This is a genomic window from Xanthobacter sp. NM-59, assembly GCF_021401125.1.
Taxonomy (GTDB): domain Bacteria; phylum Pseudomonadota; class Alphaproteobacteria; order Rhizobiales; family Xanthobacteraceae; genus Xanthobacter.
On the sequence record NZ_JACBFQ010000006.1, the window covers coordinates 1 to 57,413 of the forward strand.

Genomic DNA, 57,413 nt, shown 5'->3' on the forward strand with positions numbered 1-57,413 from the left:
GGGGGCGCGCAGGCGGGCCAGCGTCTCGGGCCGGATCAGCGGGGTGTCGGCATAAAGCACGAGAATGTCGTCGGCGCCCTGCTCCAGCGCCGCGCGGGCGGCGAGAACCGCATGGGCGGTGCCGAGCCGCTCGCGCTGGACGAACACGCGCGCATCGGGGCTCACCCGCAGCGCCTCGGCCGCCACATCCTCCCGGTCAGGGCCCACCACCACCGCCGTGCCCGTGGCGCCCGCGGCCCGCGTCGTCTCCAGCACATGGTGAAGCATGGTGCGGCCCGCCACCTTGTGCAGCACCTTCGGCAGACGCGAGGCCATGCGCGTGCCCTCACCTGCAGCCAGCACAACCACCAGCAGCGTCCGTTCCCTCATCATGCTTACTCCCTGTGCGCTGTCCGCTATCGCGCCTTCCGCCGCGCGGAAACCGGCCGCTCCCGCAGGGCCCTCGCACCGGCCCTGTCGCGCGGCGACGTCCCTGCGTCATGCCCGCCCCTACGCCTTGAGAACCGACAGAGCGCCTCGCTCTTGCCACTGGACGGCGGCAATGCCACCTCCTAAGCCAGCCGCGGAACGAAAGAGACGGATCATCGCCATGCCCGATTTGCCCTATGCCGAACGGCCCCTGTTCCGCCCCGGCCCGAAGAGCCTGAACTGGCTCATTCCCCTTGGCATGGGCGCGGTCGGCTGGGCCCTCTACATGCGCTACATGGTAGTGGAACCCGCGCTGGTGGGTCTGGCCTGCGAAGCGGGGCTGGAAAGCATGGGCTGCTATGGGCGCGCGGCAGTGCTCACCTTCTCGCTGTGGAATGTGTTCGGCGGGTTGGCCCTCATCGGCGCGCTGATGCAGCTGGTCGCGCCCTCGCTCGCGGCGTTCGCCATGACCATGGTGTTCACGGCGTTCGCGCTGGTGTTCCACAACGAGGTCGCCGGCGCCCTGGCGGCGATGGGGCTCATCCTTTCCTTTGCACGGCCTGGACCCGCCACAGCGTGAAGGCCATGACCAGGCAGAGCGCGCCGAACCAGGCCGCCTGCCAGTTCGAAAGCCCCTCATTGAGCGGCACATAGATGCCGCCGATGAGCATCACCCAGGCGGCCACCGTCTCCCCCAGCCCCGCGCCTTCGCGCTCCGCGCGCCGCACCAGCAGCGGAGCGAACAGCGCCGCGACGAGGCCCGTCAGCGGGAACACGGGGAAATCCTTGTAGCGCGGATCGAACACCAGCTCGAACGCCACCGAGCCGACCGCCACCACGCCCAGCACCAGCATCAGGGCCGAGGCCACCGTCAGCCCCTCCCAGCGCGCCCGCATGCGGCCGTCGAGGGCGATGGAGAAGGGGGCGAGCCCCCGCCCGCCGCCGATGACGGCCGGCATCACCACCATGGCGGCTGCCGACGCTGCCAGCAGCAGCCCGTTGCGCAGCCAGCCGACGAAGCCCAGGCTCTCCAGCGGCAGGGCCGAGAGCGCGGCCCCGAGGGTGGCGCCGCCGAACAGCGCCACCAGTGCCACCGCGCCCCATTCCGCCGGCGTCACGCCCCCGTCGCGATCACGGCCGGCCCGCCAGGCGGCGCCGAAGGCGGCAGCCACCACAACGAGCCCCACGGCGATGTGCATCTTCCAGCCGGGAAAATCCTCCACTGGCTGGCCCCATTCGAACTTGGGGGTGCGGGTGGAAGCGTCGATCAGACCCCAATGGCCGCCCACCGTGCCCTCGCTGCGGCGCTTCCAGGGCTGGTCGAACGCCTCGATAACGTTCACCCGATAGCCGCGCTTCTTCGCCAGGGCGACCACATCGTGCATCACCTGCGCCTGGTTGGAGGGCGAAGGCAGCGCCTCCTCGCGCATGCGCCCGGAACTGGGCCAGCCGGTCTCGCCGATCAGGATCTCCTTGCCGGGAAACTCCTCCGCCATCTTCTGGCGGATCTGGTCCACATGGGGGCCCGCCTCGGCGGCGGACACGGGCAGGTCCTCCCAATAGGGCAGGATGTGGATGGTGACGAAATCCACGTTCTCGGTGAGGCCTTTGTTGCGCTCCCAGAACTCCCACACATCGGCATAGGTCACCGGGACGTCGCCCACCTGCGACTTCACCCAGCGCAGGGTGGAACCGAGGTCGGTGGCGGACATTTCGCCGCGCAGCAGCACCTCGTTGCCGACCACCACGCCCTTAACCACGTCCGGATTTTTTTGTGCAAGGCGCACGCCGGTGTCGAGCTCCACCCGGTTGCGATCCGGATCGGGGCCAAGCCAGATGCCCAGCAGCATGGTGAGCCCATGCTTGCGGGCGATGGCCGGCGCCTTGTCGAGCCCCATCTCGATGGAATAGGTGCGCACACAGCCGGTAATCTTGGCGAGCTGTGCGAAATCCTCGTCGATCTGCGCCTCGGGGATCACCAAGCCCTTCTGGAAGGGCGACTGCCCGTCGCGGAACGGCGCATAGGACACGCAGGGCAGCTTTTCGCCAGCCGCCAGCGGCGAGGGCGGCATGGCTACCGGCCGGCCCAGCCAGACCCAAAGGCCGCAGACCAGCACGGCGACGGTGAGCGCGAGAGCAAGCGGCAGCCGCATGGATCGGGACATAAGAACTCCCAGTGGCGTCAACACGGGACGCGCCATTCGCCCTTCGGCCGCGGCCCCGTTCGCCAGAAACTGGGCAAATAGAGCTTCACGGTGGCGGTGTGAAGCCTGCACCGCGACCCGGCGCAGCGATCCGTGGAGACGATCCACCTAAACGGTGGTTGCCAGCTGCTGCGCCGTCATGCTGACAAAATCACCGCCTTCACCTAACTTGTCGCCGCGGATCGCTCCGCGCCTTCCTTCTGAAGATCATGGCCCTCATGCAACGCTCTAAGTTTTCTGCCCTGGCGGGCGCCCTCGCCCTCGCGTTCAGCCTCGGCGCGGGGCTCGCCCCGGCGGCGGCCCAGTCCCAGCCCCCCGAGCAGAAGCCGGCTCAGGAACCGCAGCTCACCCCCGAGCAGAAGGCCGCCCAGGAGGCCCAACGCCGCTCGGTGGAGGAGTTCAACGAGGCCTCCAAGCTGCCCGGCACCGCCGGCCTGCCCGAATGCGTTTGGACGGGGCGGCGCATTGCCGCACTGCTGTGGAACGATGACATCGACACGGCCCGCCGCCACCTCGAGATCTACGAGCGCTTCGGCTGCCCCACCGAGCACCTGAAGCTCGCCTTCCGCTGCCTGGTGCGCCAGGGCAAGATCGACCCCAAGGCCCGCGAGCGGGTGGATGCCCGCACGCACCAGTGCTGGATCAATCCCGACTACATCGCGGCTCCGCCGGCGGCCGCAGCCCCTGCTCCAGCCCAACAATAAGGTCACGGCAGGGTCATGGGGCTGACGCAACGGCGTCCCAGACCCGCCACGATCAGGATTTATCTCCAAAGCTGAGCATGTTAGTGTCTCGACGCATTGCAGCGTGGGGGTTTCCCCCCACTGCGGTGCCGACCTGGGGGCAGGTCGAAAGGGTGCCCCAAGCCTTTGGTTTTCCAGAACCCTTCGCGGCTTAGGCAGCGTTCGCGGTTCGAGATCTCCCAGATTTGGGTGGGCATCGCCATGCGTCCCGGTCTTGCTGCTGCGGCGGCGGTCATTGCGGTTGTGACATCGATCCACGCCGCGATGTGGATTTCCCTGCGTCCCGAGGTCAGCGCTCCGAACATCACGGATCGCTTCCAGAGCCTGTCGTTCGCGCCCTTCAGCCGCGACATGAGCCCTGAGGGCGAGGCGCCGACCAATGCGGCCCAGGTCCGCTCGGACATGAAGGTCGTGTCGCCCTACACGCGCGGCGTGCGTACCTATTCCTCCACCAACGGCAAGGAGCTGATCGCTCCCATCGCCGGCGAGCAGGGAATCAAGGTCACCGCCGGCGCGTGGCTGAACCGCGACAAGGACAAGGACACCGGCGCCGTCATCGAGAAGGCCAAGGAGGCCAACGACCGCGAGATCGCGGGCGTGATCGAGGTGGCGAAAAAGAATCGCAACGTCCAGGCCGTGGTGGTCGGCAACGAGACCCTGCTGCGCGGCGACATGGACGACACCGAGCTCGCCGAGCTCATCCGCCAGATGAAGCGGCAGGTGAACGTGCCGGTGACCACCGGCGAAATCTGGAACACCTGGCTCGACCATCCGGAAGTGGCCGCCTCGGCCGACTTCATCCTCGCCCACATCCTGCCCTATTGGGAGGACGTGCCGGCGGACAAGGTGGTGGACTACACCATCAATGCCTACAATCGCCTGCGCGCCGCCTATCCCGGCAAGCGCATCGTCATCGGCGAGTTCGGCTGGCCCTCCCACGGCTTCAACCGCGGCGCCAGCGTGCCCGACCCCATCGAGCAGGCCAAGATCATCCGCGAATTCGTGGCCCGCGCCGACGCACTCGGCATCGAGTACAACATCATTGAGGCCTTCGACCTGCCCAAGAAGCAGAACGAAGGCTCCGTGGGCCAGTACTGGGGCGTGTTCGACGCCGACCGGAACCTGAAGTTCCCCCTCACCGGCCCCATCGTCGAGCACACCTACACCCAGACCGCCGTGCTGGCGCTGCTGCTGGGCGTGCTGTTCACCCTGCCGCTGCTGCGCATGCGCGACCTCACCATGTCCCAGGGCCTGGTGCTGGCCGGCGCCGCCAATGGCGTGGCCGCGTGGCTGGCGACCGTGGTCGACTACTGGATGAACCACTACGTCACCGGCGGCGACTACATCACCCTGGCGCTCAGCGTGGTGATGCTGGTGCCCCTGGTGTTCGTGCTGCTCTACCGGGTGGAGGAGATGGCCGCCATCGCCTTCGGCAACGGCCCCCACCGGCTGGTGGAATCGCTGAAGCCCGGCACCCCCTCGCGCTTCCCGAAGGTCTCCATCCACGTGCCCGCCTATCGCGAGCCGCCGGAGATGCTGAAGGAGACCATCGACGCCCTGGCGAAGCTGGAATATCCGAACTTCGAAGCCATCATCATCATCAACAACACCCCGGATCCAGCAATGGTGGAGCCGGTGCGCGAGCACTGCGCCAAGCTCGGCGACCGCTTCAAGTTCATCAATGCGGAGAAGGTGGCGGGCTTCAAGGCCGGCGCCCTGCGCATCGCGCTGGAGCACACCGCGCCCGACGCCGAGATCATCGGCATCATCGACGCCGACTATGTGGTGACGCCCGACTGGCTGAAGGACCTCGTGCCCGTGTTCGAGGACCCCACCGTGGGCCTCGTGCAGGCGCCGCAGGACCATCGCGACGCCGGCCTCAGCCCCCTGCACGAAGCGATGAATGCCGAATATGCCGGCTTCTTCGACATCGGCATGGTCCAGCGCAATGAGGATGACGCCATCGTGGTGCACGGCACCATGTGCCTCATCCGCCGCGCGGCCATGGTGGAGGCGGGCAACTGGTCCTCGGACACCATCTGCGAGGATACCGATCTCGGCCTCACCATCGCCGAGAACGGCTGGAAGACCCATTACACCCGCAAGCGTTACGGTTACGGCCTGCTGCCCGACAATTTCGAGGCCTTCAAGAAGCAGCGTCACCGCTGGGCCTATGGCGGCTTCCAGATCATCAAGAAGCATTGGCGGCGCTTCCTGCCCGGCCGCTCGCGCCTGACCACTGCCCAGAAGCGCCACTTCGTGCTGGGCTGGATCTCCTGGCTCGGCTCGGAATCGGTCGGCGCGGCCATGGCGCTGGCGTCCCTCGCCTTCGTGCCCTTCGTGCTGCTGTTCGGCGTGTCGGTACCGGCCTATGTGCTCACCCTGCCCATCCTGATGACCTTCCTGGTCTATCTGATGCACTTCGTCAGCCTGTACCGTCTGCGGGTGGAGACCACGCCCCTGCGCATGCTGGGCGCGGCGGTGGCGGCGAGCGCGGTGCAGTACACGGTGGCCAAGGCGGTGCTGGACGGCTTCCGCTACAAGGATCTCGCCTTCGCCCGCACGGCCAAGGGCAAGAACTGGCTGGCGGGCGCGGCGCGCCACTTCCCGGCCCTGCCGGAGGCGACTCTCGGCGGGCTGCTGCTGGCGGCCGGCATCGTCCTCATCGTCCTGAACAACCTGCCCGGCGTGGCGCTGACCAAGAACGACTGGCGGCATATCCGCGAGATCAATCTCTATGGCATCGCTTTGATGGTGCAGAGCCTGCCCTTCATGGCGGCCGCACTGATCGGCTGGTTCGAAACCTCGCGCCTGAACGACTTCGCCCCCTGGCGGGCGCTGGCGGCGCGGATTGCGGCGGTGCTGCCCCGCCGCGTGAGCTCCAACCACCCGACGGCGCTGGTGGACTGAGCCTCCGGTTTCCGCGGCGGGCCATCTCAAGGGCTGTCCCGCCCCGTCTCATGCGAAGCGCCCGGCCTCACCGCCGGGCGTTTACGCATTCGGCAGGCGCAAGTGGACCCGACTGCACGGGAGCGACATGGTGACTCAAGATCCCCTCCCCTTCGGACTGATCCTCGCTGGTGGCTACGGGCGCCGCATGGCGGCTGGCGCGGCATCCGTGGCGGCGTTGCCGAAGCCCCTCGCGCCCCTGGCCGGGCAGCCGCTCATTGCCCACGTCGTCGCGCGCGTGGCGCCTCAGGTGTCGCGCCTGGCCATCAATGCCAACGACCCGCCGGAGCTGTTCGCCCCCTTCGGGCTGCCCATCATTCCCGACACGGTGGCCGATCGGCCGGGCCCTCTGGCCGGGGTGCTGGCGGGGCTCGACTGGGTGGCACGGGAATCGCCCGGCACGAGTCTGCTGACCGTGGCTGCCGATACCCCCTTCCTTCCGCATGACCTCGTCTCCCGACTCATACATCGGTATGCACAGACTGCAGGGGTGGTCTGCGCCGGTTCAGGCGGGCAGGTGCATCATGTCATCGCCTTGTGGCCGCAGGCCGCGCGCGCGCCGCTTGCGGCAGCTCTCGCTGCGGGACAGCGGAAAGTCGGGCTTCTCCTGTCCAGCCTTGGCGCCGTAACAGAAAGCTGGGATGCGGTGGACGGCGACCCGTTCTTCAACGTGAACACCCCGGAAGACCTTGCCGCCGCTTTGTCCCGCTCCCCTGCCTCGCGATGAAGCATGGTCATGCTTGCGGCAGGATTGGGGAGGGTTTAGGACTGCGCTGCGGCGGGTTCGCATTCGCGAAGCCGCCCAGTCCGCCCAAAGGATGAGGGATCCATGGACGCCACCAACAACTCCGGGGCCAAAGCCGCCAAGTTCAGCTTGGGCGAAAAGAGCTGGGATCTGCCGATCCGCGGGGGAACTATCGGGCCTGACGTAGTCGACATCTCGAAGCTCTACGGCCAGACCGGGATGTTCACCTACGACCCCGGCTTTACCTCGACGGCCTCGTGCGAAAGCAAGATTACCTATATCGACGGCGATGAAGGTGTGCTGCTCTATCGCGGCTACCCCATCGAGCAGGTCGCCGAAGGCGGCGACTTCCTTGAAACCTGCTATCTGCTGCTTTACGGCGAACTGCCGACCGCTGCCCAGAAGGCGGAGTTCGACCGTTCCGTGACCCATCACACGATGGTTCACGACCAGATGACCCGTTTCTTCAACGGTTTCCGCCGCGACGCCCACCCCATGGCCATCATGGTGGCCTGTGTCGGCGCCCTGTCGGCCTTCTATCACGACTCGACCGACATTTCTGACCCGAACCAGCGCCTCATCGCGTCGATCCGCATGATCGCGAAGATCCCGACGCTGGCGGCCATGGCCTACAAGTATTCTATTGGCCAGCCCTTCGTTTATCCCAAGAATGAATTGGATTATACGTCCAACTTCCTGCACATGTGCTTCGCGGTTCCCTGCGAAGACTACAAGGTGAACCCCGTTCTCGCCCGCGCCATGGACCGGATTTTCATCCTCCATGCCGATCATGAGCAGAACGCTTCCACCTCCACCGTGCGTCTTGCCGGCTCCTCCGGCGCCAATCCCTTCGCCTGCATCGCCGCTGGCATCGCCTGCCTGTGGGGACCCGCCCACGGTGGCGCCAACGAAGCGGCCCTCAAGATGCTCGCCGAGATCGGCTCCGTCGATCGTATTCCCGAGTATGTCGCCCGCGCGAAGGACAAGAACGACCCCTTCCGCCTCATGGGCTTCGGCCACCGGGTCTACAAGAACTACGACCCGCGCGCCAAGATCATGCAGAAGACCTGTCACGAAGTGCTGAGCGAGCTCGGCATCAAGGACGATCCGCTGCTGGACGTGGCCGTGGAGCTGGAGCGCATTGCGCTGCACGACGAGTATTTCATCGAGAAGAAGCTCTATCCGAACATCGACTTCTATTCGGGCATCACCCTGAAGGCGATGGGCTTCCCCACCACCATGTTCACCGTGCTGTTCGCTCTCGCCCGCACCGTGGGCTGGATCGGCCAGTGGAAGGAAATGATCGAGGATCCGAGCCAGCGCATCGGCCGTCCCCGTCAGCTCTACACCGGCGCCGCCCGCCGCGACTACGTCGCCATGTCCCAGCGCAAGTGAGCGCGGGAGGCCCGGCACGTTCCCTCGGAGCGTGCTTGCGGTGAAACATCAGAACGGGGCGAAGCCAGACCGGCTTCGCCCCGTTTTTTTTCGCCAGCTTGGCGCGACAACCCAGGCATCCCGGCCGCCTCCCCCCTCCCCCCGCCCCCCCACGCAAGCGAGGGCCCGCGCCACTCTGTGGATCTGGTCCCCTTTTCGCGCTCCGCAGCCCGGTCGCCAGCCATGCGCGTCGCCGGTCCTCCCGTGCCTCACGGACAGCCGACTTCGGCCCAGCGCCAGGACTGACAGGCGTCGAGAGGCACTTCCCATCGAAAGCATTGCAGGAGCGCCCGGACGCTGCTGCGGCGCGCCGGCACTGCGGGCGCTGCGATACAGGCCGGCGCTCGGCACGAGAGCGCCGGCAGCCGTCCCGGAGGGCGCGAACCAGCGCTGGAGGCTCGACCTCGCATCCGATATGGGGGGTGGCTTCCGGGTGCTGCGCATCGGCGACGCTTTCACCCGCGTGGTGCGCCGGCGTGCTGACGGATGGCCCGGCACGAACGCGCTTGCACGATCGTGCCCGAGAGCGGCACTCAGCTGGTCAGCCGGGCCATGCTGAGCTTCTGCGCGGAGACTGCCAGAGATTGGCACGACATCGCGCCAGGCAAAGCTGATCCAGAATGCCGTCGTGGAAGACCTCAACGGCCGTCTGCACGACGAGAGCCTCAATCAACCCGCCTTCTCCTCGCTGGCCGAGGCGCGGAGGATCATCAAGGCTTAGCCGATCGACGACAACCCTCACGCCCCTACGCGCGTCCGCGGCCGATCACGGTCGGTGCTCGCCAGCCTGTCCCGTGAGAGCCCACGCCCAGCCTTGCCGGGCTGATGACCAGCAGAAAATGGGGAGCACGTCAGGGTGTGAAGGCGGGGGCTCGGGCGACCGTTGGTGGCTCCGCAAAGGCCTCTTTCTGAGAGAGACGGCGGGATTTGGCCGCGCCCGCTCACCCTTGCGTTACGGAGTGGAGCGCCCGTGTCTCAGACAGGGCCACGAAGGGCGTGCGCCAGACGGCGCGCGGACCTTCGCCTCAGCGCGCCATCACGCGGCAGGCAAGGCTGCCGTACGGCCGCTGCGCGCCAGGCGCAACACCACGTCTGCGGCGCGGGCGCTGGGGCTCGGCCCGGTGATTCCGAAAATATCGTCCAGGCGGGCGAAGGCCGCTTCCTGGCGCCGCCGCGCCGGCCCGTCGTCAATGGCATCGCTCAGGGCCTTGGTCAAAGCCGGAACGGTGCAAAACTCCTGCAGGAATTCCGGCACGACATTCTGGCCCAGCACCAGATTGGGAAGGATGACGGTGGTGCCCTTCAGCACCCGCCGGGCAATCTGCGCCTCCAGCCACCCCATGCGATAGGCCGCAACCTCCGGGATACCGGCAAGGGCCAGTTCCAGCGTGACGGTGCCCGATGCCGCAAGCGCGGCACGCGCGGTGCGAAAGGCAGCGTATTTCTCCGCCTCGTCGAGAATGATGCGGGGCTGGACGGGCCAATCGGAAATCGTTTCCGCCACAAGATCCTTCAGATGCGGCAGCGTCGGCAGCAGCAGCTCAAGCTCCCGTTCGGCAGCCACCCTGCCAAGGGCCGCGCCGAAGTCGCGGCCCAGGCGCACGATTTCGCGCCGGCGGCTGCCCGGGAGCACCAGCACGCGCGCCGGCGAGGCACTCCGCCGCGCTGCCTCCTGCGGATCCGGGCGCAGTTCGTGCAGCCGCTCCAGCAGCGGATGGCCCACATAGAAAGTGGGGGGGCCGCCGAGCCTGCGGTGCACATCGGGCTCAAACGGCAGCAGCGCCAGCAGCGCGTCCACATAGGGGCGCATGGCCCGGGCGCGCCCCTCGCGCCACACCCAGACTGTGGGCGACACATATTTGACGATGGGAATGCGCGGGTTCGCTGCCCGCACCCGCGCCGCCACCCGATGGGTGAAATCCGGCGCGTCGATCAGCACCAGCACGTCCGGCGGATCGGCAAGGACGGCATCCACCGTTTCCTTCAGCCGCCGCAGGATGGTCGGCAGCTTGGCCAGAACCGCGCTGATGCCGATTGCGGTGAGATCCTCCATCGGGAACAGGCTTGCGAGCCCCGCCCGCGCCATGCGCGAGCCCCCGACGCCGCGAAAGGCGATGCCTTCCGGCGCGGCCGCACTCAGCGTCTGCATGAGAGCGCCGCCGAGCTGATCTCCCGATTCCTCGCCGGCCACCATGAACGCGCGCAGGCTCACGACAGCGGATCCTTCACGCCCACCACGAACAGGCCCGCGCTCTCCGCCGCGGCCACCAGCGCCTGCGTATCCGGCACCATGGCGCCCCCCGCCTCAAAGGCAATTCCGGCGAGCCCGGCTTCGGCCGCGCGCGCCACGGTCGCCGGCCCGAGCGACGGCAGATCCACGCGCCGATCCTGCCCGGGCTTTGGTGCCTTCACCAGGACACCCCGCCCCGCAGGGAAGCGCAGGCGCCCACTGCGCCGCAGCTCGCCATAGCGCGCCAGCATCTGGTCCGTGCCTTCGGCGGCCTCAACTGTCGCGACCAGTCCGTCGACCACAATCACCCCCTGCCCCACATCGAACGGCCCCAGGGCATGAATCAGCTTCAGACCGCGCGTAATGTCCTGCCGCGCCTGGTCGGAGGGCACATGGGCGCCCAGAACACCTTCCGGAAGCAGCAGATTGGGCGCCACCTCATGGGCGCCGCGCAGGGTGAAGCCCTGTTCCGCCACCAAGCCCAGCACGCCGGAGAGCAGGTGATTGTCCCCCCCGCGAAAGAGGCGCGCGATGCGTGGCAGAAGGCGAACCATGGTCCAGTCCAGACCAAGATCCCGCACCCGCGGACGCGTCAGCCCGCCCACCATCACCACCTCGCGGATGCCGCGCGCGCGGGCCAGCGCAGACACACTCCCCAGCGAGCCGAGGCGGAACCAGCGATGCTCAAAACGCTCCAGCGCCGGATCGGCGAAACCCCGGATGAGGAACAGCACCACGTCCCGTCCCTGCGCCTTTACGGCTTCAGCCACCGCTGCCGGGAACGCGCCGCTACCGGCGACGATCCCAATCGGCGCAGCGCCACGCCCAGCGGCGCCGCCCGTGCCGCCTTCACCCATCTGCGGTGGCGACGTTGCCAAGGCTCACGCCTCCCCGCTCACACCCCGCGAGGGATGGCACAGGGCGCGCTTGCGATCCGCGTCGATGAACGCGACGACCTGAGCCGCGAAGATGGAGCCTTCCACCTTTTCCCGCAGGCGCTCCAGGCGCTCGTCAAAAGTGCCGGTGCCAAAGAACAGCTCACGATAGACGGCACGTGCCTCGTGCAGCTGCGTCTTGGAGAAACCGCGGCGCCGCATGCCGACAACGTTCAACCCCACAAGCTTGCCAGCCTGACCCAGAACATTGGCGAAGGGGATCACATCCTCGCGCACGCCCGTCAGGCCCGAAATCATGCACTGGGCGCCAATGCGCGTGAACTGGTGCACCGCGCATTGCCCGCCCAGGAACGTGAACTCGCCGACGCTGACATGCCCACCAAGCACCGCATTATTCGCGAAGATCACGTTGTTGCCCACCGTGCAGTCGTGGCCAACGTGCGAACCTGTCATCATCATGACCTGATCGCCGATCCGCGTAACGCCCGCGCCGCCGGCCGTCCCGATGTTCGCAGTCGTATGCTCCCGCAGCAGACAATCGGCACCGACGACGAGCTTCGTGCGCTCCCCCTTGTAATGCACCGACTGCGGCGCGGTGCCGAGCGATGCGAAGGGGTAGACTTCCGTGCGCGCACCAATGGTGGTGTCACCCTGAATGTTCACATGCGAGTGGAGGCGAACCCCCTCTGCGAGCACCACATGCGGACCCACGATGCAATACGGACCGATGACCACATCATCTGCAAGCCCAGCCGTATTTTCGACGCGGGCTGTGGGGTCGATCTTGGGCACGCTCAATTCTCCATGATCATGGCGCCGACCTTGGCTTCGGCAACCAGCTCGCCCCCCACCTTCGCCTCACCTTTATACCACCACATGTTGCGTCGCCGGGTGATGCGGGTCATGTGATATTCGAGCACGTCACCCGGCACCACCGGGCGGCGGAACTTGGCCTCATCGATGGTCATGAAATAAACCAGGGAAGGCTTCGCGCCCTTCTCCTTGCCCATCACACAGATCACGCCCGCGGTCTGCGCCATGCCCTCTATGATGAGCACCCCCGGCATCACCGGATTGCCTGGAAAATGCCCCTGAAAATGCGGTTCGTTCGCGGACACGTTCTTGACACCGACGCAAGATCGATCCGCATCGATACGCTCCACGCGGTCCACCATCAGAAACGGGTAGCGGTGAGGAAGACAGGCCAGAATGCGCTGAATATCGGCGCTTTCCAGCGCCTTCTCCGCCGTCTCAGCATCCTGCGGCAGCATCTCGCTCATGCGTTCGATCCTTCCCCGTCCTCGTCTGTCGTGCGGCGGGCGGCCAGCCGCTTAAGGGTCGTGACCTCACGGAACCATTCCCGAACCGGCTTAGCGGGCGACCCGCCCCACCGGACTCCGGGCGGCACGTCCCCCTTCACATTGCTGGAAGCCGCGATCTGCGCGCCATCACCAATGGTGACGTGGCCCACCACGCCCACTTGCCCACCAAGCATCACAAAGTCACCCAGCCGTGTGGAGCCGGAGATGCCGGTCTGTGAAACCACAATGCAGTGCCGCCCAATCACCACGTTATGGGCGATCTGAACCAGATTATCGATCTTGGTCCCCTCGCCGATCACCGTGTCCGACAGCGCGCCGCGATCTACAGTCGAGTTGGCGCCGATTTCAACATTGTCCTGGATCACAACGCGGCCCAGCTGCGGCACCTTTTGATGGCCCTTCGGGCTCGGCTGGTAACCAAACCCATCAGAACCGATCCGCGCACCGCCATGGATGATGACGTTGTTGCCAACCAGCGCGTGGATGACACTTGCATTCGGACCGATCGCACTGCCCCGCCCGATACGCACACCCGGACCGATCACCGCACCGGCGCAAATCACGCTTCCGGCGCCAATCTCCACATCCGGCCCCAGCACCGCACCGGGATCCACCGTCACCCCCTCCTCGAGGCGCGCGGATGGGTGGACCAGCGCCCCAGGGGCGATGCCCCGTTGGCCGAAAATCGGCAGAGGACGCAGGGCCGCAGGAAACAGAGTGCGGCTGATGATTAGGAATGCCGCCGCCGGGCGCGGAGCCAACAGCAACGGCAGATCCGGCCGCGCCTTTTCGGCGAAGCGCTCCGATGTGATGCACGCCGCAGCTCGTGTCGTCGCCATCTGGCCTGCGAACTGAAGAGCATCGCAGAACACGAGATCATCCGGGCCAGCGGTTTCGAGCGTCGCGAGCCCACGGATAAGACGACTGCCACATTCGGTAGCGTCCACACCCTCGGGCACGACCAGCCGTGCCCCGCACAGCTCAGCCACGGCCGCCAACCCAAGAGCATCCGGCAGCGGGAAGAAAGTGGTCTCTGTCATGAAACACGTTCAGGCGCCGGAGAGCCTCGGCCTCAGCCTCGACCCTCCGGCGCCTGCCTTCAGGATGGATATCAGAAGCGCGTGCCGCCGGAGAAGCGGAACTCCTGGATCTGGTCGTAGTCCGCCTTCGACAAAGCCCACGCATAGTCGAAGCGGAGCGGACCGAAGGGCGACTGCCAGATCAAAGAAGCGCCAATGGAAGAGCGAACCACATTTTCGTCGGCGACGCAGACATTACCGGTCGCGTTCTTGGTCGTGTAACCCGTGGTCCCGCAATTCACGATATTCGGATTACCGTAATAGTTGTTTCCATTGTAGTTCAGCACGTTATCGAACGTGGTCGGACCATTATAGTCGTAAACAGAGCCGGCATCCGCAAAGACCGCCATCTTCAGACCGATGTCCTTCGGCAGAAAGGCCAGCGGGAACTGAACTTCTGCCGACACGCCCCAGTACAGAGTCCCGCCCAGCGCCGTCGTGGTGTTGTCGAGGCAGTTGAAATAAGCGGGCGTACCGAAGTTCGACTTTGCACACGGCGCCACGTCACGCGGGCCGATACCAGAGGGAGCAAAGCCGCGCACCAAGTTGGGGCCCATGAAGAAGTTGTTCATCATGGACGAGCTGTCGCCCCAGGAGTCCACGTAACCAGCCTGACCACGCAGGATCAGAACCGCGTCGCCGTAAACCAGCGGGGTGTAGTGACGCACATCGGCCGTGGTGCGGAAGAAGTTCACATCGCCGCCGAGACCGGCCAAGTCCTGCTTGAGCTCAGCATACAGACCCTGGGTCGGGTTCTGGTTATTGTCGAGCCCGTTGAAGGAAAGGGTATAGCCCAGAACCGAGGTGATCGTGCTCCCTTCCTGAGCCGCCTGACGCACAGCCCACGACGTGCTCTCGTAGCAAAGCGCCTGCTGATAAGCCAAGGGATAGGTGCTCTGATCGCAGATCGAGATCTCGCGCTGATACAGATTGTACCGCAGAGCCAGGGTCACCTCGTCCGTGATCGGCAGACCGAAGCGGAAACCACCGCCGAGCATATTGGTCGCATAGCTCGTGTAGCTGGTCGGCTGAGTTTCCTTCCAGTACAGGTCAACACCCGCCGCCAAACGATAGCCAAGGAAGTACGGCTCGGTGAAGGAGAACTCCGCGCCCTGGGAATTCTGACCCCAGGAGCCCGACACCTTCACATACTGACCACGCCCCAGGAAGTTTTTCTCACCCAGAGACACTTCCGCAATCAGACCGTCGGAGGTGGAATAACCACCGGAGACAGCAAACTCACCCGTGGGCTGATCTTCCACATCGACCACCAGGATCACGCGATCGGGCGCGGAACCGGGCTCGGTGGAGATCTTGACGGTCTTGAAGTAGCCGAGATTACGCAGGCGACGTTCGGCGCGGTCCACCAGCACGCGATTGTAGGCATCACCCTCGCCGAGATCGAACTCGCGCCGAATGACCCAGTCACGGGTGCGAGTGTTCCCACGGATATCGATGCGCTCGATATAGACGCGCGGCCCCTCCTCCACCACGAAGAGCACATTGATCTTCTTGGCTTCGAAGTCGCGATCGCCACGCGGACGGACCTGGGCGAAGGCGTAACCGTTCTTGGACACCTCGATGGTGAGGTTCTCCACGGACTTCTCGACCATATCCGCGTTGTAGACCTGCCCCTCCTGGGCACGAACCACGCCCCGCAGCGAGTCGGCCGGAACGTCGCGGATGTTGGAGACCACGTCCACCTTGCCGAACTTGTACTGATCACCCTCATCCAGCGTGAAGGTGATGATGTAGCCCTTGCCCGCAGGATCGAGCTCAGCCGTCGCCGCCAGGATGCGGAAGTCGGCATAGCCGTTCTTGAGGTAGAAGCGACGCAGAAGCTCCTGGTCGGAATTCACCCGATCGGGGTCATACACGTCCGTGGACTTCAGGAACGAAAGCCAGTTGGTCGTCGTCGTGGAGATGACGTCCTTCAGCTTCCAATCGGAAAAGGCCTTGTTGCCGACGAACTTGATGTCCGCCACGCCGAGCTTGTCACCCTCGTTGATCTCGAACACCAGATCGACACGACCATTGCCGCGATCAATCGTGACGGGATTGACGCGCACATTCATGCGACCGGAACGCCGATACACCTCGATGATGCGCTGGGTATCAGCCTGCACCGTCGCCTTGGAGAGAGTGCCGCGCGGCTTGGACTGCACCTCGCCGGCCAGAACCTCATCCTTGATCTTCTTGTTGCCCTCGAAGGCAACCTTGTTGATCACCTCGTTCTCGGACACGCGAACGATGATGCGCCCGCCGGACTGCGTCACCTGAACGTCCGAGAAAAGGCCGGTGGCGTAGAGCGCCTTCCAGGCCTCGTCGATCTTGGCGGCCGTGTAGGGGCCGGAACCGAAATAGGAGCGGATGGTCTCGGCATCCACCCGGCGGTTTCCTTCCACCACGATGGAGCTCGATTGGGCCGCGGCCGGCCCTGCCACCACAAGGGAACCAGCCCCCGCGGACACGGCCACACACGCGGCGATGCCAACTGCGGCGGCCAGCCTTCTCAACACCCGGAGCGGAGCAGTCATATGGCGCGCAACCCTGAAATATTAGACGAACGCGAACCCGCAACGCTTCCGCTGCGGATTCTCACCCTGTGTAGCCGCTTGTACAAGCTTTTCACCGCGCTGCAAACCGAGCCCGGCCTTTCGCCTGTCCTTTTTGCCGGAACCGTTGCGTTCCCGCCACGACCCCCGCGGACCCCACAAACCCCTTACATTGCAGCGATATGCAAGACATCGTTCCAGGTCGCGAAGACCATCAGCATGAGGACCAACGCGAGCCCGATCCGAAACCCGATATCCTGCGTGCGCGCGCTCAAAGGCCGACCACGCACCGCTTCGAAAGCGTAGAACAGAAGATGCCCGCCATCCAACATGGGAATGGGAAAGAGGTTAAGAAGACCAATCGACACCGACAGAACCGCCGCAAGGGAAAGCAGCGCGCCGATCCCGAAAGTGGCCACTTGGCCGGACACCTGGGCAATGCGGATGGGGCCGCCGAGCTGATCCGCCGATTCCCGCCCAACAATGAGCCCGCCGAGATAGTCGAAGGTGCGCGCCACCACGAACCACGTCTCCTGAACACCCATCCCGACCGCTTCCACAGGGCCATAGCGATGGATGGTCACATCCCCTTCCGCAAGGGAGCGAGAGATGCCGAGCAGGCCGGTGCGATGGACATTGCCGAATCCGTCCTTCACTTCCTTGAGCTCGGGCGTGGCCGTGAGACTCACCTCGGCACCCCCGCGCTCGACGCGGAACGTCAGCGGCTGGCCGGCATGGATACCGACGATGCGCTGCATGTCGGCAAAGCTCTCCACCTTGGCGCCATCGATCTCCAGCACCAGGTCACCGGGCTTGAAACCCGCCGCAGCCGCGGCGCTGCCAGGATTCACCTGATCCACGCGAGGCGCCGAAACCGGGCGGCCGAACACCATGAAGACCAGGGAGAAAATGACGATGGCCAGGATGAAATTGGCAACCGGCCCCGCCGCGACAATGGCGGCCCGCCACTTCACCGGCTGGAAGAAGAAGCTCTGGCGCCGCTCCGCCGGACTCATGCGCTCAAGCGCCGCCTGGTCCGGTACCGAGGCGGCATCCTCGTCGCCGTAAAATTTCACATAGCCGCCCAGCGGAATTGCGGAAATCTTCCAGCGCGTGCCGTGCCGGTCGTTGAAGCCGGCGATCTCCGGGCCAAAGCCCAGGGAAAAGGTCAGGATGCGAACACCCGCGCGCCGCGCCACCCAGAAATGCCCGAGCTCGTGGAAGAACACCACCAGGGTCAGCACGAACAGGAATGGAATGACGTAGCCCAGCAGGGAGGTGCCGAAACCGGTGAGTGTGGTCCCCAAAGCTGAAACTGCGTCCATCGTCCCTTGTCCTCGTCCGTCACGGAGGGGCGCGGCCGCTCCGCCTCCATTATGCCTAGGATGCCTTTGCGGCAAACTTAGGTAACAGCCCGGTGCTCAGCCGCCGCGCCTCGGCATCGAGCGCCAAGGCCTCCTCTGCGGAAGCCGGCGCCAGCCCCTCGCCCAGCCGCGCCAGCGTCTCGGCCACCAGATCGGTCACGCCATAGAAGCCGATGCGCCCTTCAAGGAAGGCGGCCACAGCCACCTCGTTGGCGGCATTGAGCCGGGTCGGCGCGGCGCCCCCCGCGGCCATCGCCTCGCGCGCCAGACGCAAGGCGGGGAAACGCGCCTCATCCGGCGCCTCGAATGTCAGGCGCCCGGCTTTCACCAGATCGAGCCGGCGGCTCGTGGTCGTGAAGCGCTCCGGATAGCTCAGGCAATGGGCGATGGGCACACACATGTCCGGCACCGCCAGCCCCGCCACCACGGACCCGTCCACGAAGGAAACCAGCCCATGCACCACGGATTCGGGGTGCACCACCGCGTCGAGACGCTCAGGCGGCAGCGCAAACAGGTGGTGCGCCTCGATCAGCTCCAGGCCCTTGTTCATCAGGGTGGCCGAATCAATTGTGATCTTGGAGCCCATGGACCAGTTGGGGTGCTTCAGCGCATCCGCCGGAGTCGCCCGCTCCATCTCCACCCGGCTCTTCTGCCGGAAGGGGCCGCCCGAGGCGGTCAGCGTTACCTTCTCCACCGCCGCAGCGGGCGCGGCCGAAAGGGCCTGGAAAATCGCGTTATGCTCGCTGTCCATGGGCAGCAGCTCGGTACCCCGGCGCGCTGCCTCGGCCATGAAGAAATGGCCTGCGGCCACCAGGCATTCCTTGTTGGCAAGGGCCATCCGCCGGCCGGGCCCCAGCGCCGCCACCGAGGGCGCCAGGCCCGCAACGCCGACGATGGCACTCACCACCAGATCCGCCTCGCGCGCGGCCGCGTCGAGAATCGCAGATGGACCGGCGCCGCAGGCGATGCCACTGCCCGCCAGGGCATCCGCCAGGGCGCGCCCGGCGGAAGGGTCCGCCACTGCGGCGAAGCGCGCGCCCAGGGCCCGGGCCGTGTCGGCCAGGGCCTTCACGTCGCGCCCGCCGGCCACGGCCTCCACCTCGAACCGCCCCGGCGCATCCGCCAGCACCTTGGCCACGCTGCGGCCGATGGAGCCGGTGGCGCCCAGAAGGGTGAGACGTTGGCGAGGGCGGTCCGAAACGCGTTCCATGGATATCTTCCTACCACATCAGCAGGGCGGTGGCTGGGTCCGTCCCGCCATGCAGCACCGCCAGCAGCAGCGCAGCGAGCGAAGCGGCGGCAAAGCCGTCCAGCCGGTCCAGAATACCTCCGTGGCCGGGAATAAGACGGCTCGCATCCTTCACGCCGCAGCGCCGCTTCACCGCCGATTCGGCCAGGTCGCCCCCCTGGCTCACCACGCTGAGCACCAGGGCAACGCCGCCCACCGGCCAAAGATGGACCACGCCGCCCGCGGCCGCGACGGCCGCCCCCGCCACCACGCCAGCGGCCGCCCCGCCCAGCGCGCCGGACCAAGTCTTGTTCGGCGATACACGGGGCCACAGCTTGGGCCCACCCACGGCGCGACCCACGAAATAGGCAAAGATGTCGGTGGCCCAGACCACAGCATAGATGAAGAGCACCGCCAGCAGACCGAGATGCCCCTCCCCGCGCAGCGCGATGATGGGCAGCGCCGCCGCAGCAGCCACCAGCACCCCCGAAAGGCTCCACACACTTTTGCCGGGAACCGCGAGCGCAGCCGCCGCCGCGCCGAGGAGAATCACGCTGAGAGCGTAAGCGGGGCTGGAGACCAGCAGCAGGCCCGCCGCGCCCGCCACGCACAGCGTGCCAAGCGCCAGCCACACGCGCCGATTGCCCAGCCGCGCCATGGCGGCCCATTCATAGAGAATCGCAAGCCCCGCCAGCACCCAGAGCACGGCGAACGGCCAGCTGCCGAAGAAGGTGAGGCCGAGCACCAGCGGCACCAGCACCAGCGCCGACAGTGTGCGGCGCTTGAGATCGCTGTTCCGGCCTGCGGGCCCGGGGGGTGTTTGCGCCGGATGGTGAAGCGGCATCAGCGCGCCGGGGCCGGCGCCACGCCGCCGAAGCGGCGCTCGCGCCGCGCGAACTCGTTGACCGCGGACAACAGCGCCGCCTTGTCGAAATCCGGCCAATAGATGGGCAGGAAGACGAACTCCGCATAGGCCGCCTGCCACAGCAGGAAATTCGACAGGCGCTGCTCGCCGGAGGTGCGCACGATGAGGTCCGGGTCTGGAATGCCCGCCGTCTCGAGCCGCTGAGAGATCATCTCAACGGTCACGTCCTCGGGCCGGATGCGCCCGGCGGCCGCATCGGCAGCGATGGAAGCGGCGGCAGCGGCGATCTCCTGCCGCGAACCGTAATTGAAGGCGACAACCAGGGTCAGGCCCTGATTGCCACTGGTCAGCGCCTCGGCCTCGTCGAGCAGCGCGCGGATTTCCTTGGCCAGCCCCGCCCGCTCGCCGATCACACGCACCCGCACGTCCTGGGCATGCAGGTCCGCCAGATCGTGCCGGATGAAGAATTTGAGCAGGCGCATCAGCTCGCCCACCTCGGCCATCGGCCGCGACCAGTTCTCGTGCGAGAAACTGTAGATGGTGAGATAGCGGATGCCGATGTCCTGGGCCGCGCGCACGCAGCGGCGCAGCGCCTCCACCCCGCGGCGGTGCCCTTCCACCCGCGGCAGCTTGCGCGAGGTCGCCCAGCGCCCGTTGCCGTCCATGATGATGCCCACGTGCACGGGCACCGCCGCCGGCAGCTCTTCGGCACCGGTGGCGTCGCGCAGGGACATGGCTTGCTCAGGGCTCAAAAGCGTGCGCTCCTTCCCGCGCGGCTCAGACCGAGAGGATTTCCTTTTCCTTGTGGGCCACCACCTGATCCACCTCGACGATGGCCTCATCCGTGGCCTTCTGGACGTCCTTGGACAGGCGCTCCATGTCATCGGAGCTCATCTCGCCATCCTTTTCCAGCTTCTTGAGCTGGTCCATGCCATCGCGCCGCACATGGCGCACCGACACGCGGGCGGCCTCGGCATATTTATGAGCCACCTTCACCAGCTCCTGCCGGCGCTCCTGGTTAAGCTCGGGAATGCGCAGGCGCAGCGTCTGGCCTTCAGTGGCCGGGTTGAGGCCGAGATTGCTATTCAAGATCGCCTTTTCCACGGCGCCCACCATGCCGCGATCCCAGACCTGCACCTGGAGCAGGCGCGCCTCGGGCACGGACACGGTGGCCACCTGCACCAGCGGCATGCGCGAGCCGTAGGCCTCCACCGTGATGGGCTCCAGCAGACTGGCGGACGCGCGCCCGGTGCGCAGGCCGCCGAGCTCGTCCTTGAGCACGCCGATGGCGCCCTGCATGCGGCGCTTGATGTCGGCCAGATCGAAGGAAGCGGTGGTCATGGCAATCCTCTGTGCTGTCTCGTCTCGGCTCTTGCGGCCGAACCTTTTAGCCTGTCGCCTCGCGAAGGGCGACGTCGAAGTGAACAAATCTGTGTGCCGTCCCCGCTACCGACGCGCAGCGCCATGCGGAAGGCCCAGTCAACCCGGACGGCGGCCAGCTCGACACCTGCGGCCGCGCACCTAGCAAACCCTTGGCGCAATGGGGTAATCGGGTGCCAACGCGAAGACTAGGGGCACCCTTCCGCGGCAACCTTGCCGGCCGGCGAATATGCGTAACGCCGCACCGGAGCGAGGCTCCCGCGCGGCGTTACGGAACAATGGACGAATCGCGCCCGTCACCGAAGACGCCAAAACGCCGCGTCTTCCGCCTCAGGGCGCCACCACCGTCACCCGGCCGGCCCCCGTCGCGGCCTGGACGATGGCCCCGGGCTCGCGGATCGAAAACACGATGATCGGCAGCGCCGCCTCGCGTGCCAGCGCGAATGCCGCGGCATCCATCACCTTGAGGTCGGCCGCCAGGGCCTCGTCATGGGTGAGCCGCTCATAGCGCGTGGCGGTAGGGTCGGTCTTGGGATCTGCGGTGTAGACGCCATCCACATTGGTGGCCTTCAGCACCGCGTCGCAATCCAGCTCGGCCGCGCGCAGCACCGCGCCCGTATCGGTGGTGAAATAGGGATTTCCCGTGCCACCGGTGAGCAGGACAATGCGCCCGCGCCGGAGATGCCGCAGCGCCGGCTGGCGGGCGTAAGGCTCGCAAACGGTCGGCATGGGCACCGCCGAGAGGGTACGTGCCGGAGCCCCTGCCTTCTCGATGGCCTGCTCCAGGGCCAGCCCGTTCATGACGGTGGCGAGCATGCCCATATGGTCGGCGGTGGCGCGGTCGAGATCCTCGCCCGCCACCCGCGCGCCCCGCAGGATGTTGCCGCCCCCGACCACCACCGCCACCTCGCAGCCGAGCGCACGCGCGGCGACGAGATCACGGGCGATGGCCGCAACCGTCGGCGGATGCAGGCCGAACGGTTCCGGCCCCATCAGGGCCTCCCCCGAAACCTTCACCAGGATGCGGGGATAGGGAAGCCCCGGCGCCGCAAACGGGTGCCGGGGTTCAGGAACATCCGAATCGTCGAACGACATGGGGAGCCCCCTTCCCCGTTCGCTCAGGACTGACCGGCGGCGGCAGCCACCTCGGCCGCGAAGTCGCTCTCTTCCTTCTCGATGCCCTCGCCCAGGGCGAAGCGCACGAAGGCCATCAGGTTGATCGGCGCGCCGACCTGGCCTTCGGCCTCCTTCAGCACCTGCGCGACGGACTTGGAGCCGTCATGCACGAAAGCCTGATCGAGGAGGGTATTCTCCTTGAAGAAGCTCTTCATGCCGCTCTCGGCGATCTTGTCCTGCACGTTGGCGGGCTTGCCCTGGTGCTTCTCGAGCAGGATCGCCTTTTCGCGAGCGACCGTCTCGGCCGGAATGCCCGAGGCGTCGAGCGCCAGCGGGTTCAGCGCGGCGATGTGCATGGCGATCTGACGGCCGAGCACGGAGAGCTTCTCCACATCACCCTCGGACTGCAGCGCCACCAGCACGCCGATACGGCCCTGGCCATCGGCCACCTGGCCGTGGACATAGGTGGCCACCACGCCGGCGGAAACCTCGAGCTTCGCGGTGCGACGCAGGGTCATGTTCTCGCCGATGGTGGCGACGAGGGCGGTGAGCTTGTCGGCCACCGTCACGTCCGCACCCGGGAACTTGGCAGTCGCCACGGCCTCGAGGGTGCCATCGGTGTTGAGGGCGACCTTGGCGGCCTCGCGGACGAACGCCTGGAAGTCGGGGTTGCGGGCGACGAAATCCGTCTCCGCATTCACCTCGATGGCGGCGGCGAAGCGGCCCGAGGATTCCACGGCCACCACACCCTCGGCGGCCACGCGGCCGGCCTTCTTGGCGGCCTTGGCAAGGCCCTTCTTGCGCAGCCAGTCGATGGCGGCCTCGACGTCGCCGCTCGTCTCGGTGAGCGCGGACTTGCAGTCCATCATGCCTGCGCCGGTCTTTTCGCGCAGTTCCTTGACGAGCCCGGCGGTGATCGCAGCCATGTTCAATCCCTTCTTCTCGCACCACGGCCGGCCTGGGTGATCCCGAGCCGGCCGCCGGGGACGCCCCGCGCCCCCAATTACCCTTGATTCGTTTTCAACCTCGCGACGAGATCACTCGGCCTCGGCGGAGAGCTCCTTGGCCTGGGCGATCCAGCCATCCACGCGGCCGGGCAGACCCACCTCGTCGCCGATGCGGTCGGCGTCGATCTGGTCGAGGCCGGCGATCTGCGCGAAATGGAACACGCCGAGCTCGTTCAGCTTCTGCTCGATCTCCGGGGAGACGCCAGCCAGCTTCTTCAGGTCGTCGGCGACGCCGCGCGGGCCGGACAGGGGCTCGAACGTCATCCACACGCCTTCGGCGGGCAGCTCTTCGCCCAGCGGAATCTCCTCGGAGCCGAGGTCGATGCCGAGGTCGCTCTGGCTGCGGCCGATGCCGTCAATGGCGGCGCGGGCGATGAGATCGCAATAGAGCTGGATGGCGCGACCGGCGTCGTCATTGCCCGGCACCGGGAAGGCGATGCCGTCGGGATCGCAATTGGTGTCGAGGATGGCCGCCACCGGGATGCCGAGGCGCTGGGCCTCCTTCACCGCGATGTCTTCCTTGTTCGTGTCGATCACGAACAGCAGGTCCGGCAGGCCGCCCATGTCGCGGATACCGCCGAGGGCCTTCTCCAGCTTCTCCTTCTCACGGGACAGCGTGAGACGCTCCTTCTTGGTGTAGCCGGAGGAAGCCTCCGGGGCCGCGAGGGTCTCTTCCAGCTTCTTCAGCCGGGCGATGGAGTTGGAGATGGTCTTCCAGTTGGTGAGCATGCCGCCGAGCCAGCGGTGGTTCACGAAATACTGGGCGGAGCGACGGGCGGCGTCAGCCACCTGATCCTGGGCCTGGCGCTTGGTGCCGACGAACAGCACGCGACCGCCCTGGGCCACCGTGTCGGACACGGCCTGAAGCGCGCGATGCAGCGCGGGCACGGTCTGCGACAGGTCGAGAATGTGGATGTTGTTGCGAACACCGAAGATGTACGGAGCCATCTTGGGGTTCCAACGGTGGGCCTGATGGCCGAAGTGCACGCCAGCCTCGAGCAGCTGACGCATCGAATAGTCGGGAAGAGCCATTTTCGTCTCCGGTTGAACCTCCGCGGACGTACCCTCTTGCCCGGCAGGGAAAGGGGGCACCGGATGGCCACTGGGCCGTTAGTCCGCGTGCGGGATGGCGGGGCTTATAGGGGAAGGCGCGAAAAAGGGCAAGGGCACGCAACAGCGCGAAAACAAAGGCGCCGCCCGGTTTTCCACGGGCGCGGCCCTGTGCCGCTGGCGCGCCTGTCCGTCAGATCAGGCGGAACCAGGCGTCGGCGAGGGAGAGGGAGAGGGAGAGGGAGAGGGAGAGGATCGCCGGCAAATCCCCGGGCGCCCGGGTGAGCCGCCGCATCGCGATGACAGAAAGCGCGGCCCGTCCCGCGGGACCGGGGTGCGGCCCGTCAGGCCGCCTCCACCGCCACCACTCCGGGAATGGCCTTGAGCGCGCCGGCGATCTGGGGAGAGACGGCATATTTGCCGTCCAGGCGCACCTCCACCTCCGCCTTCCCGTCGTCCATGAGCAGAACGAGGCTCACCTCGCCATCGCGCTTGGCCGCGCCCAGGCCGGCTTCCAGCCGCTTGGCGATGCCGTCGAGAGGGTCGGGAGAGCGCACGAAGATGCGCAGCGCCTTGTGGGCGCGGGCTGCCACCTCGTCCAGCCGCTCACACGAATTGATGCGCACCCGCACATCCTCGCCGTTCAGTTCCGCCCCCACCATCATCAGCAGCGGCGTACCCGGCTCCAGCAAATCGCGGTAATGGGCCAGCGCCTCTGAGAAGAGCACGGCCTCATAGGTGCCCGAGGGGTCCGACAGGCCAATAATGCCCATGCGGGTGCCGGACTTGGTCTTGCGCTCCTGCCGCGACACCACGGTGGCCGCGAGCCGCCCGGCGGAAGCCCCTGCCCGCACCGAGCGGGAAAATTCGCTGAAGCTCTGCACCCGCAGCTTCTTCAGCGCCTCGTCGTAATCGTCCAGCGGATGGCCGGTGAGGAAGAAGCCCACCGCGTCATATTCCCGCTGCAGCCGCTCCGCCGGCAGCCAGGGCGCGGCATCGGGAATCGGCAGCTTCGCCGCGACGGGACCGGAGCCGAACATGTCGTTCTGGCCCGATTGGGCATTGGCCTCCACCCTTTGGGCCTCGGCCACGATGGCGTCGAGCGCGGCGATGGCGCGGGCGCGGTTCTTTTCCAGCTCGTCGAAGCAGCCGGCGGCCATCAGGCTTTCCAGCGTGCGCTTGTTCACCATCTTCACCGGCAGGCGGGTGGCGAAATCCGCCAAGCTCTTGAAGGGCTTGCCGGAGCGCGCCTCCACCAGCGCGTCCACCGCCGCCCCGCCCACGCCCTTGATGGCGGCCATGGCATAGATGATCTCGCCATTCTCCACCGCGAACTCGCGGAATGAGCGGTTCACGGAGGGCGGCACCACCTTGATGCCCAGGCGCTGCGCCTCCTGGCGGAATTCGGCCAGCTTGTCGGTGTTGCCCATGTCCATGGTCATGGAGGCGGCCAGGAACTCGGTGGGATAGTTGGCCTTCAGCCAGGCCGTCTGGTAGGCGACGAGGGCATAGGCCGCCGCGTGGGACTTGTTGAAGCCGTAATCCGCGAACTTGGCCAGAACGTCGAAGATCTGGTCGGCCATCGCCTTTTCGACGCCGCCGGCCATGGCGCCGTCAACGAAGCGCGCGCGCTGCTTGTCCATCTCCGCGCGGATCTTCTTACCCATGGCGCGGCGCAGAAGGTCGGCTTCACCCAGGGAGTAGCCCGAAAGGGCCTGGGCGATCTGCATCACCTGCTCCTGGTAGATGATGACGCCGAACGTCTCCTTCAGATAGGGCTCAAGCTTGGGGTGGATATAGTCCGGCTTGGCGCGGCCGTGCTTGCAATCGCAATAGACGGGGATGTTGGCCATGGGGCCCGGGCGATAGAGCGCCACCAGGGCCACGATGTCCTCGATGCGGTCGGCCTTCATGTCCACGAGGGCGCGGCGCATGCCCGCGCTTTCAACCTGGAACACGCCCACCGTCTCGCCCTTGCCCAGCATGGCGTAGGTCTTGGGATCGTCGAGCGGGATTTTCGAGATGTCGAGCTCGATGCCGCGCTGGTGGATGAGCTTCACCGCCTTGTCGATGGTGGTCAGCGTCTTGAGGCCCAGGAAGTCGAACTTCACCAGGCCCGCCTGCTCCACCCACTTCATATTGTATTGGGTGACCGGCATGTCGGACTTGGGGTCTCGATAGAGCGGCACCAGCTCGTGCAGCTTGCGATCCCCGATCACGATGCCCGCCGCGTGGGTGGAGGCGTGGCGGTTCAGGCCCTCCAGCTTCACGGCGATGTCGAAGGCGCGCTTCACCACCTCCTCGCTGTCGCGGGCCGCCTGCAGGCGCGGCTCCTCGTCAATGGCCTGCTTCAGGGTCACCGGATGGGCGGGATTCTGCGGCACCAGCTTGCACAGCTTGTCCACCTGCCCGTAGGGCATCTCAAGAACGCGCCCCACATCGCGCAGCACACCGCGCGCCTGGAGGGTACCGAAGGTGATGATCTGCGCCACCTGGGCCCGCCCATAGCGCTCCTGCACATAATGAATCACCTCGTCGCGGCGCTCCTGGCAGAAGTCCACGTCGAAGTCGGGCATGGAGACGCGTTCCGGGTTCAGGAAGCGCTCGAACAGCAGGTGGAAGCGCAGCGGATCGAGATCGGTGATCTGCAGCGAATAGGCCACCAGCGAACCTGCGCCCGAGCCGCGGCCCGGCCCCACCGGAATGCCATGGGCCTTGGCCCACTTGATGAAGTCCGACACGATCAGGAAGTAGCCGGGGAACTTCATGCGCTGGATGATGGAGAGCTCGTACGCCAGCCGCTCCTCATAGGCTGCTACGTCCAGCCCCGGCGTCGGCCCGTGCTTGGCGAGGCGCTGGGCAAGCCCCTCCTTGGCCTGGCGCTCCAGCTCGGCGGCCTCGGCGGCCTCGGCGTCCATGCCCTCTTCGCTCTCATCGGCGGTGGTGAAGCGGGGCAGAATGGGCTTCACCGTGCGCACCCGATAGGCGCAGCGCTGGGCGATCTCGATGGTGTTGGCGGTGGCCTCGGGCAGGTCCTTGAACAGCTCCAGCATCTCCGCCCGGGTCTTGAAGCGGTGCTCGGGCGTCAGGCGGCGGCGGTCGCCGTCCGCCACGATCTTGCTTTCGGCGATGGCGATGAGCGCGTCGTGGGCCTCATAGTCCGACTGGGCGGCGAAGAAGGGCTCGTTGGCCGCCACCAGCGGGATGCCCTTCTCATAAGCGAGGTCCAGCAGCATCGGCTCGGCGAGGCGCTCGGCATCGGTGCCGTGCCGCTGAAGCTCCAGATAGAGCCGGTCGCCGAAGATGGCGGCGAGCTTGTCCAGCCGGTCGGCGGCGAATTCCGGGTGTCCGGACGCCAGCGCGAGATCCAGCGGCCCGGCCGGCCCGCCGGTCAGCGCGATCAGCCCGCCCGACGATTCGGCCAGCCAGTCGAGCTGAATGCGCGGTTCCTCGTCGCTGGGCGTTTCCAGATAGGAGCGGGAGACGAGGCGCATCAGGTTGCGCCAGCCCTCGTCCTTCTGCGCCAGCAGGACGATTCGCGGCTTCTTGGGGCGGATGACGCCGCGTGGCCCGGGCGGCTCCGGCACATCCAGCGCCAGGGAGACGCCGGGAATGGGCTGGATGCCCGCGCCCGCCATCTTTTCCGAAAACTCCAGGGCGCCGAAGAGGTTGCCGGTGTCGGTCAACGCCATGGCCGGCTGCTGGTCGCCCTTCAGGAACTCCGCCAGCTTGCCCACGGTGAGGGCGCCTTCCAGCAGCGAATAGGCCGAATGGACGTGCAGATGGACGAAGCCGGGGTCGGACATGGCAGATGAATTCTCTTCATAAACCCGGGGAAAGCGGGCCCGGGAGGGTCGGACGGCGTTCCGGGCCGGGAAGGATTCACCCGGCGCAGGCCGCGGTCAACGCCCACTGGAGCCACTGCGGAGGAGCCGCGACCGGAGCACGAGCATAAGCCTTGCGCGTGCATGCACATGCCCGGCGAGCGGACCTGCGATGATCATGCCGCAATCTCGCCCTTTGGACTTGGCGCCGCCGGTGTGATAAGCGCTGTGACCCGCTTGGATGGGGCTCTTCTCGTCAGACACCTCCCCGCCCACCGGACTTTCCGTAGCCGACATCACCGGAGACCTGCCATGGCCTCGCAGGACGCGAACGCCGCCTCCATTTCCGAGGAAAAGAACCGCTTCTTCACCGCCTCGATCGCGGAGACCGATCCCGAGATCGCGAGCGCGATGGAGGCGGAGCTGGGTCGCCAGCGCGACGAGATCGAGCTGATCGCCTCGGAGAACATCGTTTCGCGCGCGGTGCTGGAGGCTCAGGGCTCCGTTCTCACCAACAAGTACGCGGAAGGTTATCCGGGTAAGCGCTATTACGGCGGCTGCCAGTTCGTGGACGTGGCCGAGAACCTCGCCATCGAGCGCGCCAAGAAGCTGTTCGGCTGCGCCTTCGCCAACGTGCAGCCCAATTCGGGCAGCCAGGCGAACCAGGGCGTGTTCTTCGCCACCATGCAGCCGGGCGACACCTTCCTGGGCCTGAACCTAGCCGCCGGTGGTCACCTGACCCACGGCTCGCCGGTCAATATGTCCGGCAAGTGGTTCAAGGCTGTGCCCTACACGGTGCGCCAGGACGACCAGTATATTGATTACGAGGAAGTCGCCCGCCTCGCGGACCAGCACAAGCCGAAGGTCATCGTGGCCGGCGGCTCGGCCTATCCGCGCATCATCGACTTCCCCAAGATGCGCCAGATCGCCGACAGCGTCGGCGCGCTCTTGATGGTGGACATGGCCCATTTCGCGGGCCTGGTGGCCGGTGGCGCTCATCCGAGCCCCTTCCCCCACGCCCATGTGGTGACCACCACCACCCACAAGACCCTGCGCGGCCCGCGCGGCGGCATGATCCTGACCAATGACGAGGACCTGGCCAAGAAGATCAACTCGGCCATCTTCCCCGGCATCCAGGGTGGCCCGCTGATGCATGTCATCGCCGCCAAGGCGGTGGCTTTCGGCGAGGCGCTGCGCCCCGAGTTCAAGCTCTACGCCAAGAACGTGGTGGAGAACGCCAAGGCCCTGGCCGAGACCCTGAAGGGCCACGGCTTCGCCATCGTCTCCGACGGCACCGACACCCATCTGATGCTGGTGGACCTGCGCCCCAAGAAGCTGACGGGCAAGGTGTCCGAAGCGGCTCTGGGCCGCGCTCACATCACCTGCAATAAGAACGGCATCCCCTTCGATCCGGAGAAGCCGTTCGTGACCTCGGGCGTGCGTCTCGGCACTCCGGCGGGTACCACCCGCGGGTTTGGCGTGGCGGAGTTCCAGCAGATCGGCGACTTCATCGCCGAGGTGCTGGGCGTGCTCTCCCAGAAGGGCGTGGACGAGGATTCGCTGGTGGAAGCCGCGGTGCGCGACAAGGTCTCGACCTTGCTGAAGCGCTTCCCCATCTACGCCTGAGCCAGGCGCGCCGGAGGCGAGCGATAGATGCGGTGCCCTTATTGCGGGAGCCTCGACACCCAGGTGAAGGACTCCCGTCCCACCGAGGACAACACCGCCATTCGCCGCCGGCGCATCTGCCCTGACTGCGGCGGGCGCTTCACCACTTTCGAGCGCGTGCAATTGCGCGAGCTCATGATCCTGAAGCGCTCCGGCCGCCGCGTTCCGTTCGATCGCGACAAGCTCGCCCGCTCCGTCCAGGTGGCCCTGCGCAAGCGCCCCGTGGATGCCGAGCGGGTGGAGCGCATGATTACCGGCGTGGTCCGCCAGCTCGAGGGCATGGGCGACACCGACATCCCCTCCGAGACCATCGGCGAGCTGGTGATGGCGGGCCTGAAGCAGCTCGACGACGTGGCCTATGTGCGTTTCGCCTCCGTCTATCGCGATTTCCGCGAGGCGAAGGATTTCGAGTCCGCTTTGGCGGAGCTCAACAGCGACGGGGAGCCCGAGGCGCCAGAGCCGGAAGCCGGCCCTCGCCCGCCGCGCAGCGTGGATTGATCGGCAAGATGGCGCCTGCGTCCCCGGTTCCCGTTCATGTCACCTCCCCGGAGGAGGATGAGCGCTTCATGGCGGAGGCGCTCACCATCGGCCAGACCGGGCTCGGCCGCACCTGGCCCAACCCTTCAGTGGGCGCGGTGGTGGTGCAGCACGGGCCGGACGGGCCCTGCGTCGTCGGCGCCGCCGCGACCGCCGCAACCGGCCGCCCCCATGCCGAGCCCCAGGCCCTCGCCCAGGCGGGCGAAGCGGCCCGCGGCTCCACCCTTTATGTCACCCTGGAGCCCTGCTCCCACCACGGCCGCACGCCCCCCTGCGCCGACGCGGTGATCGCCGCCGGCGTCCGCCGGGTGGTGGCCGCCCTCGAGGATCCGGATCATCGCGTGAAGGGCCGAGGCGTCGCGCGGCTCCGGGCGGCGGGCATCTGGGTCACGGTGGGCGTGGGCGCGGAACAGGCGCTGGAAGACCATGCCGGCCACATCCGCCGCGTCACCGAGGGGCGGCCCCACGTGCTGCTCAAGATGGCCGTGTCGGCGGACGGCAAGGCCGCTTTGCCCGGCCCCCGGCCGGCCGTCATCACCGGCCCTGAGGCGCGGGCGCGGGCGCACCTGATGCGGGCCCATTCGGATGCCATCCTGGTGGGCGTGGGCACCGCGCTGGCGGACGACCCCATGCTGACCACCCGGCTGGAGGGCTTCGAGAGCCGCTCGCCGGTGCGCATCGTGCTCGACAGCGCCCTGGCTTTGCCTCTCGACTCAAGCCTTGTCCGTACCGCCTGCGAGGTTCCGGTGTGGGTCGTCACGGCGGAGGATGCCCCGGCCGATCGCTCCGCCGCCCTGGCCGAGCGGGGCGTTGAGGTGCTGCGCGTGCCGCGCGGCGGGCCGGAGGACCGGCTCTACCTGCCCGCCGTGCTGAAGCTACTGGGCATGCTGGGCGTGACCCGGCTGATGGTGGAAGGCGGCCCCACCACGGCCGCGGCCTTCCTGGACGCGGGACTGGTGGATGAGGTGGCCGTGTTCTCGAGCCCCGTGGTGCTGGGGCCCGATGCGGTGCCGGCGCTGCCCGGGCGGCCGCTCTCCCGCCTGTTCGCCCCCGTGGGTTTCGCCGAGGTGGAACATGCCAGCCTCGGTCCCGATCACCTTTTGCGCTTGTGGAGACGCTAGAATGTTCACCGGCATCGTCACCGATGTGGGCGACGTCATCGCTGCGGAAGCCCGCGGCGAGGTCAAGACCCTCACCATTGCGACCGACTTCGACGCGGCCACCATCGCGCTCGGCGCCTCCATCGCCTGTTCGGGCGTGTGCATGACGGTGACCTCCGTTTCCACCGAGGGGCCGCGCAAGACCCGCTTCACCGTGGATGCCGGACCGGAGACCCTCGCCATCACCACCGTGGCGTCCTGGCAGCCGCGCCGGCGCATCAATCTGGAACGCTCCTTGAAGCTCGGCGACGAGCTCGGCGGCCACATGGTTTCCGGCCATGTGGATTCGACCGCCAAGGTGCTGAAGCGCGAAGATCTCGGCGCCACCACCCGATTCGAGTTCAAGGTGCCCGATGCGCTCGCCCGCTTCGTCGCGGTGAAGGGCTCGGTGGCGCTCGACGGCACCTCGCTCACCGTCAACACGGTGGTGGACAACACCTTTTCCTGCCTGCTCATTCCCCACACCCTGGCGGTCACCACCTGGGGCGGCGTGATGCCCGGCGACCTCGTGAATTTCGAGGTGGACCTGATGGCGCGCTATGCGGCGCGGCTGGCCGAGTTTCCCCGCGCCTGAACACGCGCGCGCGGCGTATATTCAAGACGCTGGCAAGAAGCTGAGACCAGCTCTGCGCTTAAGGCACATGCGGCACGCTTGCGCGGCGCGGCGCGCTCTTGTACGCCTCGCGCCTCTATTTGGAGACGATGCCCATGGTCACGACGCGCAGGGAAGGCTCTCACGAAAAGGATGACCTGCTCGAAGGCGCCCGCGTGCTCATCGTCGAGGCGCGCTATTATGAGGCGCTGGCGGACGAACTGCTGGCCGGCGCCCGCGCGGTGCTGGAAGCCGCGGGCGTCGAGGTCATCGTGGTGACGGTGCCCGGTTCCCTTGAGATTCCGATCGCGGCGGAAATCGCCCTCGATGCCGCCGAGATGTCCGGGGAAACGCTGGACGCCGTGGTGGGCCTCGGCGTGGTGATCCGCGGCGAAACATACCATTTCGAGATCGTGTCCGGAGAATCGGCCCGCGGCCTGATGGAGCTCGGCCTTGGCCGCGCGCTGCCCGTGGGCAATGGCATCCTCACGGTGGACACCGAGGCGCAGGCCTGGGAGCGCGCCCGCGTCACCGAGGGTGACAAGGGCGGCGGCGCGGCGGCCGCGGCGCTGTCGCTGCTGCGCCTGCGCAGGAGGCTGGAGCAATGAGCGAGCCCGCGACAAGCTGGCCCATGAAGAAGAGCGCCGCACGGCTCGGAGCCGTGCAGGCACTTTACCAGATGGATCTGGCGCAGACCCCCATTCACGACATTCTGGCCCAGTTCGAAAGCCACTGGCTTGGCCAGGAGGTGGAGGGCACCCAGCTGCCCGACGCGGACGTGAAGCTGTTCCGCGCGGTGGTGGAAGGCGTGCTGTCCGAACAGCGCCGCATCGACCCGCTGGTGGACAAGGCGCTTTCCAGTGGCTGGCCGTTGCGCCGGGTGGAAGCTGTGCTGCGCGCGGTGCTGCGCGCCGGGGCCTTCGAGCTGCTGGCCCGCCCGGAGGTTCCCGCCCGCGTTGTCATCGCCGAATATGTGAACGTGGCCGGCGCCTTCCTCGATCGTGACGAGACCGGCATGGTCAATGCCGTGCTCGACACCCTTGCCCGCGAGCTGCGCACCCGCGAATTCGCCGGGCCGGGAGCCGCCTGACATGACGGGCGCCGGCGAACGGGGATCCGGCGAGGATCGCTTCATCGCCCGCTTCTTCCGCCCCGTGGCTGGTGCGCCGGAGGCCCTCGGCCTGCTCGACGATGCCGCACGGCTGGCGCCGCCTGCCGGTGAGGAGCTGGTGCTCACCACAGACGCGCTCGTGGCGGGCGTCCACTTCTTTCCCGATGATTCTCCCGCCAGTGTCGCGCGCAAGGCCCTGCGGGTGAACCTGTCCGATCTCGCGGCCAAGGGCGCCCGGCCCCTCGGCGCGCTGCTGACGCTGGCTGTTCCCAAGGATATTCCCGATGCCTGGATGGAGGCCTTCGCCTCCGCCCTCGGCGCGGATGCGGCGCTTTATTCCTGTCCCCTGCTCGGCGGCGATACGGTGGTGACGCCTGGGCCCATCACCCTTGGCATCACCGCCCTCGGCAGTGTGCCCACGGGCCATTTTGTGCCACGCACGGGCGCCGGGCCAGGCCAGGCCATCATCGTTTCCGGCACGATCGGGGATGCCGCGCTCGGCCTGAAGTTGCGCCTTGAGCCTCGGCAGACCGCCTTCGCGGCCCTTTCGGACGCGCAGCGCAGTCATCTGCTGGACCGCTACCTCCACCCCCAGCCCCGCCTGGCGCTGGCCCCGGCCCTGCGCGCCTACGGGGCGGCAGCCATGGACGTCTCCGACGGGCTAGTGGGTGATCTGGCCAAGATGCTTGCCGCCTCGGGCTGCGGCGGGCGCATCGAGGCCCATCGCGTTCCCCTTTCGGCGGCGGCGGACGCGGCGGTGCGCCACGACAAGACGTTACGTGCCACGGCCCTCACCGGCGGCGACGATTACGAGATTCTCGCCTGCGTGCCCCACAAGGAGGTGCACGCTTTCGTGGTCGCGGCGGCGCAGGCGGGCGTGCCCGTCGCCCTCATTGGCGAGACGCGGGCGGAGCCGGGCCTTGACGTGCTGGATGCCGGCGGGCGGATCATGGAACTCGGCAGCGGCAGCTACAGCCACTTCTGAGCGGGATCACCCCAGCGCCACGAGGACCGAGCCGGCGGCGATGAGCAGCACGCCAAGGCTGCTCACCATGCTGAGCCGCTCGCCCAGGAACAGCACGCCGAACACCGCCACCAGCACCACGCTGAGCTTGTCCACCGGCGCGACGCGGGCGGCCAGCCCCAGCTTCAGGGCCCGGAAGTAGCAGAGCCACGAGGCGCCGGTCGCGAGCCCGGACAGCACCAGGAACAGCCAGGTGCGCGCCGCGATCTCACCGGGCGGGCTCCAGGCGCCGCCGGCCGTCACCACGGCGGCGATCAAAAGCAGGATCACCACGGTGCGAATCAAGGTGGCGAGATCGGGATGGATGCCCGCGACACCCACTTTGCCGAATATGGCCGTCAGCGCGGCAAAGGCGGCGGACAACAACGCCCAGAACAGCCATGAACCCTGAAGGGAAGACATTGCGCGCCTCTCGCGGCGGCACGACGCCGATCCGCGGCGAAAGCATAGCTCAAGTCGGGCCCCGGCGCGTCCTCCTCTACCGGATGAGGCGGCCGGCGCGCCTTGGGGCCAATGGCCCTTCGGCCCCGCGACGGGCCTTCCGCTCGCCATCGTCGCGGCCGGCACGGAGGGCATCCCGCGCGTTGCCCCCCCGCGCGCCTCCCTCCGGCGAGCTGTGGGAAGGCCGTAGACCAAGCCCCACTCGCGAGACACTGAGCCGACGCATCGGCACGCCCCCTGGCCGGGCCTGCTCAGCATTCCGCGCCGCCCATGCCTCGCACCGCAGGCCGGCACCTAAACGTCAGCGTGCAGCACGTCGGTCTCCGCCCTTCGCGCGCGCGAGGCGAGAGGCCAGCCCCCATGCGGGCGCGGCCGAGGCCCCGGGCCGCCCTTCGCGCGCGAGGCGGGAACCGGTTCGCGTAAGGGACTGGCGTAAGAGCACAGGGATAGGCCGCCTTCGTGTTTCCGTGAAGGAGCAGAGGTAGCTGGCGCCCTTAGGCGGAACACAGCTGTCGCTGGAGGGAACCGCTCCGCACGACTGGCCTCGATACTGGTCGGCTCGCGGCCCTGGACGGCTTCGCACTCTGTCGTCACGCCGGCAAGGCCTCCCCTCATGAAGCCAGCCCAGGCGTGGTCCCCTTCCCGCCGAACGACGGAAATGCGGCGGACTAAACCCAACCCTTCGCACAGTCTGGATCCGGCCAGGAGGCGCACGCGCCCGCCCCCGTCATGGAGCCCCCCTGGAGGACCCTCCGGGAGCTCCCTCCTTGAGGCCCCCCATTCCGCTCACCGCGCGAGACCTGAGAGCGGCCCGTTTCAGGCCAACCTGCTTGATTGACATTTCACGGCAGCGCCCCAGCTTCGCCATCGCTGCTTCGAGCAACGTGGGCACCGGATCGCCGAGAGCGTCTCAGCCAACCAGCCGCCGCCTCCGCCCCGCTTCCACGAAAAAGGGGACGGCCCGCGGCAGGCCAGTGCTGTTCGTGCGCCCGCCTAGCCCCTTTTTGAGGGACGCCACCTTAAGTGCGCGACTGGCGACGCGAGGCTGAGATGCGGAGTTGCGCTCTGGACCCGGGCTCTCAAGCTCCCCAGCCGCGCGAGGGCCAGAGCGACGGTGGTGCGGTCTGAGGTCTGGGCGCACCCCGTGATCAGGCGCCATCCCGCGCGCGACATCGGATGCAGATCGCTCCATGCTGTTCCATCGAGAACGGCCCATCGAGGCCCGCTCCCTGCCCGCGCGACGCGCCTTCAGCGCCGGGGCCGGACAAGATCAAACTGCGTCCTGATCACTCCGGACTGCCTATGCGCGAGACAAATTCAGGGGGTCGCTCGTCCCATGCCAAGCTGCTGGACGCCGATGGACGGCAGGCCAGCAGCCTCGCCGCACCTCGCATGCGGGGCGGCCCCGGCCGAGGCGCAACATGCCACTCCGCCGACCGACGTGAGGTCCTGCAGCCCCTCACTCCGCCCAGCGCGGGCCCCACGCAACGGCTCGGTTCGGTGGAAGACGGCACGCGGCGGCCACCTTTCGCGGGACGGAGAGCCACCGGAATGCCTTGCCGCGTCAGCGGCGCGTGAAATTCACCGGAACGCTGAACCTCGCCCCGCGCCCATCCGGCGGAGTCGGGAACGGAGAGGCGCGCCGCACCGTCGCCACCGCCTCGTCATCCAGCACCGAGGAGCCGGAGGAGAGGACCAGGCTCACCGACGTCACGCGCCCGGAGCCGTCGAGGGAGAAACGCACCGAGGGCCGCCCGGTGACACCCTCCGCGCCGCGCGGATAGCGCTTGAAGCGGTTGAGGTGGGCGGAGATCATCGCCGCCCAGCTTGCCCGCGCCTGCGAGTTGCTGGCGGAAATGCCGGGAGACGGCGCGGCCGTGCGCTGCGAAGGCGCGGCCTCCGAGCGGGGTGCGGCGGAGGTCACCGGAGCCTGGCGGCGCCGGGTCGGCTTGGCCTCCTTCTTGGGCTTCTCCTCCGGAGGCTTTTCCTCGGGCTTGCGCATCTCCACGGGCTTGGGCTGCGGCTCGGGATGGGCTGCGGGCAAGACCGCTTCGGAAGGCACGGGCGTCGGCGGCAGCTCGGGGGCATCTTCCGCCACCTCCTGCTTCACCGGCTCGGTGGGAGCGGGCTCCTCCTCCGGCTCATCAGGCGCATCGGGCGTGGTCTGCGGTGCCTGCATCATCTCCGGACCGGGCGCCACGTCCTGGGTCTGGGAGGGCGCGCTCACCGGCATGGGGGCGAGCTCGATCATCACCGCGGCGGGCGGCGCCGCGGCGCTTTCCTCCCGGTGCCAGAACAGCGCCGCATAGACGAAGCCGGTATGGGCGAGCACGATCACAAGCCCGGCGGCCAGCCAGCGAAGAGCGGAAGCACGAAAGTGACCCCGCTCCATGTCGTGCCAGTGCATGGCACTCACTGTGCCGCCCCCGGCGCCGGCAAGGTTGCAGGCGCGGCGGCGGGGGCGCCACCGCCCCCGGTCGGCGGCCCTTCCAGGCCCACGAGCGCCACCTTCAGATAGCCCGCCGTGCGCAGAAGGTTCATCACCTCCATGACCGAACCATAGTCCACCGACTTGTCCGCCCGCACGAACACCCGCTGCTCGCGATCGGACTGGCTGGCCTGGTCCAGCGCCGCGCCAAGGGTGCCGCGATCCACCGGCTCGTCGCCGATGGCCAGCGAGCGGTCGGCCTTCAGCGACAAATAGATGGGCTTGTCAGGACGGGGCTGCGGCTGGGCGTTGGAAGTGGGCAGGTCCACCTTCACGTCCACGGTGGCGAGCGGGGCCGCCACCATGAAGATGATGAGGAGCACCAGCATCACGTCGATGAACGGCGTGACGTTGATTTCGTGATTCTCGGCGAGATCGTCGCCGCCGTGGTCGAGCTTCGCGGCCATGGCGCGCGCCCGTCACTCGGCCGCGGCGCGCAGATTGCGCGCGCTGCCCGCCTCGCTCGCGCGATCGAGATCGCGGGAGAGATGGCGCATCACCTCCGCCGATGTATCGGCGAGGCGCGCCTTGTAGGCGGAGATGGCGCGGGCGAACAAATTGTAGATGACGACCGCCGGAATGGCGGCGACGAGACCGATGGCCGTGGCCAGCAGCGCCTCGGCGATGCCCGGCGCCACCACGGCGAGATTGGTCGTCTGCGCCTTCGAGATGCCGATGAAGGCATTCATGATGCCCCACACCGTGCCGAACAGGCCCACGAAGGGCGCCACGGCGCCAATGGTGGCGAGCACCCCGGTGCCGCCGGACATGCGCCGGCCGGCGCCGGCCTCGATCCGGCCCAGGGCGATGGCCACGCGCTCCTTGATGCCCTCGGCGGACAGGCCTTCCGAGACCTCGCACTCCTCCAGCGCGGCGTGCACCGTGGCGGGGGCCGGGCCCCGGCCCTTCGGAACCAGGCGCGAGGCGGCAACCAGGGTAGGGGCCGAGCGCAGGGCCTTGAGGGTGCGACTCACCTGCCGGCGGGCGAACATCAGCTCCAGCGACTTCACGAACCACACGGTCCAGGTGATCACGGACGCCAGGGCCAGGCCCAGCATCACCGCCTTCACCACCTTGTCGGCGGCCATGAACATGCCCCAGGGGGACAGGTCGTGCGGCAGCGTGGAGGCGGCCGGTGCCGGCGCCTCCTGCGTTCCGGCGGGCGCGGGGGTGGCGACGGGAAGAGGCTCGGGGGCGGTCGCCTCCGGCGATGCCGTTCCGGGCGCGGCCGGCGGGGCCGCAGGGACGGACGGCGGCAGGGCGGGCGCAGAGATGGACGGGGCGGGAATGGCTGGCGCGACAGCGGCGGCCGGCGCGCTGGCGGAGGCGGCGGGCGCCGGCTCAGCTGCCGGCGGGACCTGGGCGGATGCGGGCACCACGGAAACGGTGCCGCAAGCGAGCACAATCAGCGCCGCGCTCAAACCAGACCGAAGAAAATGCGCCGCCTTCGGCAGCGAGGCGGAAATGCAAAGGGGCATCGCGCGTCACCGGAATTGCTTCAACTATCGGGGTTCGCTGGCGATCCCGCAAACGGGAAATGGCTCGCAAGAGCACCTATACCCCCATTTCCCCCCTACGCTAACCCCTGTCGCGCCCGCGCGCACGCCCTTCCGCTAGGATAGAATTGCAATAAGCTACTCAGACCAGCTCCACGAGCTTACCTTCCCGCAAGGTCACCCGCCGGTCCATGCGGGCGGCGAGGTCCAGATTGTGGGTGGCGATCAGGGCCGCGACGCCGGTGGCCTGCACCAGCTCCGTCAGCGCGCCAAAGACATGATCCGAGGTCTTGGGGTCGAGATTGCCCGTCGGCTCGTCGGCCAGCAGCAGGCGCGGCGCATTGGCCAGCGCGCGGGCGATGGCCACGCGCTGCTGTTCGCCGCCTGAAAGCTCCGAGGGCCGGTGCGTCAGGCGCGCGCCGAGGCCCAGATAGCTGAGCAGATCCTTCGCGCGGGCATTGGCCTCCTTGTGGGAGAGGCCGCGGATCATCTGCGGCATGGCCACATTCTCCAGCGCGGAGAACTCACCCAGCAGATGATGGAACTGGTAGACGAAGCCGATATGCATGCGCCGGATGCGCGTGCGCTCCGCATCGGCCAGGCGCGCCGTGGGCCGCCCGTCGATGAAGACCTCGCCTTCGTCCGAGTGCTCCAGCAGCCCGGCGATGTGCAGCAGGGTGGACTTGCCCGACCCCGAAGGCGCCACCAGCGCCACCGACTGCCCCGGGGAGATGGTCAGATCCACCCCGCGCAGGATTTCGAGCGCCCCCACCCCTTCCGTGTAGCGGCGGACGACGCCGGTGAGGGCGAGGGCATAGTTGGAGCGAGGCGGCATGGCAGGCGAGCCTGGGCGACGGCGGGTGGGCTGATCCATCACTCGTATCTCAGGGCTTCGACGGGATCGAGCCGGGCGGCGCGCCAGGACGGGTAGAGCGTGGCGAGCAGCGAGAGCACCAGCGCCATCACCACCACCGTGGCGGTTTCACCGAAGTTCATCTCCGCCGGCAGCTTGGAGAGATAATAGAGCTCGGGCGAGAACAGCTCCGTGGAGGTGAGCCACGAGATGAACTGGCGGATGCTCTCGATATTGAGACACACGATCACGCCCAGCAGCAGCCCCACCAGCGTGCCGACCACGCCGATGGACGCGCCAGTGATGAGGAACACGCGCATCACCGCCCCCCGCGTCGCCCCCATGGTGCGCAGGATGGCGATGTCGTGGCCCTTGTCCTTCACCAGCATGATGAGGCCGGAGACGATGTTGAGCGCCGCCACCAGCACGATCAGCGTGAGGATGAGGAACATCACGTTCCGCTCCACCTGCAGCGCGTTGAAGAAGGTGGCGTTGCGGCGGCGCCAGTCCACCAGATAGACCGGCCGCTCGGCGGCGGCCTCGATGGCGCCGCGCAATTCCTGAACGTCGTCCGGATGGTCGATATAGACCTCGACGGCGTTCACATCGCCATTGCGATTGAAATAGGCCTGGGCCTCGGGCAGCGGCATGAACACGAAGGCGCTGTCATATTCCGACATGCCCACTTCGAAGATGGCCGCCACCTTGTAGACCTTGATGCGCGGCGAGGTGCCCATGGGCGTCACCGCGCCACGGGGCGCCACCAGGGTGATGTTGTCACCCGCGCGCAAAGAGAGCTGGTCGGCGAGGCGCTTGCCGATGGCGAGCCCCTGCCCCGTGTCGAACCCCTCCAGGGTGCCGGAGCGGATGTTCTGCGCCACCGAGGGCAGGCCCCGCAGGTCCTTCTCGGTGAGGCCCCGCACCAGAACGCCCGATGCGCCGAACTGGGAAGAGGCCAGGGCCTGGCCCTCCACCAGCGGCACGGCGAGGCGCACGCCATTGAGCTTCGAGATGCGCTCGGCAACGGCCTTGTAATCGGTCAGCGGGCTTTCCAGGGGCTGCACCAGCACGTGGCCGTTGAGCCCCAGGATCTTGCCGAGCAGCTCCTGGCGGAAACCGTTCATCACCGCCATGACGATGATGAGGGTCGCCACCCCCAGCATGATGCCGAGGAAGGAAAAGCCAGCGATGACGGAGATGAAGCCTTCCTTGCGCCGGGCCCGCAGGTAGCGCAGCGAGAGCATCCATTCGAACGGGGCGAACGGCCGCGTTCCGGTGGGTTCGTCGCTTCTGGCCCCCGCGGACGCCCTCGCCGTCATGCCTTCAGCCTCTCCAGAATGTCGCTCGGCGCGATCAGCTCACGCTCACCGCCACGACGGCGCTTCAGCTCCACCTTGCCATCGGCAAGTCCCTTCGGCCCCACCAGGATCTGCCATGGCAGGCCGATGAGATCCGCCGTGGCGAACTTGGCGCCGGCGCGCTCCTCGGTATCGTCATAGAGCACATCATAGCCGGCGGCGGTCAATTCCGCGTAAAGCGCCTCGCACGCCGCATCGGTGGTGCTGTCGCCGCTCTTCAGGTTCAAGATGCCCACCTGGAAGGGGGCAACCGCATCCGGCCAGATGATTCCCGCGTCATCATGGGAGGCCTCGATCATGGCGGCCACGAGGCGCGAGGGACCGATGCCGTAGGAACCCATGTGCACGGTGTGGGCATTGCCGTCCGGCCCCTGCACGCTCACGCCGAAGGGCTCGGAATATTTGGTGCCGAAATAGAAGATGTGGCCCACCTCGATGCCCCGGGCCGCCAGCCGCTTGCCCTCGGGGATGGCATTGTAGGCTGCCTCGTCGTGCTTTTCGGAGGTTGCCGCGTAAAGCGAGGTGAAATCGTCGAACACCTGCTGCAGGCCGGCGACATCGTCGAAATTCACATTGGCCGGCGGCGGCGCCATCTCCAGATAGTCGCCGTGGCAGAACACCTCGCTCTCGCCGGTGGAGGCCAGGATGATGAATTCGTGCGAAAGGTTGCCGCCGATGGGGCCGGTGTCGGCCACCATGGGAATGGCCTTCAGCCCCATGCGCGCGAACGTGCGCAGGTAGGCCACGAACATCTTGTTGTAGGAGTGCCGCGCGCCGGCCGCGTCGAGGTCGAACGAATAGGCGTCCTTCATCAGGAACTCGCGCGAGCGATAGACACCGAAGCGCGGGCGCACCTCGTCCCGGAACTTCCACTGGATATGGTAGAGGTTCAGCGGCAGCGACTTGTAGGACTTCACATAGGCGCGGACGATGTCGGTGATCATCTCCTCATTGGTGGGGCCGAACAGCATCTCGCGATCGTGCCGGTCCCTGATTCGTAGCATCTCCTTGCCATAATCGTCATAGCGCCCGCTCTCGCGCCACAGATCCGCGCTTTGGATGGTGGGCATCAGGAGCTCGATGGCGCCTGCACGGTTCTGCTCCTCGCGGATGATGCCGCAGATCTTGTTCAGCACCCGGTGGCCCAGCGGCAGCCACGCGAAGATCCCCGCGGCCTCTTGGCGGATCATGCCCGCGCGCAGCATCAGGCGGTGAGAGACGATATCCGCCTCCCGGGGCACTTCACGCAGGATCGGCAGAAAATAACGGGAAAGGCGCATCGCAAGGCTCGACGGCTATGAGGATCGAAAACGGTCGGGCGGAGTGAAAGCGGAAGCGCCGCCAAAACACAAGAGCGCCGGCCAAATGGCCTCGAACCCGCCGCAATGTTGCGACGCAGCGTGCGACTTATTGCGGCGCAAGGATGACAAACGACAGAATCTTGTTCTAGTTTGGGCCCGCACAAGAAAGGGGATCGTCACCAGCCTGGCTTGCCGGGTGGGACATACGGTCCGGGTCTCGGGAGGAATCGAAGAATAAAGCCGACCGACAATCGCTCGCCAGACGGGCGTCCACGGAATCGGCGATCACGGATTGGCCATGCCACACGATAGCGGGCATTAGACCTGCAGGTGGCACAGGAGCCGTGGGAATGACAAAGGCGGGGCCACCGGGCCTCGCCTTTTCTTTTTCGAGCAATAGCTTACCGATCTTCCACCAGCATTCTCCGCTGGCCCAGCCGGGCGGACCAGCAGCGCGCTTCTTCCGTGTGATCGTCCTGGTGGCGGCGCCGCATTTCCCGAAATAGCAGCAGCAAACCCAGCGCGCGCGATTCTCGAAAGCCGCGCAGGTGGGCACCTGCCGTAGCCCTGCTTGTGGTTCAGCGCGGCCCATTTATAGCAAGTCATTGCTATAATATCAACGCCCCGAGTCGCGGGGCATCCGGAGGGCGGGCGGAAAAAATCAGGACATTTATTTGCTGCAATGCAGCATATTGGTATCTGCGCACCGCACCGTGGCGGCCGGCCAAAAATAATTTTCGGACCGGATGCCGCCCCCTCCTCCCCTCAAGACTCGGCCGCACGGGCGCCATCGCGCGTCGGCGCGGCGGGAGAACCGGGCCCGAGGGCCTTCAGCCCTTCCCGACGTCGAAGGGCATGGGGAAATCTTCCAGCGCGACGATGCCGCCAGTGAGCAGATAGACGATGCCGGCGGTGATCAGCGCCGCCAGCACGCTCGTGGCGAGGGCCTTACGCAACAAGGCCGGCCGCACGGGCGCTCCGGGATCCGTACCCGGAGCGATATCGCGGGTTTCCGCCTGGGAGCGCACGCCCCACGGCAACACCGCGAACAGCGTGATCCACCAGACCACGAAATAGATGGCGACGACGGCTCCGACCGACATCGCCGCGCCCTCACGCCTGCTCGAGTTCGACGAGGGTGCCGTTGAAGTCCTTGGGATGCAGGAACAGCACGGGCTTGCCATGGGCACCGGTCTTCGGCTCGCCGGAGCCAAGCACCCGGGCGCCCTTCGCCTTCAGCTGGTCGCGGGCGGCAAGGATGTCGTCCACCTCATAGCAGATGTGGTGGATGCCGCCGTCGGGATTGCGCTCCAGGAACTTCGCGATGGGAGAATCCTCGCCCAGCGGCTCCAGGAACTCGATCTTGGTGTTGGGCAGGGTGACGAACACGGTGGTCACGCCGTGCTCTTCCTGCGGCACCGCGGCGGAAACCTCCGCGCCCAGCGTGTCGCGATAGAGCTTGGAGGCGGCAGCGATGTCGCGCACCGCAATGGCCACGTGGTTCAGCCGTCCGATCATGATGTCCTCGTCCTTTCGCGCCAGCCCGTGCAGCCGGCCTCGCTTCCACCCATCACACTTCGAGAACGTGGACGTGGCAAACGGGTTTTTTGCCCCACACCGCGTTCACCGCCCCGCGGACGGCGCGCTCCAGCGTATCCGCCAGCGCGTCGGGGTCGCGGCGGCGCGCCTTCGGCAAGCCCTCCAGGGTCGCCACCACGGCGTCCAGCACATGGTCCAGCATGTCCACATTGCCGTCGCCCCGCTCCGGCACGCCGGAAAGCTCAACGGAGGGATCACCGGCGATGGTGCCATGCTTGTCCACGGCGACAGCCACCGAAACCGCCCCCACATAGCTCAGCTTGCGCCGCTCCGGCAGGGTGCGCCCACCTTCAGGCAGCATCAGGCGCCCATCCTTGTAAACGCGCCCGAAGGGCACTTCCCCCACCCGCTCCGCCGGCCCTGGCGCCAGGCGAAGCATCTGCCCGTCATAGCAATTGACCACCTCGGGCACGCCGAGGCTGCGCGCGAGCTTGGCATGCTCATGAAGATGCAGTGCCTCACCGTGGACCGGCACCGCCAGCTGCGGCCGCACCAGCGCGTACATCTTCTCCATCTCGCCGCGGCGCGGATGACCGGAAACGTGCACCAGCCCGTCGCGATCCGTCATCACCTCCACCCCACGCTTGATGAGCGCGTTGATGATGTGATTGACCACCTTCTCATTGCCGGGAATGGTGCGCGAGGAAAACACCACCAGATCGCCCGGGGAGAAGGCAATCTCCGGATGGTCGTCATCGGCGATGCGCTTGAGCGCCGCGCGCGGCTCACCCTGGCTGCCGGTGAGGATGGCCACCACCCGTTCGCGCGGCAGGTAGCCGTAGGCGTCGGCACTGCGGAATGCGGGGATGCCCTCCAGCAGCCCCTGCTCGCGCGCAACCGCAATCACACGCTCGAGCGCCCGGCCGACCACCACCACATCGCGCCCCGCGGCCAGTGCCGCTTCCGCGATGCCGCGGATACGGGCCACGTTCGACGAGAACGTCGTGAAGGCGATGCGGTGCTTGGCTTTCGCCACGATCTCCTTCAGCGAGTTCGCGACATCGCGCTCGGAAGGCGAGACCCCGTCGCGAATGGCGTTCGTGGAATCGCAGATCAGCGCGCGAACACCCTCATCCCCCAGGGCGCGGAGCCGGTCGGTATCCGTCGGCAGGCCCACCATGGGTGTGGGATCCAGCTTCCAGTCTCCGGTGTGCACCACCAGTCCTGCACCGGTGCGGATTGCGACCGCATGGCTGTCCGGAATCGAATGCGCGACCGGCACAAACTCGACCTCAAACGGCCCGAGCTGAATGCGCTCCTTCGCCCGCACCACAGTCACCGGGAGGGACGCGGGCGCTCCCGGCTCGCCCGCCCGCTTGGCCTCCAGCAGGCCGGCGGTGAAGGCCGTGGTGTAGATGGGGCACTGCAGGCGGGGCCACAGATCCAGCACCGCGCCAATATGGTCCTCATGACCGTGGGTGATGAGGAGGCCGGCGATATTCTTCTTCTCCCCTTCGAGGAAGCGAATATCCGGCAGCATCAGGTCAACGCCCGGCGCCTCGTCTCCGGCGAAGCTCATGCCGAGATCGACCATGAGCCAGGTCCGCGACTTCTTCGGCCCCGCGCCATAGATCGCGAGGTTCATGCCGATTTCGCCAACCCCGCCGAGGGGCGCGAATACGAGTTCGTCCGAGACTGCCATTGAGCCGATCACTTCCCCCCAGGACTCACCGCCTCTAGGAGGGATGCGGACGGTGCGTGCCCCAAGCTTGAAACATCCGCCGCTGCCCGGGCCGCCCTGCGGACCTCCGCACAGCCACACGACGCGCCGGCACCTGTGCCTCGCGTGCCCTACTCTGGCACGCGCAGCGAGACATCCCCCGCGGTGATGATTTCCGCGATGCCATCGCGACGGCGCAGCATCATCGCCCCGCGCGCGTCGATATTCTCGAACCGCCCCACCACTTCGCGCTCGCCGATCTTCACGCTCACCTGATCACCCATGCCAAGCGCATGGCGCATCCAGTCCGAGCGAATTCCGGCGAAACCGCTTCCGGCGTGCCACTGATTGAGGCGCACCGCCATGGCGAGGTCCAGCGCCTCCAACAGCCGATCCGGAGCAGTCGGAGCTCCGGCCTCCTCAAGGCTCGTCGCCTTGTACGGCAGGTCATCGGGGTGATGCAGGCAGTTCACCCCGAAGCCGATCACCGCAGCCGGCCGCCCGTTGGCATCCGTGCCCCCCTCCACCAAAATACCGGCCAGCTTACCGCCATTCAGCAGAAGATCATTGGGCCATTTTAGCTTGAGGCTGTCGGCCTGCAATTGCGGCGCCGCCGACAGAACGGCATCGCGAACCGCGAGACCCGCGACAAAGCACAGCTGCGCCAGATTGGCGAGCGGGGCGGGGTTCGGCAGCACCAAAGTCGCAAAAAGATTGCCGAGCTCTGAGGTCCACAACCGGCCGCGGCGCCCGCGTCCTGCCGTTTGAATATCGGCCACGAGCCAAACCGGCATGATCTCGCCCCGCGCAAGCCGGGCGAGACCTTCCGCATTGGTCGAACCAATCTCGGTGAAGCGGATGATGGGAACCGTGGAACCCTGGAATTCGTATTGTGCCATCGATCAGAAGAGCGAGCGGGCAGCGACCCCCGCCGCCTCAATGAGAGGAGCGGGATAGACGAAATAGAAGATCGTGAAAAGCCCGCTCACCGCGAGCACGGCCTTCAACTCCGTCGGCATGGGGTCGAACGCATCCGCCGGCTCGTCAAAGTACATCACCTTGACGACGCGCAGATAGTAGTAGGCCCCCACCACCGACGCGAGCACACCGATGACGGCCAACCCATAAAGCCCCGCCTGGATCGCGGCGATGAACACGTAGTACTTCGCCAGGAACCCCGCGAGCGGCGGGATGCCCGCCAGCGAGAACATCAACGCGCCGAACATCAGCGCCATCAGCGGGTTGTTGCGGGCCAGTCCGGCCAGATCGTCAATGTTTTCCACCGCACGCCCCTGGCGCCGCATGGTGAGCACGCAGGCAAACGAGCCCAGGGTCATCGCCACGTAAATCGCCACATAGACCAGGACGCCCCGCACGCCCTCAGCCGTGCCCGCCGCCAGACCCACGAGGGCAAAGCCCATATGGCCGATGGAGGAATAGGCAAGGAGGCGCTTGATATTGCGCTGGCCGATAGCCGCGAACGCACCCAGCAGCATGGACGCCACCGACACAAACGCCACGATCTGCTGCCACTGGTGAGCGATGTGCGGGAACGCCTCCATCACCACGCGGATGAGAATCGCCATGCCGGCGACCTTCGGTGCCGTCGCGAAGAAGGTCGTCACCGGGGTCGGCGCCCCCTCATAGACGTCCGGGGTCCACATATGGAACGGCACCGCCGAGATCTTGAAGCTGAGGCCCGCCAGAACAAACACCAAGCCGAAGATGAGTCCGATCGACGGCTCCTTCACCTCGGTGGCGATCACCTCGAAATTCACCGAACCGGTGAAGCCATAAACCAGCGACGCACCATAAAGGAGCATGCCGGACGAAAGAGAGCCGAGCACAAAGTACTTCAGGCCCGCCTCGGTCGAGCGGATGGAATCCCGGTTGATCGCCGCGAGCACGTACAGCGAGAAGCTCATCAGCTCCAGGCCGAGATAGAGCGCGATCAGGTCACCCGCCGAAACCAGCATGCACATGCCGAGCGTCGCGATGACGAAGAGCACAGCATACTCAAAGCGCGCAAGTTTCTCCCGGTTCTGCCAGTCCACAGCCATGATCAGCGACACCGTTGCACCGAAGATGGCGAGCCCCTTCATGAACCGACCAAACGGGTCGATCACCAGCGAGCCGTTGAATGCGACCGTTTCCACGCTCGGCCCGAGCAGGACCAGAACGCCCGCCGCCGCGAGAACCGCGATGGCAAGACCCGTGATCAAATTGGCCGCCCCCTCACCGCGCACCGCGCCGATCAGGATCAGCACGAGCGCGGAGATGGCCAGCACCAGTTCGGGCAGGACAGCACCGAGCGGAGGCAGGAGCTGCGTCATAGCAACCTCAAAATCAGAAGGTGAGGAGGAGCGCGGACTTCACCGCACCCGCCACCTGATCGGTGCGCGCGACCACCGCGTTCACCGCATGGGAGGTCATGTCGAGGATCGGCGCGGGCCACACCCCGAACAGGATCGTGATGAACACCAGCGGAACCAGGATCGCCAGCTCGCGCGGCGACAGGTCGAGAATGTTCTTCAGGCTGTCCTTCTCAAGCTTCCCGAAGATCACCCGCCAGTAGAGATAGAGCGCATAAGCCGCCGAGAGAATCACGCCCGTTGCGGCGAAGAACGCCACCCAGGTGTTCGCCTCGAACGCGGCGAGCATCGTGAGGAACTCACCGACAAAGCCCGAAGTGCCCGGCAGGCCGATGTTCGCCATGGTGAAGATCATCATCACCGTCGCGTACTGCGGCATCCGGTTTACCAGGCCACCATAGGCCGCGATCTCGCGGGTGTGCATCCGATCATAGATCACGCCCACGCACAGGAAGAGCGCCCCCGACACGAAGCCGTGGGAGATCATCAGGAACATGGCACCCTGAAGGCCCTGCTCGTTCATCGTGAAGATGCCCATCGTGACGAAGCCCATGTGAGCAACCGATGAGTAGGCAATCAGCTTCTTGATGTCTTCCTGAACCAGCGCCACCAGCGACGTATAAATGACCGCAACCACTGACAGCGTGAACACCAGCGGCGCGAAATAGTGGCTGGCTTCAGGGAACATCGGCAGAGAATACCGGATGAAACCATAGCCGCCCATTTTCAGCAGCACGCCCGCCAGGATCACCGAACCGGCCGTCGGCGCTTCCACGTGCGCATCCGGCAGCCAGGTATGCACCGGCCACATGGGCATCTTCACCGCGAACGACGCGAAGAAAGCAAGCCACAACCACGTCTGCATGCCCGACGGGAAGCCGAACTCCAGCAGCTTAGGCACGTCCGTCGTGCCGGCCTGCCAATACATGGCCATGATGGCCAGCATCATGAGCACAGAGCCCGTCAGCGTGTACAGGAAGAACTTGAACGCCGCGTAGATGCGCCGCGGACCGCCCCAGATACCGATGATGAGGAACATCGGAATGAGGCCCGCCTCGAAGAAGAAATAGAACAGAACGAGGTCAAGGGCGCAGAAGGTGCCGATCATAAACGTTTCGAGCACCATGAAGGCGATCATGTACTCCTTCACCCGCTTATGCACGCTCTGCCAGGAGGCAAGGATCGCGAACGGCATCAGAAAGGTGGTGAGGATCACGAACGGCAGCGAGATCCCGTCAACGCCCATGTGATAGGCGGCGACATCGCCAAGCCACGCCTTCTTCTCGACGAACTGAAAGCCCGGAGCCGTCGAATCGAAATTCGGCAGCAGAAGCAGGGAGACAAAGAAGGTCACCAAGGTGGTCCACAACGCCACCCAGCGGGCGTTGCGGGCCGCCACCTCATCGTCGCCCCGCACCACAAAGATGAACAGGGCGCCGACAAGCGGCAAGAAGGTGACGACGGATAGGATGGGCCAGTCGGTCATCGGCGTCACACTCCGGAGAACATGAACCAGGTGAGAAGGGCCGCGACGCCGATGAGCATCACGAAGGCGTAATGGTAGAGGTACCCGGTCTGCAGCCGCACAACGCGGCCGGTGACATCAAGCACGCGGGCGGAAACACCATCCGGGCCAAGGCCGTCAATGATGGATCCGTCACCCCGCTTCCAGAGCACGCGGCCAAGCCACATGGCCGGACGCACGAACAGAAAGTCGTAGAGCTCGTCGAAGTACCACTTGTTGAGCAGGAACTTGTAGAGCCCGGGCTGAGCCTGCGCGAGCGCAACCGGGATCTTGGGGTTCACCACGTAGAACCAATAGGCCACGAGGAAACCCAGAACCATCATCGCAGTCGGTGCCAGCACCAGCAGCTCCGGCATCTCGTGCATCGCGTGCAGCACATGGTTCTCGGCGCCCATGAAAATGGACGCACGGAAGAACTCATGGACGTCCTCGCCCACGAACACCTGGTAAAGCGCGAAGCCCGCGACGAGCGACCCGGCGCCCAGCACACCAAGCGGAATGGTCATCACCAGAGGCGACTCGTGCGCATGATCATAATGGTGCTGATCATGCGGCTTGCCGTGGAAGGTCATGAACACGAGGCGCCAGGAGTAGAAAGACGTCAGCGCAGCGGCGATCACAGTCATCGCCCAGCCATAAAGCGCAAAGGCGTTATGGCTCGAATACGCCGCCTCGATGATCGCATCCTTCGAGTAATAACCCGCAGTGAAGGGGAAGCCGGTGATGGCCAGCGTTCCAATCAGCATCATCGCATAGGTGAACGGCACCTTCTTATAGAGGCCACCCATATGCCGCATGTCCTGCTCGTGATGCATCGCGTTGATCACGGAACCGGCGCAAAGGAACAACAGGGCCTTAAAGCAGGCGTGCGTCAGCAGGTGGAACATGCCGATCGAATAGGCGCCCGCGCCCATCGCAGCGAACATGTAGCCCAGCTGAGAGCAGGTGGAATACGCGATCACCTTCTTGATGTCGTTCTGCACCAGCGCGATCGTGGCCGCGAAGAAAGCGGTGGTCGCACCAATCAGCATCACCACGTCGAGCGCAGTCTGCGAAAGCTCGAAGATGGGCGACATGCGCGCCACCATGAACACACCCGCCGTCACCATCGTCGCGGCATGGATCAGGGCCGACACCGGTGTGGGGCCTTCCATCGCGTCCGGCAGCCAGGTGTGCAGCAGCAGCTGCGCCGATTTACCCATGGCACCGACGAACAGGAGCAGCGCGATCACCGTGGGCGCGTCCCAGTTCTGACCCAGGAAGTTGATGCTCTTGCCGGCGAGCGAAGGGGCAGCCGCGAACACCTGATCGAACGCAACCGACCCAGTCATCACGAACGTGGCGAAGATGCCAAGCATGAACCCGAAGTCACCGACGCGGTTGACCACGAAGGCCTTCATCGCAGCTGCGTTCGCAGACGGCTTCTCGTACCAGAAACCGATCAGCAGGTAGGAGGCAAGACCCACGCCTTCCCAGCCAAAGAACAGCTGAACCAGATTGTCAGCGGTCACCAGCATCAGCATCGCGAAGGTGAACAGCGACAGGTAGGAGAAGAAGCGCGGCCGGCACGGGTCATCGTGCATGTAGCCCATGGAGTATAGGTGCACGAGGCTCGACACCGTGGTCACGACAATGAGCATCACCGCGGTGAGGCTGTCGATGCGCAGCGCCCAATCGATCTTGAGGCCGCCAACGTCGATCCAGTTCAACAGGTGAATGCGCACCTCGTGGTCGTCGAACCCGACGCTCACGAACGTAATCCATGCGAACAGACACGCGATGAAGAGGAACGTGGTCGTCACGACTTCGCTCGCCCGCGCCCCAATGGACCGACCGAACAAAGCCGCAATGAGGAAGCCCGCAAGCGGCAGAAAGACAATCGCCTGATACATGGCCTCAGCCCTTCATGGCGTTGATGTCCTCAACGGCGATCGACCCGCGATTGCGGTAGAACACCACGAGGATGGCGAGACCGATGGCAGCCTCAGCCGCCGCGACGGTAAGCACCAGCAAAGCAAACACCTGGCCGGTGAGGTTCCCCAGGAAGGCCGAGAACGACACGAGGTTGATGTTCACCGAAAGCAGGATGAGCTCGATCGACATCAGAATGACGATCACGTTCTTCCGGTTGAGAAAGATGCCCAGCGTTCCCAGAGTAAAAAGGATCGCCGCCACCGTCAGGTAATGGGAAAGTCCGATTTCCATGGCGACCCCCTCAGAGCCCCTGCCCCGGCCGCACCTTGACCACCTTCATGGCAGCCTCCGGCGTGCGCGCCACCTGGGCAGAGATGTTCTGCCGCTTCACATTCACCTTGTGGCGGAGCGTGAGCACGATGGCGCCAATCATCGCCACCAGCAGCACGAAGCCCGCCGCCTGGAAGAAGTAGATGTAGTCCGTGTACAGTACGCGGGCGATGGCCTGCACATTGCCAACCTCGGCCACCTGCCCCTGCGCAGCACTTGCGGAGACCGCGGCAGAGATCCCGGGCCCGGTGGCCCATGCACCCACCACCAGTACCAGCTCAGCCAGAAAAATCAGGCCGACCAGGACGCCGACGGGCAGGTACTGCAAGAAGCCCTGTCGCAGCTCGACGAAATCCACGTCGAGCATCATCACCACAAACAGGAACAGAACCGCCACCGCACCCACATAGACCACCACCAGGATCAGGCCGAGGAACTCGGCACCGATCAGCAAGAAGAGGCCCGCCGCGTTCACGAACGCGAGGATGAGGAACAAAACCGATTGCACCGGGTTCCGCGAGGAGATGACCATGAAGGCCGACCCCACAAGCACGAACGCGAAGAGATAGAAAAACACCGCCGCGACACTCATGCGGAGAGCCCCCCTCTGCGCGCCAGTTTCGCGCTCATTGGCGCCGCCAAGCATCCTGCGCTGCCCTTAACGGACACCGCAGACCCGCGGCCGATGCGTCGATAGCTCTGACCCATCCCACAAATCCACCGTTTCGAGCGAGCTGCGCAACGCCGGACTTCGGCGCGCATATCCCACTCACGACCACCGACGGGGGGCGCTTCGCCGAACTATCGGCCACCACCCACCTGTTCCCCCGACCGTGCTATTCACGGCCTCGATTACCTAGCGCGCGACACGCACTCAGCGATAAGGCGCGTCAAGCACAATTGAACGCGCAATCTCGCGCTCCCAGCGGTCACCATTCGAAAGGAGCTTATCCTTGTCGTAATAGAGTTCCTCGCGCGTCTCGGTCGCAAACTCGAAGTTCGGCCCCTCGACGATCGCCTCGACCGGACAAGCCTCCTGGCAGAAGCCGCAATAGATGCACTTCACCATGTCGATGTCGTAACGCGTCGTGCGACGTGTTCCGTCATTACGCCGCGGGCCGGCCTCAATCGTGATCGCCTGAGCCGGGCAAATGGCCTCGCAGAGCTTGCACGCGATGCAGCGCTCCTCCCCATTCGGATAGCGGCGAAGCGCGTGCTCACCCCGAAATCGCGGTGACAGCGGCCCCTTTTCGAACGGATAGTTCAAGGTCGACTTCGGCGCGAAGAAGTACCGCATCGTGAGGAAGAAGGCGGAGACCAGCTCCGTCAGGAGCAGGGCCCGCGCGGCCTGATCGAGCTTCATGGGCGCTCTCCCGCCGCCTGGGAGCGGCCAATCTGGAAGTTCAGGGAAGCGATCATTGCGGCGCCGTCCCCGTGAAGTGCAGCACACTCGCAACCACCACGACCGCAATCAGCGAGATCGGCAGGAACACCTTCCAACCGAGCCGCATCAGCTGGTCGTACCGGTAGCGCGGCACAATGGCCTTCGCCATCGCGAAGAGGAAGAACATGAAGCAGAGCTTCAGAACGAACCACACCACGCCCGGCACCCAGGTGAACGGGGCGAAGGGCAGCGGAGAGAGCCAGCCGCCAAGGAACAGGATGGTTCCCATGGCGCACATGGTCATGATCGCCACATACTCGCCGAGCATGAACAGCAGATAGGGCGTCGAGCCGTATTCGGTCATGAAGCCGGCCACCAGCTCCGATTCCGCTTCCACCAAATCGAACGGAGGACGGTTGGTTTCCGCCAGCGCCGAAATGAAGAAGATCACGAACATCGGCAGCAGCGGCAGGAAGTACCAGTTCAGAAGGCCGAACCGGCCATTCTGCGCTTCGACGATGCCGCTGAGATTGAGCGAGCCCGCGCACATCAGGACCGTGATGATTACGAAGCCGATGGAAACCTCATAGGAGACCATCTGTGCAGCCGAACGAAGCGCCGCCAGGAACGGATACTTCGAGTTCGACGCCCAGCCGCCCATGATGATGCCGTACACGCCCAGCGACGAAATCGCGAAAATGTACAGAACACCCACATTGATGTCCGCGATCACCCAGCCATCGGCAATCGGCACCACGGCCCAAGCCGCGAGAGCCAGCACGCAAGTCACCAGCGGCGCCAGCAAAAAAAGCACCTTGTTGGAACCCGCCGGGATGGTGGGCTCCTTCAGGACAAATTTGAGAAGATCGGCGAACGACTGAAACAGGCCGAACGGCCCGACAACGTTCGGCCCGCGCCGCATCTGCACCGCTGCCCAGACTTTTCGATCTGCCAGCAGGATGTAGGCGATGAAGATCAGGAGCGCCACCAGCAGAGCCAAGCTCTGGCCGATGATGATCAGCACCTGGAGAAGGGTGTCTTGCCAGCTCATTGGTTTTTACGCCCCCTCAGGCTTCCTGGTGGTGGACAAAGGCCCACCCCGGGTGCGCCGCGCGCGGCGCCAACTGTTGCATCCCAAGACGTGCCATAACGCTCACTCTGCCGCCTCGGCCACGGACGCAGCGCGAAGCGCCGAGCACTCGGCCATCACCGCAGAAGCGCGTGCGATTGCATTCGTCATGTAAAAATCATCGACCACTGCGGCGAACGGCGTCTTGTCCACCGCCCCGCCCTTCTTGGCCAGCGTAGCGACGGCCGAGGCATCCGCCGCAACGATCTGATCCACGCGACCAAGGTGCGGATGGGCGGCCATTAGCTTGCCACGCAGAGCATTCAGGCTGTCGAATGGCAGCGTCTGGCCGATCACTTCGGAAAGAGCGCGCAGGATGGCCCACTCTTCGCGTGCTTCGCCAGGCGGGAATGCGGCACGATTGGCGAGCTGAACCCGCCCCTCGGTATTCACGTACAGACCCGATTTCTCGGTGTAGGCGGCGCCGGGGAGAATGACGTCCGCGCGATGCGCGCCGCGATCACCGTGGCTGCCGATATAAACTGCGAATGCGCCCGGAGCGACTTCGAGCTCGTCCACTCCCAGCAGGAACACCACATCCAGCGCCCCTGCCTTCGCCATCGCTGCGGCATTGAGACCCTTCGGCCCGGGAACCGCACCAACGTCTAGAGCACCCACACGCGATGCTGCAGTGTGCAGAACGGCAAAGCCATTCCACCCGTCCTTAACCGCACCACATTCAGTTGCAAGCTTTGCCGCCTGCGAAAGGATCGCACCGCCGTCCATGCGCGCAAGGGCGCCCTGCCCGACGATGACAAGCGGCCGTTCCGCCTGGCGGAGTGCCGCAGCGAAGTCCGCTGGTAAATTGGTCAGGCTTTCCGGACCAGCGCCGAGATATTCGTAGCTATAGGTGAGGTCTACCTGCTGCCCGATCAGACCGATCCTGACGCCGCCCTGTCTCCAACGCTTGCGAATACGCGCATTGAGCACAGAAGCCTCTTTCCGCGGATCGGTACCGATCAGCAGAATGGCATCGGCCTCGTCAATCCCCGCGATGGACGGATTGAACACGTAAGTCGCGCGCCCCAAAGCGGGATCCAGGCAAGCGCCATCCTGCCGCGCATCGATGTTTGCACTGCCGAGCTTGTCCATCAGGCTCTTCAGCGCGAACACCTCTTCGACGCTCGCCAGATCGCCGACCAGCGCACCGATCTTTTCCGGCTTCGCAGCCTTCACCTTGGCGCCGATGGCTTCGAACGCCTCACTCCACGACGCAGCAACGAGCCGGCCATTCTTTCGCACATAGGGGCGATCAAGCCGCTGAACCTTCAGCCCATCCCATACATAGCGCGACTTATCGGAAATCCATTCCTCGTTCACGAGGTCATTCGTGCGCGGCAGAATGCGCATGACCTCGCGACCGCGAGTGTCAACGCGGATATTCGCGCCGACCGCGTCCATCACGTCAACGGACTCAGTCTTTATGAGCTCCCACGGCCGCGCATGGAACGCATAGGGCTTATGCGTGAGCGCGCCCACCGGGCAGAGATCGGCCACGTTGCCCTGCATCTCCGAGCGCATCGCACGCTCGAGATACGTCGTGATCTCTGTATCCTCACCGCGCCCGATGGCGCCGAGGTCCGGCACACCCGCAACTTCGGTCGTGAAACGAACGCACCGCGTGCACTGGATGCAGCGCGTCATAGACGTGCGCACCAGCGGGCCGATATATTTGTCCTCTACCGCGCGCTTGTTCTCAGCGAACCGCGAGGTATCCGAACCGTAGGCCATCGCCTGGTCCTGCAAGTCACACTCGCCGCCCTGATCGCAGATCGGGCAATCCAGCGGGTGATTGATGAGCAGGAACTCCATCACCCCTTCGCGCGCCTTCTTCACCATGGGGCTCTTGGTGAGCACCACCGGCGGCTCTCCATTGGGGCCCGGGCGCAGATCTTTCACCGCCATCGCGCACGAGGCGGTGGGCTTGGGCGGTCCACCCTTCACCTCAACGAGGCACATGCGACAGTTGCCGGCGATGGAGAGGCGCTCATGGAAGCAGAAGCGCGGAATCTCCACCCCCGCCGCCTCGCACGCCTGAAGCAGCGTGAACTCGGCGGGGACTTCGATCTCAGAGCCGTCGACGACGATCTTCGCCATCCCTTCCACCTCGTCTCTTGCCGCGCCAGGCGCGGACTTCATCTCACGTCGCGCGATACGCGACCGCCCAAAACTGACTCCGCGCTTGTGCGCAGCATCGAGCCCGGACACCTAACTCTTCACCCCGCTTAGCCACTGAGGGCTATTGGGATGCATTTCACTTCCCGGCGGCCGACGCCGAAACCGGCGAATAGCCCGATAGGACAGAACTCCGACACCGCGCAACGGTGCACGCACTACCGGAACCTAGCCTCATCCACGCCCACGCACCCGCGGGTCCCGATCCGTCATCCCTTCAGGCAGTCGACGCGGACATTCAGCCCAAAAGCGCTGCCTTCAGGTGCGCATCGCGCCCTATTCCGCAGCCACCGGCTGCGGATGTGGGTTCGCCGCATAGCGGTCGATCCGCTCTTCGATCACATGCCGGAAATGACGGATGAGGCCTTGAACCGGCCACGCCGCGGCATCCCCCAGCGCACAAATTGTGTGACCTTCGATCTGAGTGGTCACCTCCAGCAGCATATCGATTTCGTGCTTGTGGGCACGACCCTCGGCCATCCGGTGAACCACACGCCACATCCACCCCGTCCCTTCCCGGCACGGCGTGCATTGTCCGCAGCTCTCGTGCTTGAAGAAGTAGGAGATGCGCGCGATGGCCTTCACGATGTCCGTGGACTTGTCCATGACCAGCACACCCGCAGTGCCGAAGGACGACTTCACGGCACGCAAGCCGTCGAAGTCCATAATCAGGTCTTCGCACTGCTCTGCTGGAACGACCGGGCAAGACGCCCCGCCGGGAATGATGGCCAGCAGGTTATCCCAACCGCCGCGGACGCCACCGCCATGCTTTTCGATCAATTCCTTGAACGGAATACCCATGGCGTCTTCGACGACGCAGGGTTTATTTACGTGGCCGGAAATGCCGTAAAGCTTGGTTCCAACATTGTTCGGCCGACCAATGGAGGAGAACCAAGACGC

The 57,413-nt window shown here is 66.2% G+C and carries 50 protein-coding genes (1 of these 50 running past the window's edge); 13 read left to right on the forward strand and 37 right to left on the reverse strand.

From position 1 onward, the window contains the following. Positions 1 to 369, reverse strand: a 369-nt coding sequence (locus tag L0966_RS12270) for an NTP transferase domain-containing protein (RefSeq protein ID WP_234052433.1), incomplete at its 3' end; no start/stop codon positions are given. Between the two features lie 220 nt (positions 370 to 589). Here L0966_RS12270 and L0966_RS12275 point away from each other — a divergent pair. Continuing rightward, a complete protein-coding gene (locus L0966_RS12275) occupies positions 590 to 988 on the forward strand; it encodes a hypothetical protein (RefSeq protein ID WP_234052229.1) in 399 nt (132 codons plus the stop codon). Here the strand turns inward: L0966_RS12275 and L0966_RS12280 are convergent. Further along, complete coding sequence (locus L0966_RS12280; RefSeq protein WP_234052230.1) at positions 948 to 2,573, reverse strand: glycosyl hydrolase family 17 protein; 1,626 nt, start codon at positions 2,571 to 2,573, stop codon at positions 948 to 950. The two genes, L0966_RS12275 and L0966_RS12280, sit on opposite strands and share 41 nt — an antisense overlap. Positions 2,574 to 2,830: 257 nt before the next feature. Here L0966_RS12280 and L0966_RS12285 point away from each other — a divergent pair, with 257 nt between their 5' ends. The 5 genes from L0966_RS12285 to L0966_RS12305 all read left to right on the forward strand — a co-directional run bounded on the left by L0966_RS12285 (position 2,831) and on the right by L0966_RS12305 (position 9,204). Next, the gene (locus L0966_RS12285; protein WP_234052231.1) at positions 2,831 to 3,316 is read left to right on the forward strand and encodes a hypothetical protein; all 486 of its coding nucleotides are present in this window, start codon (positions 2,831 to 2,833) and stop codon (positions 3,314 to 3,316) included. Positions 3,317 to 3,556: 240 nt separating this feature from the next. Further along, a complete protein-coding gene (locus L0966_RS12290; protein WP_234052232.1) occupies positions 3,557 to 6,265 on the forward strand; it encodes a glycosyltransferase in 2,709 nt (902 codons plus the stop codon). Between the two features lie 127 nt (positions 6,266 to 6,392). After that, positions 6,393 to 7,031, forward strand: coding sequence for a molybdenum cofactor guanylyltransferase MobA (gene mobA / locus L0966_RS12295; protein WP_234052233.1), 639 nt, complete (start codon positions 6,393 to 6,395; stop codon positions 7,029 to 7,031). 102 nt (positions 7,032 to 7,133) lie between these two features. Beyond that, on the forward strand, positions 7,134 to 8,444 hold the full coding sequence (gene gltA, locus L0966_RS12300) for a citrate synthase (RefSeq protein WP_234052234.1): 1,311 nt from the start codon (positions 7,134 to 7,136) through the stop codon (positions 8,442 to 8,444). A 652-nt stretch (positions 8,445 to 9,096) separates the two neighbouring features. After that, positions 9,097 to 9,204 carry an integrase core domain-containing protein gene (locus L0966_RS12305; protein WP_370641782.1) on the forward strand — a complete coding sequence of 36 codons (108 nt, stop codon included), beginning with the start codon at positions 9,097 to 9,099 and terminating at the stop codon, positions 9,202 to 9,204. Positions 9,205 to 9,519: 315 nt separating this feature from the next. Here the strand turns inward: L0966_RS12305 and lpxB are convergent, their stop codons facing one another. From lpxB to dnaE, 15 genes are all read right to left on the reverse strand, one after another. Further along, on the reverse strand, positions 9,520 to 10,677 hold the full coding sequence (gene lpxB / locus L0966_RS12310) for a lipid-A-disaccharide synthase (protein ID WP_234052434.1): 1,158 nt from the start codon (positions 10,675 to 10,677) through the stop codon (positions 9,520 to 9,522). Positions 10,678 to 10,691: 14 nt separating this feature from the next. Further along, positions 10,692 to 11,591, reverse strand: a complete 900-nt coding sequence (locus L0966_RS12315) for an LpxI family protein (protein ID WP_234052236.1) — start codon at positions 11,589 to 11,591, stop codon at positions 10,692 to 10,694. Between the two features lie 3 nt (positions 11,592 to 11,594). Beyond that, a complete protein-coding gene (gene lpxA, locus L0966_RS12320; protein WP_234052237.1) occupies positions 11,595 to 12,401 on the reverse strand; it encodes an acyl-ACP--UDP-N-acetylglucosamine O-acyltransferase in 807 nt (268 codons plus the stop codon). Positions 12,402 to 12,403: 2 nt separating this feature from the next. Next, positions 12,404 to 12,889: a 3-hydroxyacyl-ACP dehydratase FabZ gene (gene fabZ, locus L0966_RS12325; RefSeq protein ID WP_234052238.1), complete on the reverse strand. Its 486-nt coding sequence runs from the start codon at positions 12,887 to 12,889 to the stop codon at positions 12,404 to 12,406. Beyond that, positions 12,886 to 13,971: a UDP-3-O-(3-hydroxymyristoyl)glucosamine N-acyltransferase gene (lpxD, locus tag L0966_RS12330; protein WP_234052239.1), complete on the reverse strand. Its 1,086-nt coding sequence runs from the start codon at positions 13,969 to 13,971 to the stop codon at positions 12,886 to 12,888. Before lpxD ends, fabZ begins: the two co-directional genes overlap by 4 nt. Before the next feature lie 71 nt (positions 13,972 to 14,042). After that, the gene (gene bamA / locus L0966_RS12335; RefSeq protein ID WP_234052240.1) at positions 14,043 to 16,547 is read right to left on the reverse strand and encodes an outer membrane protein assembly factor BamA; all 2,505 of its coding nucleotides are present in this window, start codon (positions 16,545 to 16,547) and stop codon (positions 14,043 to 14,045) included. Between the two features lie 185 nt (positions 16,548 to 16,732). Beyond that, positions 16,733 to 17,890 carry an RIP metalloprotease RseP gene (gene rseP, locus L0966_RS12340; RefSeq protein WP_234052241.1) on the reverse strand — a complete coding sequence of 386 codons (1,158 nt, stop codon included), beginning with the start codon at positions 17,888 to 17,890 and terminating at the stop codon, positions 16,733 to 16,735. A 55-nt stretch (positions 17,891 to 17,945) separates the two neighbouring features. Next, positions 17,946 to 19,139 carry a 1-deoxy-D-xylulose-5-phosphate reductoisomerase gene (dxr, locus tag L0966_RS12345; protein WP_234052242.1) on the reverse strand — a complete coding sequence of 398 codons (1,194 nt, stop codon included), beginning with the start codon at positions 19,137 to 19,139 and terminating at the stop codon, positions 17,946 to 17,948. 10 nt (positions 19,140 to 19,149) lie between these two features. Then, the gene (locus tag L0966_RS12350) at positions 19,150 to 20,001 is read right to left on the reverse strand and encodes a phosphatidate cytidylyltransferase (protein WP_234052243.1); all 852 of its coding nucleotides are present in this window, start codon (positions 19,999 to 20,001) and stop codon (positions 19,150 to 19,152) included. Continuing rightward, on the reverse strand, positions 20,001 to 20,756 hold the full coding sequence (locus L0966_RS12355) for an isoprenyl transferase (RefSeq protein WP_234052435.1): 756 nt from the start codon (positions 20,754 to 20,756) through the stop codon (positions 20,001 to 20,003). The genes L0966_RS12350 and L0966_RS12355 overlap by 1 nt, the downstream gene beginning before the upstream one ends. 43 nt (positions 20,757 to 20,799) lie before the next feature. After that, positions 20,800 to 21,363, reverse strand: a complete 564-nt coding sequence (frr, locus tag L0966_RS12360; protein ID WP_234052244.1) for a ribosome recycling factor — start codon at positions 21,361 to 21,363, stop codon at positions 20,800 to 20,802. 369 nt (positions 21,364 to 21,732) lie between these two features. Beyond that, on the reverse strand, positions 21,733 to 22,497 hold the full coding sequence (gene pyrH / locus L0966_RS12365; protein ID WP_234052245.1) for a UMP kinase: 765 nt from the start codon (positions 22,495 to 22,497) through the stop codon (positions 21,733 to 21,735). 23 nt (positions 22,498 to 22,520) lie between these two features. Next, positions 22,521 to 23,444 (reverse strand): translation elongation factor Ts, encoded by a 924-nt coding sequence (gene tsf, locus L0966_RS12370; protein ID WP_234052246.1) that lies wholly within the window; start codon positions 23,442 to 23,444, stop codon positions 22,521 to 22,523. Positions 23,445 to 23,555: 111 nt separating this feature from the next. Continuing rightward, positions 23,556 to 24,557, reverse strand: a complete 1,002-nt coding sequence (locus L0966_RS12375; protein WP_234052247.1) for a 30S ribosomal protein S2 — start codon at positions 24,555 to 24,557, stop codon at positions 23,556 to 23,558. Positions 24,558 to 24,919: 362 nt separating this feature from the next. Next, entirely contained in the window at positions 24,920 to 28,381 is a 3,462-nt protein-coding gene (gene dnaE / locus L0966_RS12380; protein ID WP_234052248.1) for a DNA polymerase III subunit alpha, read from the reverse strand. 330 nt (positions 28,382 to 28,711) lie between these two features. Between dnaE and glyA the strand changes: the two genes are divergently transcribed. From glyA to thiL, 7 genes are all read left to right on the forward strand, one after another. Further along, entirely contained in the window at positions 28,712 to 30,025 is a 1,314-nt protein-coding gene (gene glyA / locus L0966_RS12385) for a serine hydroxymethyltransferase (RefSeq protein ID WP_255683989.1), read from the forward strand. Between the two features lie 27 nt (positions 30,026 to 30,052). Beyond that, entirely contained in the window at positions 30,053 to 30,562 is a 510-nt protein-coding gene (gene nrdR, locus L0966_RS12390) for a transcriptional regulator NrdR (RefSeq protein ID WP_234052249.1), read from the forward strand. Between the two features lie 8 nt (positions 30,563 to 30,570). Then, a complete protein-coding gene (ribD, locus tag L0966_RS12395) occupies positions 30,571 to 31,722 on the forward strand; it encodes a bifunctional diaminohydroxyphosphoribosylaminopyrimidine deaminase/5-amino-6-(5-phosphoribosylamino)uracil reductase RibD (protein WP_234052250.1) in 1,152 nt (383 codons plus the stop codon). Position 31,723: 1 nt separating this feature from the next. Beyond that, entirely contained in the window at positions 31,724 to 32,335 is a 612-nt protein-coding gene (locus L0966_RS12400) for a riboflavin synthase (protein ID WP_234052251.1), read from the forward strand. A 134-nt stretch (positions 32,336 to 32,469) separates the two neighbouring features. Then, positions 32,470 to 32,961, forward strand: coding sequence for a 6,7-dimethyl-8-ribityllumazine synthase (gene ribH, locus L0966_RS12405; RefSeq protein ID WP_234052252.1), 492 nt, complete (start codon positions 32,470 to 32,472; stop codon positions 32,959 to 32,961). Continuing rightward, positions 32,958 to 33,443 carry a transcription antitermination factor NusB gene (gene nusB / locus L0966_RS12410; RefSeq protein WP_234052253.1) on the forward strand — a complete coding sequence of 162 codons (486 nt, stop codon included), beginning with the start codon at positions 32,958 to 32,960 and terminating at the stop codon, positions 33,441 to 33,443. The genes ribH and nusB overlap by 4 nt, the downstream gene beginning before the upstream one ends. Position 33,444: 1 nt before the next feature. Next, entirely contained in the window at positions 33,445 to 34,449 is a 1,005-nt protein-coding gene (thiL, locus tag L0966_RS12415) for a thiamine-phosphate kinase (protein ID WP_234052254.1), read from the forward strand. A gap of 6 nt (positions 34,450 to 34,455) precedes the next feature. Here thiL and L0966_RS12420 read toward each other — a convergent pair whose 3' ends face one another. From L0966_RS12420 to nuoF, 20 genes are all read right to left on the reverse strand, one after another. Further along, positions 34,456 to 34,890: an EamA family transporter gene (locus L0966_RS12420; protein ID WP_234052255.1), complete on the reverse strand. Its 435-nt coding sequence runs from the start codon at positions 34,888 to 34,890 to the stop codon at positions 34,456 to 34,458. A 1,603-nt stretch (positions 34,891 to 36,493) separates the two neighbouring features. Continuing rightward, positions 36,494 to 37,336 carry a TonB family protein gene (locus L0966_RS12425; protein ID WP_234052256.1) on the reverse strand — a complete coding sequence of 281 codons (843 nt, stop codon included), beginning with the start codon at positions 37,334 to 37,336 and terminating at the stop codon, positions 36,494 to 36,496. A gap of 5 nt (positions 37,337 to 37,341) precedes the next feature. Next, positions 37,342 to 37,824, reverse strand: a complete 483-nt coding sequence (gene exbD / locus L0966_RS12430) for a TonB system transport protein ExbD (RefSeq protein WP_234052257.1) — start codon at positions 37,822 to 37,824, stop codon at positions 37,342 to 37,344. Positions 37,825 to 37,836: 12 nt separating this feature from the next. Beyond that, positions 37,837 to 38,895 (reverse strand): tonB-system energizer ExbB, encoded by a 1,059-nt coding sequence (exbB, locus tag L0966_RS12435; RefSeq protein WP_234052258.1) that lies wholly within the window; start codon positions 38,893 to 38,895, stop codon positions 37,837 to 37,839. Between the two features lie 160 nt (positions 38,896 to 39,055). Next, positions 39,056 to 39,748, reverse strand: a complete 693-nt coding sequence (locus L0966_RS12440; protein ID WP_234052259.1) for an ABC transporter ATP-binding protein — start codon at positions 39,746 to 39,748, stop codon at positions 39,056 to 39,058. Positions 39,749 to 39,786: 38 nt separating this feature from the next. Then, complete coding sequence (locus tag L0966_RS12445; protein WP_234052260.1) at positions 39,787 to 41,085, reverse strand: lipoprotein-releasing ABC transporter permease subunit; 1,299 nt, start codon at positions 41,083 to 41,085, stop codon at positions 39,787 to 39,789. Beyond that, complete coding sequence (gene proS, locus L0966_RS12450; protein ID WP_234052261.1) at positions 41,082 to 42,404, reverse strand: proline--tRNA ligase; 1,323 nt, start codon at positions 42,402 to 42,404, stop codon at positions 41,082 to 41,084. The genes L0966_RS12445 and proS overlap by 4 nt, the downstream gene beginning before the upstream one ends. Before the next feature lie 851 nt (positions 42,405 to 43,255). Then, the gene (locus L0966_RS12455) at positions 43,256 to 43,528 is read right to left on the reverse strand and encodes a DUF1467 family protein (protein ID WP_234052262.1); all 273 of its coding nucleotides are present in this window, start codon (positions 43,526 to 43,528) and stop codon (positions 43,256 to 43,258) included. A gap of 10 nt (positions 43,529 to 43,538) precedes the next feature. Beyond that, positions 43,539 to 43,943, reverse strand: coding sequence for a methylmalonyl-CoA epimerase (gene mce / locus L0966_RS12460; protein WP_234052263.1), 405 nt, complete (start codon positions 43,941 to 43,943; stop codon positions 43,539 to 43,541). A gap of 52 nt (positions 43,944 to 43,995) precedes the next feature. After that, a complete protein-coding gene (locus tag L0966_RS12465) occupies positions 43,996 to 45,666 on the reverse strand; it encodes a ribonuclease J (RefSeq protein ID WP_234052264.1) in 1,671 nt (556 codons plus the stop codon). A 149-nt stretch (positions 45,667 to 45,815) separates the two neighbouring features. Beyond that, positions 45,816 to 46,583, reverse strand: coding sequence for a biotin--[acetyl-CoA-carboxylase] ligase (locus L0966_RS12470; RefSeq protein ID WP_234052265.1), 768 nt, complete (start codon positions 46,581 to 46,583; stop codon positions 45,816 to 45,818). A gap of 3 nt (positions 46,584 to 46,586) precedes the next feature. Beyond that, the gene (nuoN, locus tag L0966_RS12475; protein ID WP_234052266.1) at positions 46,587 to 48,017 is read right to left on the reverse strand and encodes an NADH-quinone oxidoreductase subunit NuoN; all 1,431 of its coding nucleotides are present in this window, start codon (positions 48,015 to 48,017) and stop codon (positions 46,587 to 46,589) included. Positions 48,018 to 48,030: 13 nt separating this feature from the next. After that, positions 48,031 to 49,542 carry an NADH-quinone oxidoreductase subunit M gene (locus L0966_RS12480; RefSeq protein ID WP_234052267.1) on the reverse strand — a complete coding sequence of 504 codons (1,512 nt, stop codon included), beginning with the start codon at positions 49,540 to 49,542 and terminating at the stop codon, positions 48,031 to 48,033. A 5-nt stretch (positions 49,543 to 49,547) separates the two neighbouring features. After that, a complete protein-coding gene (gene nuoL / locus L0966_RS12485; RefSeq protein WP_234052268.1) occupies positions 49,548 to 51,473 on the reverse strand; it encodes an NADH-quinone oxidoreductase subunit L in 1,926 nt (641 codons plus the stop codon). A gap of 4 nt (positions 51,474 to 51,477) precedes the next feature. Continuing rightward, positions 51,478 to 51,786 carry an NADH-quinone oxidoreductase subunit NuoK gene (gene nuoK / locus L0966_RS12490; protein WP_234052269.1) on the reverse strand — a complete coding sequence of 103 codons (309 nt, stop codon included), beginning with the start codon at positions 51,784 to 51,786 and terminating at the stop codon, positions 51,478 to 51,480. A 10-nt stretch (positions 51,787 to 51,796) separates the two neighbouring features. Further along, the gene (locus L0966_RS12495; protein WP_234052270.1) at positions 51,797 to 52,417 is read right to left on the reverse strand and encodes an NADH-quinone oxidoreductase subunit J; all 621 of its coding nucleotides are present in this window, start codon (positions 52,415 to 52,417) and stop codon (positions 51,797 to 51,799) included. A gap of 282 nt (positions 52,418 to 52,699) precedes the next feature. Next, on the reverse strand, positions 52,700 to 53,188 hold the full coding sequence (gene nuoI, locus L0966_RS12500; RefSeq protein WP_234052271.1) for an NADH-quinone oxidoreductase subunit NuoI: 489 nt from the start codon (positions 53,186 to 53,188) through the stop codon (positions 52,700 to 52,702). A 52-nt stretch (positions 53,189 to 53,240) separates the two neighbouring features. Then, positions 53,241 to 54,260 carry an NADH-quinone oxidoreductase subunit NuoH gene (gene nuoH / locus L0966_RS12505; RefSeq protein ID WP_234052272.1) on the reverse strand — a complete coding sequence of 340 codons (1,020 nt, stop codon included), beginning with the start codon at positions 54,258 to 54,260 and terminating at the stop codon, positions 53,241 to 53,243. A gap of 102 nt (positions 54,261 to 54,362) precedes the next feature. After that, the gene (nuoG, locus tag L0966_RS12510; protein ID WP_234052273.1) at positions 54,363 to 56,435 is read right to left on the reverse strand and encodes an NADH-quinone oxidoreductase subunit NuoG; all 2,073 of its coding nucleotides are present in this window, start codon (positions 56,433 to 56,435) and stop codon (positions 54,363 to 54,365) included. A gap of 354 nt (positions 56,436 to 56,789) precedes the next feature. Beyond that, positions 56,790 to 57,413: the end of an NADH-quinone oxidoreductase subunit NuoF gene (nuoF, locus tag L0966_RS12515; RefSeq protein WP_234052274.1), read on the reverse strand. Its footprint extends 672 nt past the window's final position; the window shows 624 of its 1,296 coding nt (coding positions 673-1,296); its start codon lies beyond the right edge, outside the window; it ends in the stop codon at positions 56,790 to 56,792.

What these genes read in the sequence shown, in the direction of transcription:
- nuoG (WP_234052273.1), bottom strand. Translation starts at nt 56,435, where the DNA reads ATGGCGAAGATCGTCGTCGACGGCTCTGAGATCGAAGTCCCCGCCGAG.
- L0966_RS12280 (WP_234052230.1), bottom strand. Translation starts at nt 2,573, where the DNA reads ATGTCCCGATCCATGCGGCTGCCGCTTGCTCTCGCGCTCACCGTCGCC.
- nrdR (WP_234052249.1), top strand. Translation starts at nt 30,053, where the DNA reads ATGCGGTGCCCTTATTGCGGGAGCCTCGACACCCAGGTGAAGGACTCC.
- nuoI (WP_234052271.1), bottom strand. Translation starts at nt 53,188, where the DNA reads ATGAAGCTCGATCAGGCCGCGCGGGCCCTGCTCCTGACGGAGCTGGTC.
- L0966_RS12480 (WP_234052267.1), bottom strand. Translation starts at nt 49,542, where the DNA reads ATGACCGACTGGCCCATCCTATCCGTCGTCACCTTCTTGCCGCTTGTC.
- ribH (WP_234052252.1), top strand. Translation starts at nt 32,470, where the DNA reads ATGGTCACGACGCGCAGGGAAGGCTCTCACGAAAAGGATGACCTGCTC.
- L0966_RS12275 (WP_234052229.1), top strand. Translation starts at nt 590, where the DNA reads ATGCCCGATTTGCCCTATGCCGAACGGCCCCTGTTCCGCCCCGGCCCG.
- exbB (WP_234052258.1), bottom strand. Translation starts at nt 38,895, where the DNA reads ATGCCCCTTTGCATTTCCGCCTCGCTGCCGAAGGCGGCGCATTTTCTT.
- mce (WP_234052263.1), bottom strand. Translation starts at nt 43,943, where the DNA reads ATGATCGGACGGCTGAACCACGTGGCCATTGCGGTGCGCGACATCGCT.
- glyA (WP_255683989.1), top strand. Translation starts at nt 28,712, where the DNA reads ATGGCCTCGCAGGACGCGAACGCCGCCTCCATTTCCGAGGAAAAGAAC.
- L0966_RS12495 (WP_234052270.1), bottom strand. Translation starts at nt 52,417, where the DNA reads ATGAGTGTCGCGGCGGTGTTTTTCTATCTCTTCGCGTTCGTGCTTGTG.
- lpxB (WP_234052434.1), bottom strand. Translation starts at nt 10,677, where the DNA reads ATGGTGGCCGGCGAGGAATCGGGAGATCAGCTCGGCGGCGCTCTCATG.
- nuoK (WP_234052269.1), bottom strand. Translation starts at nt 51,786, where the DNA reads ATGGAAATCGGACTTTCCCATTACCTGACGGTGGCGGCGATCCTTTTT.
- L0966_RS12285 (WP_234052231.1), top strand. Translation starts at nt 2,831, where the DNA reads ATGCAACGCTCTAAGTTTTCTGCCCTGGCGGGCGCCCTCGCCCTCGCG.
- fabZ (WP_234052238.1), bottom strand. Translation starts at nt 12,889, where the DNA reads ATGAGCGAGATGCTGCCGCAGGATGCTGAGACGGCGGAGAAGGCGCTG.
- dnaE (WP_234052248.1), bottom strand. Translation starts at nt 28,381, where the DNA reads ATGTCCGACCCCGGCTTCGTCCATCTGCACGTCCATTCGGCCTATTCG.
- L0966_RS12400 (WP_234052251.1), top strand. Translation starts at nt 31,724, where the DNA reads ATGTTCACCGGCATCGTCACCGATGTGGGCGACGTCATCGCTGCGGAA.
- mobA (WP_234052233.1), top strand. Translation starts at nt 6,393, where the DNA reads ATGGTGACTCAAGATCCCCTCCCCTTCGGACTGATCCTCGCTGGTGGC.
- proS (WP_234052261.1), bottom strand. Translation starts at nt 42,404, where the DNA reads ATGCGCCTTTCCCGTTATTTTCTGCCGATCCTGCGTGAAGTGCCCCGG.
- tsf (WP_234052246.1), bottom strand. Translation starts at nt 23,444, where the DNA reads ATGGCTGCGATCACCGCCGGGCTCGTCAAGGAACTGCGCGAAAAGACC.
- L0966_RS12375 (WP_234052247.1), bottom strand. Translation starts at nt 24,557, where the DNA reads ATGGCTCTTCCCGACTATTCGATGCGTCAGCTGCTCGAGGCTGGCGTG.
- L0966_RS12290 (WP_234052232.1), top strand. Translation starts at nt 3,557, where the DNA reads ATGCGTCCCGGTCTTGCTGCTGCGGCGGCGGTCATTGCGGTTGTGACA.
- L0966_RS12455 (WP_234052262.1), bottom strand. Translation starts at nt 43,528, where the DNA reads ATGTCGGTCGGAGCCGTCGTCGCCATCTATTTCGTGGTCTGGTGGATC.
- exbD (WP_234052257.1), bottom strand. Translation starts at nt 37,824, where the DNA reads ATGGCCGCGAAGCTCGACCACGGCGGCGACGATCTCGCCGAGAATCAC.
- frr (WP_234052244.1), bottom strand. Translation starts at nt 21,363, where the DNA reads ATGACCACCGCTTCCTTCGATCTGGCCGACATCAAGCGCCGCATGCAG.
- L0966_RS12465 (WP_234052264.1), bottom strand. Translation starts at nt 45,666, where the DNA reads ATGGCAGTCTCGGACGAACTCGTATTCGCGCCCCTCGGCGGGGTTGGC.
- bamA (WP_234052240.1), bottom strand. Translation starts at nt 16,547, where the DNA reads ATGACTGCTCCGCTCCGGGTGTTGAGAAGGCTGGCCGCCGCAGTTGGC.
- nusB (WP_234052253.1), top strand. Translation starts at nt 32,958, where the DNA reads ATGAGCGAGCCCGCGACAAGCTGGCCCATGAAGAAGAGCGCCGCACGG.
- thiL (WP_234052254.1), top strand. Translation starts at nt 33,445, where the DNA reads ATGACGGGCGCCGGCGAACGGGGATCCGGCGAGGATCGCTTCATCGCC.
- nuoH (WP_234052272.1), bottom strand. Translation starts at nt 54,260, where the DNA reads ATGAGCTGGCAAGACACCCTTCTCCAGGTGCTGATCATCATCGGCCAG.
- lpxD (WP_234052239.1), bottom strand. Translation starts at nt 13,971, where the DNA reads ATGACAGAGACCACTTTCTTCCCGCTGCCGGATGCTCTTGGGTTGGCG.
- L0966_RS12350 (WP_234052243.1), bottom strand. Translation starts at nt 20,001, where the DNA reads ATGCCGCTTCACCATCCGGCGCAAACACCCCCCGGGCCCGCAGGCCGG.
- L0966_RS12440 (WP_234052259.1), bottom strand. Translation starts at nt 39,748, where the DNA reads ATGCCGCCTCGCTCCAACTATGCCCTCGCCCTCACCGGCGTCGTCCGC.
- gltA (WP_234052234.1), top strand. Translation starts at nt 7,134, where the DNA reads ATGGACGCCACCAACAACTCCGGGGCCAAAGCCGCCAAGTTCAGCTTG.
- L0966_RS12355 (WP_234052435.1), bottom strand. Translation starts at nt 20,756, where the DNA reads ATGTCCCTGCGCGACGCCACCGGTGCCGAAGAGCTGCCGGCGGCGGTG.
- pyrH (WP_234052245.1), bottom strand. Translation starts at nt 22,497, where the DNA reads ATGTCGTTCGACGATTCGGATGTTCCTGAACCCCGGCACCCGTTTGCG.
- rseP (WP_234052241.1), bottom strand. Translation starts at nt 17,890, where the DNA reads ATGGACGCAGTTTCAGCTTTGGGGACCACACTCACCGGTTTCGGCACC.
- nuoL (WP_234052268.1), bottom strand. Translation starts at nt 51,473, where the DNA reads ATGTATCAGGCGATTGTCTTTCTGCCGCTTGCGGGCTTCCTCATTGCG.
- ribD (WP_234052250.1), top strand. Translation starts at nt 30,571, where the DNA reads ATGGCGCCTGCGTCCCCGGTTCCCGTTCATGTCACCTCCCCGGAGGAG.
- L0966_RS12445 (WP_234052260.1), bottom strand. Translation starts at nt 41,085, where the DNA reads ATGACGGCGAGGGCGTCCGCGGGGGCCAGAAGCGACGAACCCACCGGA.
- L0966_RS12470 (WP_234052265.1), bottom strand. Translation starts at nt 46,583, where the DNA reads ATGGCACAATACGAATTCCAGGGTTCCACGGTTCCCATCATCCGCTTC.
- L0966_RS12425 (WP_234052256.1), bottom strand. Translation starts at nt 37,336, where the DNA reads ATGCACTGGCACGACATGGAGCGGGGTCACTTTCGTGCTTCCGCTCTT.
- dxr (WP_234052242.1), bottom strand. Translation starts at nt 19,139, where the DNA reads ATGGAACGCGTTTCGGACCGCCCTCGCCAACGTCTCACCCTTCTGGGC.
- nuoN (WP_234052266.1), bottom strand. Translation starts at nt 48,017, where the DNA reads ATGACGCAGCTCCTGCCTCCGCTCGGTGCTGTCCTGCCCGAACTGGTG.
- L0966_RS12420 (WP_234052255.1), bottom strand. Translation starts at nt 34,890, where the DNA reads ATGTCTTCCCTTCAGGGTTCATGGCTGTTCTGGGCGTTGTTGTCCGCC.